This window comes from Phenylobacterium sp., assembly GCF_004799515.1.
Classification (GTDB): Bacteria; Pseudomonadota; Alphaproteobacteria; order Caulobacterales; family Caulobacteraceae; genus Phenylobacterium.
In genome coordinates this window covers 52,931-106,954 of the sequence record NZ_SSMX01000054.1, presented here as the reverse complement: position 1 = coordinate 106,954, position 54,024 = coordinate 52,931, and the positions used below count along the sequence as shown (strand labels likewise).

The following is a 54,024-nucleotide window of genomic DNA, read 5'->3' as shown; positions in this document are numbered from 1 at the left end:
TATGTGGGCCGCTCCTACCTGACCTTCGACGGCGGGGTGGACAACGCCATGGGCGGCTACGCCTCGGGGCGGCTGGCCGGGACCCTGCGCGCCCAGGCCTGGCGGGCCACGCTCTATCTGGACAATGTCGCCGACGAACGGGGCAACACCTTCGCCTTCGGCAACCCCTTCAGCCGCGCCCGCGCCACCCAGGCGACGCCGCTGCGGCCGCGCACCCTGGGCTTCGGCGTGGCCCACAGTTTCTAGGCCTCAGCGCCAAACTCCGGGGGCGATCTGGTCCGGGCAGCCGCGGATCCATACGTCGCGCTTGGGGCCGGAGACGAGATAGGCCGCATAGCGCTGGTTGTGGGCCGGCCCGCCGGCCCGCTTGACCTCGCCCACCGGCGTGACCTGCAGGAAGCAGCGCTGCACGTCCTCCACCTTCATCCGCCGGCCGAGGTCGACGACCAGCCCCTGGCGCGTGAAATCCGGCCGGCCGGGATCGTCGGCCCAATAGCGGTCCCGCTCGACGAGCTCCAGCAGCGGGCTGGTGATGCGGCCCTCGTCCTGTAGCTGGGCGTAGACCCCATAGCTCAGCGTCCCAACCCAGGCCGCGCCAGTCTGGGCGCGCAGGCGTTCGACGTCGTTGGCGAACCCGGTCCAGCCGCGCAGCGGCAGGGTCGGGTCGAGGCGGCCGAGCGGGCTCGGCGTCGGCAGCGCCATCAGGGAAAAGGCCACGGCGGCCACGGCGAAGCCCAGCGCCGGGGCCGCGCGGCGCACCAGGCGCTGGCGCGGCGTCGCGCCCAGCGGTTCGGCCGCCACCGCCGCGCAGATCGCCAGCGCGCCAAAGATCGGCGCCGGCCAGTGCCCCTGCACCCGGTCGTGCAGGCTGTGCGCCAGAAGGTAGGCGGCGAAGGGCGCGGAGGTGGCGATCGGCAGCATGAGCTGCACCGCCTGGGCCTGACCGCGCTCGCGCCAGCCCTGGCGGACGCCCAGTACGGCGTAGACCGCCAGCAGCGGGGTGAACAGCAGGACCTGGGCCGCGATCAGCTCGCTGATGTAGGCCGCGGTGATCCCGTGCGGGGCGATGCGGCTGAACTGCTTGATGACGGTGATCCATTGGTGCTGGGCGTTCCAGACCAGGTTGGCGGCGAACACCGCGACGGCCAGCAGCCCGGCGATCCACGGCCCGGGCTTGCGCAGCTCGGCCGCGCCGCGCGGGATCAAGAGCAGCCAGAGCAGCACGCCCGGGGCCAGGAACAGGCCGGAGTACTTCGACATCACCGCCAGGCCGGCGGCCACGCCCGCCGCCAGCCACCAACCGGGGCGGCGATGCTCCCAGAACCGGGCGAGCGCCCAGAGCGTGAGCGTCCAAAACAAGCTGGCCGGCGAATCCGGGATCGCCAGCATGCCGCCCAGGCAAACCGTCAGGGTGGCGTTGTACCAGAGCGCGGCGCGGAAAGCGGTGCGTGGGGCCGCGCCGAGCCGGATCGCCAGGTCGCCGATCAGCCAGGTGTTGAGGCCGCAGCTCAGGGCCGGCAGCAGCCGCACACCCAGCGGCGTGTCGCCGAACAGGCTCATGCCGGCGCGGATCCACCAGCCGATCATCGGCGGATGGTCGAGGTAACCCAGCTGCAGGTGCTGGGCCCAGAAGCGGTAGTAGGCCTCGTCCTCGGTGAGGTGGATGTTGGCCGCCGCGATCAGCCGCAGCCCCGTCAGACCGAGCGCCAGCCAAAGGACGGCCCGGCGGGACGCGCGCCCCGAGCCCGCGTCCAGGGCAGGGCCAGCCTCGGTCGCGGTCACCAGACGGCTCGGGAGGTCGTCACATAGTTCCAGACGGCGGCGACGATCGCGCCGGCGACACCGGCCACCCACCAGGACGGGCCGCGCTCATAGACCATGGTCGCCACCGCGACGTTGGCGGCGAGCGGCACGCTGCACAGCATGACGAACTTGAGGTAGCCGGTGACCAGCGCCAGGCCGCGCTTGCGGCGGTCGCGGTAAGTGACGGCGTTGTTGATCAGATAGTTGGAGGTCATGGCCCCGAGCGCCGCCACCAGCTGGGCCGCGGCGAAACCGATGTGCAGCAGGAGGCGCAAGATCACCAGGTTGACCACCACGCCGCTCGCACCGACCAGGGCGAACATGATGAAGCGCGGCGAGATCAGGTCGCGGCTGAGCTTGGCGGCCAGAAGGCCCAGGTACTGCACCACCACGCCGTTATCGAGCTTGGACTCGCCGGCGTTGCGGACGCGGAACTCATAGGGCAGCTCCAGATAGCGCGGCGGGGTCTTCTGCGAAGCCAGGATGTCGAACAGCACCTTGAAGCCGGAGGTGGCCAGTTCCGGGGCCACCGTCTCCACCAGTTCGCGGCGGATCATGAAGAAGCCGCTCATCGGATCGGTCACCGGCGCGCGCAGCACCCGCTGGCCCAGCCAGTTGGCGAGCCGGCTGCCGGCCTCGCGCCGGGCGCCCAGGGCCGAGGCGTCAGCCCCGGCCACGCCGAGGTAGCGGCTGCCCACCACCACGTCGGCGCGGTCCTCCTGCAGGGCCTTCAGCATCTGCGGCAGCAAGGTCTCGTCGTGCTGCAGGTCGCCGTCGATCACCGCCACGAAGGGCGCGGCGCTGGCCAGCGCGCCCTCGATCACCGCGCCCGCCAGGCCACGGCGGCCGATGCGGTGCAGGCAGATCACCCGCGGATCGACAGCGGCGATCGCCTTGACCACGGCCGCGGTTCCGTCGGGGCTGTCGTCATCGACGAAGATCGCCTGCCAGACCACGCCCTCGAGCGCCGCCTCCAGCTTGGCCAGCAGGGGCCCCACGTTGGGGGCTTCCTTGAAGGTGGGCACAATGACGCCCAGCTCCAGCGAAGGTGCGGGGCGAGCTGGGTCGTGACGCAAGGGGCCCCCGGTGTCGGCGCTCATGCGCCCTCATAGCCGCAGCCTTCCGGCCTGGGAACCGCCCTCGGCGCCATGGGCCGCGTCGCAATGGCGCGCCGCCCACAGAGCATGTCGCCGCCGCCGGCTGTGTCATGTATGAAATCTGTTGGCGGTGGGCGACAAAGCGCGTGGACTTGGCGGACGACAGCGGACGGAACGGCGGCGGGCGCGAGGATGAACGCGCTGTGCTGATCGCGGTCTACCTGGCGCGCCGCGCCGACCTCGTCCGATTCTTCACCGTGCGCCTGCGCTCGGCCGCGGCCGCCGAGGATTTGGTGCAGGACATCTATGTGCGGCTCTCCGGCCTGGAGCCCGCGGGCGAGATTCAGAACCCGTTGGCCTACCTCTACCGCCTCGGCTCCAACCTGATGCTCGACCGCCTGCGCGGCGAGCGGCGCACGGCCCACCGCGACGGCGCTTGGCGCGACAGCCAGACCGTGCGCCTGGGCGTCCACGAGGTCTCCGCCGAGCCGAGCGCCGAGAGCGCGGTGGCCGCCCGCCAGCGCCTGGGCCTGCTGACCGAGGCGCTGAAGGAGCTGACGCCGCAGACCCAGCGGGTCTTCCGCATGCACAAGTTCGACGGCCTCAGCCACCCGGAGGTCGCGCAAGCCCTTGGCATCTCGCGCAGCGCGGTCGAGAAACACATGATGGCGGCGCTGAAGCACCTCCTGGCAAGGCTGCCATGACCCGCGGAACACGTTACCTGAGGAACAGAGCCGGCGGCGGCGTCATCACATCGAAAACGGGGATGTGGCCCCCGTGGGCCAGGTGAATGGCTAGGTCGGACGACAGTGTCGAGGACGGCGGGGTGGCCGAAGAGGCGGCCCACTGGTTCGCACGCCTGCAGGGCGAGGCGGCGACCGGTGACGACTGGCTGGCCTTTGAGCGCTGGCTGCAATCGTCGCCGACCCATGCGCGGGCCTACGAACAGCTGGAATCCCTCTGGGTCGACCTGGACTACGCCTCGGTGGCCAAGGAGCTGGGCGGCCGGCCGCTGCTGGCTGCGCGCCGCCGCGCCGCGGGGCCGCAGCCCGGCTTAGGCCGTCCCGCCGTGGGGCGCGCCGCCACCCGCCGCCGGGTCTGGATCGGCGCGAGCGCCGCCGTCGCCGCCGGTCTCGCCGTGTCCGTTGGCCTGGGCTTGCAGCCCGCGACCGTGACGCCGCAAATCTACCAGACCGCCCCCGGCCAGACCCGCGACATCACCCTGGCCGACGGCACCCACATCCGGCTGAACGCCGCCTCGAAGATCACCGTGCGGCTGGAGCGCCAGGCGCGGCGGGTGGAGATGGCCGACGCCGAGGCGGTGTTCGACGTGGCGCACGACGCCAAGCGGCCCTTCCTGATCGCGGTCGGCGACCGGCAGGTGCGGGTGGTCGGCACCGAGTTCAACCTGCGCCACCGCGCCGACCTGGTGGACCTGACCGTCCGCCGCGGGACCGTCGAGGTGCGTCCGGCCGACGACCTGAACGCGGCGCCGACCCGCGTCACCGTCGGCCAGGAGTTGACCCACACCCAGGGCCAGCCGGCCCAACTCCTGAAGGTCTCCGACCCGGCGGCCGCCTTCGCCTGGACCGGCGGCCAGCTGATCTACCGCGACCAGCCGCTGTCGGAGGTCGCCGCCGACCTGACCCGCCGCTTCGGCGTCCCGGTGCGCCTCGCCGACGCGCGCGTTGGAGCTCTGCGTTTCTCGGGCGTGCTGGTCACCGACAGCGAGCCGGACGTGCTGCGCCGGCTGGAGGCCTTCGCCCCGGTGCGGGTGGAGCGGACCTCCGACGAGATCATCCTCCACCGCCGCTAGGGACGTCGCCGGTCACCTGCAGGGCCTGGATCAGGCTGCCGGTGTAGGCTGACGGGCCCACGTGGGTCAGCCGCGCCTCCATGTCGGCCCAGATCTCGCCGCCCAGGTCGCGCCAGCGGCGGCAGAAGGCGTAGTCCTCCGACAGGTACTGGCCGGTTTCCGGCTCGATCATGGTCTCGAACACCATGACCGCCCGGTCGGCGAGCTTGTCGCCCATGTCGCCCATCTTGGCCTCGAGCTCGGGATGGGCGTCGACGATGGACTGCATGGCCTCGCGGCGGATCATCAGGAAACCGGTGCCGCCATAGGCGACCTTGGCGATGCCGCCCTCCACCTGCACGGAATTGTCCGGGGTCGGGATGAAGCGCACCACATAGCCCAGGGAGGCGGCCATCATGTCCGGCGCGCCGGCCCTGGCGGCGGCGCGGGTGCGCTCCCAGTCGATGTATTTCATCGGGCAGACCGCGGCGATCACCGCCTTGTCGGCCTCCAGCAGGCGGAAGACGTTGCCGGGCGCGAAGCCGATGTCGGCGTCGCAGAACAGGATGTGGGTCGCCTCCGCACGGTCCAGGAAGCGCGCCGCCAGGCGCGAGCGGGCCCGGGTGATCAGGGCGTCGCCGCCCATCAGGTCGATCTCCAGCCCGACGCCGCGCTCGCGGCAGGCGGTCTGCAGGGCCAGCACCGACTGCATGAACTGCAGGGTCAGCACCCCGCCGTAGCAGGGCGTGGCCAGGTAGATGAAGGGCTTGGTTTCGGTCGGGGGGTCGGTTGGCATGGTCTCTCCGCCCTCAGGCCGGTTGAGGGTCCGCAAGGAAGCTTTCCACCAGATCGTCGTAGAGGTCGAACCGCTTATAGGCGCGCAGCTCTGGCGTCGCGGCCCGCCAGGCGGCGGCGAAGGCGGCCAGCCGTTCGGGCTCGGCGGCCAGGCTGCCCAGCGGCGCCAGCCAAACCCGGATGGTGAAGAGCGCCCCACCGGTGCGCGGCAGGCGGCGCAGGGTCTGGCGCTCCACCCGCAGATGCAGCCCCTGGCCGGCGTCGCGGGGCGTGACCTCGCCGAGGCGCGCCCGGATCGGGGCGGACGACGGGGTGTGCAGGGCGTCGGAGTTCAGCACCGTCCAGTTGCGCCGCTCCAGCGCCAGCTCGGGGCGCAGGCCCTCGAAGACCCGCTGCACCCGCACCAGGAAGCGGTCGGCGAAGCCGGTCACCGGGCCGTGCAGCTCCCCCAGCGATCGGCCGATCACCGCCTCGGCGGTGAAGAAGCTTCCCGCCGACAAGGACAGCGCGGTCAGTCGCCACTGGCCAGCGGCGTCCTTCTCCATCAGGCAGAGATCGTCCGGCGTGCGCCGTGCCGCGGCGTACAGCGGCGGCAGGTCGGGCCGTAGGGGCGCGGGCCCAAGCGCGGCGTCCACCAGCTCGCCGGCCTCCGCCTGGGCGGGGCGCGAGCCCTCCGCCTCGGCCCAGACCAGGCCGCGGACGGTCTCGAACAGCGGGTCCTTGCGCGCCGCGGGATCGGCCTCGCCGCCCTCCAGCCAGTCGGCGAGCGGGATGGGCCGAAGGCCGATCTGGAAGTCCGCCGCCGTCTCCCAGGGCCGGTGGCGCGGGGTCATCTGACCCAGCCCAGCCGGCGCAGGCCGAACCAGACAAGGTAGGCGGCGGCGACGCCCACGGTGTCGGCGGTGAGGTCGAGGATGTCGCCATCGCGGCCGAAGGGCATCACCGCCTGCAGCACCTCGACCGCCGCGCCGAAGAGGAAGGCGAAGACGCCGATCGCCCAGCGCCGCCGGGTCGAGAGCAGGAGGCCCGCGCCGGTGAGCACCGCCCAGGCGGTGGCGTGCTCGGCCTTGTCCCAGACGAGCCCGACGCCCGGGACGTCCTTGCCGGGCGCCAGCGTGATGTAGAGCAGGATCAGGCAGGCCAGCCCGAACAGGCCCAGGCGGAAGGGCCGGGGCTGGCGGGCCAGGAGGTCGAACAGCGGACGCATCGCGCCCTTACTTGCACGTCCGCGTCCGCCTCTCTAGCGTCCGCCGCCTCAGGGTGAAGCAGGATGTGCGGACGATGGCTGTCGAGGCGGTGATCTGGGATTTCGGCGGGGTGTTCACCTCTTCGCCCTTCGAGGCCTTCAACCGCTTCGAGGCTGCGCACGGACTGCCGAAGGACCTGATCCGACGGGTCAATTCCGCCGATCCGGACGACAACGCCTGGGCCCTGTTCGAGCGCAACGAGATCGACACCGCGGGCTTCGACGCCAAGTTCCTGGAAGAATCCACGGCGCTCGGTCATCCGGTGGCGGGCCGCGACGTTCTGCCCTTGCTGTCGGGGGAGCTCAGGCCGCGGATGGTGGCGGCGCTAAAGGCCTGCAAGGCCCGCTTCAAGGTGGGCTGCATCACCAACAACGTGGTCTCCATGCACTCGCCCGGCCAGGACGAGGGCCAGCGCGCCGCCGGGGCCATGGGCCAGGTGATGCCGCTGTTCGACGCCATCATCGAAAGCTCCAAGGCGGGCGTCCGCAAGCCGGACCCGAGAATCTACCTGATGATGTGCGAGCTGCTGGCCGTGGAGCCCGGGGCCTGCGTCTACCTCGACGACCTCGGCATCAACTGCAAGCCGGCCGCCGCGCTCGGCATGCGGGCGATCAAGGTGGTGGACGTCGACCAGACCCTCGCCGAGCTCTCCGACGCCACGGGGCTGACGTTCGACGCGGAGGCGGTCGCGTGAGCCGGCCGAAGAAGCTACCGCTGGCGTCGGTCCTGGAGCAGCTGCCGGTGTGGAGCGCCGCGCCGGGCGAGCGGGATGCGATCCAGCGTCAGGTGGTGTTCGGCGATTTCAGCCGCGCCTTCGGCTTCATGAGCCGTGTGGCCATGCAGGCCGAGAAGCTCGACCACCATCCGGAATGGAGTAACGTCTACAGCAAGGTGGACATCGTGTTGACGACGCACGATGCGGGCGGGGTGACCGAGCTGGATGTGGCGATGGCGAAGTTCGTCGACACGGCGGCCTTGCAGTGCGGGGCCGTCGATCCGCCGCGACCGAAACGGCCCAGGCCGAAACTTCCACCAGGCGCGGCCGAGCGGTTCGGGAAGAAGCCGCCGAAGAAGTAGCCCCGCCGACGGCCAGGCTGTCATCCTCCGGTCGCGCGGAGACGCGATCCGGGGAATCCCAGCGGCCTCGCCCCATCCTGCGCTTTAATTTCGGTCCCCCGGATTAGCCTGGCGGCTGACCGGAGGATGACGGTTTAGGAAAACAACATTCGGCAGGCTGTGGCTCAAATCTCATGACGGCCAGTTTGCCTTTGGGTCCGGGCAACTCAAGGACGCGCCTCCAAGGCGCGCCGCGGTGCGGCCGGCCAAAGGCCGGTCCTTGACTTGCCCGGACCCAAAGGCTCGCATCATCCATGAGAATTATGGCCGGGAGGGCGTCTGAAGACGCCGCCGGGCGGACATCAGAAAAGACGGGAGTATCCAGATGCCAGGACGGGTCGCGGGCAAGAAGGCCTTTATCACCGGCGGGGCGCAGGGGCTGGGCGCGGCCATGGCGCGCAAGCTGGCGGCCGAGGGCGCGAAGGTCAGCCTCGCCGACATCAACCTGGACGGCGCCAAGGCCGTGGCCGCCGAGATCAACGCCGAGCATGGCGAGGGCGCGGCCTTCGCCTTCCCGCTGGACGTCACCAAGGAGGAGCAATGGGTCTTCGCCCTGGAGGAGGCCGACGAGGCCATGGGCGGCATCTCGGTGCTGGTCAACAACGCCGGCATCAGCCGCGGCGGCGACATCGAGAGCCTGACCCTGGAGGACTGGAAGACGGTGATGAGCGTCAACGTCGACTCGGTGTTCCTCGGGACCAAGCATGCGCTGAAGTACATGCGCGCCCATCAGCCGGGTTCGATCGTCAACATCTCCTCGATCGCCGGCCTGATCGCGGCCCACAACTCGCCGTCCTACAACGCCTCGAAGGCGGCGGTCTGGCTGCTGTCCAAGGGCATCGCGCTGCACTGCGCCAAGCAGGGGCTGGATATCCGCTCCAACTCGATCCACCCGACCTTCATCGACACCCCGATCCTCGACCCGCTGCGCCAGCGGTTCGGCAAGGAGGAGGCCGAAGCCAAGCTTGGCCGCCAGGTGCCGCTCGGCCACATCGGCGAGCCGGACGACATCGCCAACGCCTGCCTCTACCTGGCCTCCGACGAGAGCAAGTTCATGACCGGCGCCGAGCTGAAGCTCGACGGCGGCATCTCCGCGATGTGATCAGTTCACCACCACCGCGCCCATCAGCAGCTTCGCGCCGGGGCGTTTCAGCACCAGGTCGGTCTGGCGCTGCAGCGCCTGGACGATGAAGTCGATGTTGGGCTCGGCGCCCGGGGCCAGGCCCGCGGCGTAGGTCTGCATCGACTGGACGTAGGCCGCGCGCAGGCGGGGCATGGACTGTTCGGCGTATTCCCGCAGCTTCGGATCGTCGATCTGCAGGCCGCAGTCGACGCTCAGCACGCCGCGCCGGCCGCCGCCCTTGTTGGTGGTGCCGGTGATCGGGTCGATGGGGATGTAGTTCTCGCCGCCGGACTTCTTCTTCTTGTTCTTGTCCTCGGCGAGGGCTCGCGCGGGAGCGATTGAGGCCAGGGCTAGGACGGCTAAGAGATCGCGGCGGCGCATGGCCCGACCTATCCGATTTATGGTTAGCGGCTTCTTTACGCGCGCCTGCGACAAGGGTCGAACGCCTGCTACTGCCTGGAGCGCGCCTTGGGCCGATTTGCGCCGACCAACCTCGACCTCGACGGCAAGGTCATCCTGATCACCGGCGGCACCGGCTCTTTCGGCCGGCGCTTCATCGAGACGGTGCTGACCCGCTGCCAGCCGCGCAAGCTGATCGTCTATTCGCGCGACGAGCTGAAGCAGAGCGAGATGCAGATCGACCTCGCCGAGCGCTTCGGGCCGGAGAAGCTCAGCGCCATGCGCTTCTTCCTGGGCGACGTGCGCGACCGCGAGCGGCTGACGCTGGCCCTGCGCGGCGTCGACGTGGTGATCCACGCCGCGGCCCTGAAGCAGGTGCCGGCCGCCGAGTACAACCCCTCCGAATGCATACACACCAACGTCCTGGGCGCGGAGAACGTGGTCTGGGCCTGCCTGACCAACCGGGTGAAGCAGGTGGTGGCGCTCTCCACCGACAAGGCCTGCAATCCGGTCAACCTCTACGGCGCGACCAAGCTCGCCTCCGACAAGACCTTTGTGGCGGCCAACAATCTCTCCGGCGACATCGGCACGCGGTTCTCGGTGGTGCGCTACGGCAATGTGGTGGGCAGCCGCGGGTCCGTCGCGCCGCTCTTCCAGCGGCTGATCGCCCGCGGGGCGACGGAGCTGCCGATCACCGACATTCGGATGACCCGCTTCTGGATCACCCTCAACGAGGGTGTCGACTTCGTGCTCTCCTCCCTGGGCGTGATGCATGGCGGCGAAATCTTCGTGCCGAAGATCCCTTCGATGAAGATGACCGACCTGGCTGCCGCCATGGCGCCGGGCCTGCCGATCAAGGTCGTGGGTATCCGCCCCGGCGAGAAGCTGCACGAGATGATGATTGGCGTCGACGACGCCCGCACCACCGTCGACCTGGGCGACCGTTACGCCATCGAACCGGCCTTCGTGGAATACCGCCGCGATCCCCTGGCCGGCGGCAAGCTGGACGAGGGCTTCAGCTACGCCAGCGACACCAACACCGACTGGCTCTCCGGCGAGGGCCTGCTGGCGGTGCTGAACGAGGGCGGTCCGCAGCGCCGCCGCCGTGCGGCCGACTAGGATGGCGGGCCCGGTGCTCCCCTATGGCCGCCAGACCATTGAGGACGACGACGTTGCGGCTGTCGTCGAAGCGTTACGGGCCGACTTCCTGACCACTGGCCCGATGGTCGCCGCCTTCGAGGCCGCCTTCGCCGAGACGGTGGGCGCGCGTCACACGGTGGCCTGCGCCAACGGCACCGCGGCCCTGCACCTCGCCATGCTGGCGCTGGACATAGGGCCCGGCGAGGCGGTGATAGCCCCGTCGATCACATTCCTCGCCACGGCGAACTGTGCCCGTTACGTGGGCGCTGAGGTGGTGTTCGCCGACGTCGATCCGCAAAGCGGCCTGATGACGCCGGACACCCTCGCCGAGGCCCTGACGCGGGTCGGCGAACGGCGCCTGCGCGCGGTCCTGCCGGTGCACCTGCGCGGCGACGCGGCCAACCTGCCCGAACTAGCCGCCCTGGCGGGCGAGGCCGGGGCGGTGCTGGTGGAGGACGCGCCGCACGCGCTCGGCACGACCATGAGCTTCGGCAATGTGGCTGAGCGGGTGGGCGACGTGCGCCACGCGGCCATGGCCACCTTCTCGTTCCACCCGGTGAAGACTATCGCCACCGGCGAGGGCGGCATGGTCACCACCAACGACCCGGCCCTCGCCGAGCGCCTGCGGACGATGCGCAGCCACGGCATGGTCCGCCCGGAAGGCGCCGATCCCTGGTGGTACGAGATGCCGGAGCCCGGCTTCAACTACCGCCTGCCGGACATCCTCTGCGCGCTCGGCCTCTCGCAGCTGAAGAAGCTGCCGAGGTTCGCCGCCCGCCGCCGCGCGCTGGCCAAGGCCTATGACGCGGCCCTCGCGCCCCTCGCGCCGGTGGTCCAGGTCGCCGCGCGGCCCGCCTGGAGCGACCCGGTGCTGCACCTGATGTGCGTGCTGATCGATTTCGAAGCCGTGGGCCTGACCCGCCGCGAGGTGGTCGAGCGCCTGCGCGAACACGGGGTCGGAACGCAGGTCCACTACATCCCCGTCCACCGCCAGCCGTATTACCGCGCGCGGTACGGCGCGCTGGACCTGCCGGGCGCGGAGGCCTGGTACGCACGATGCCTGAGCCTGCCGCTCTATCCGGGGATGGCCGACGCGGACGTCGGGCGAGTGGCCGAGGCGTTGCGGGCGGTGCTGGGGCTCTAGGCCGCCAATGCCGCGTGCTTCAGCAGGTCGCGGATCGCATCCACCTGGTCCGGCGCCGTGGTGAGTTCGGCGCGGGTGTCGGGGGCGCGGGCGAGCTTCAGGGCTTCGGCGCGGGCGCGGTCGGCGGCGGGGCCGAGCGGGCAGGTCTCACCGCTGGCGATCTTCAAGAGGGCGGTGAGGCGGCTGAGCGCCGGGGTTGAGGCCTGGGCGGTCGAGGCGACCAGCCGGGCGTCGGCTTCGACCATGTCGCCGATCTCGCCCAGCTTGAGTTGGATCGGCCGGTAAGCCTCCTCGATCAGGCCGCAGCGGGCGACGGCGCGCTGCAGCTTGGCCAGCCCCGCCAGGCGCGGCGCTGGATGGTGCGTCTCGCGGTTTTCGCGCTCGAAGCGCAGGCTGAAGATCAGCGAGGAGAGCCAACGGCCCGCCTCGCGCTTGTTGGCCGCGCCGATGATGTTCTCGGTCAGCCAGATCAGCGCCTCAGCCTCGTCCTGCACCTCGTTGTCCTCGCCGAGGTAGACCTCCACGAAGTCGCGGGCGACCAGCATCTTGGAGCGCGCCCCGAAGGCGGCCTGCACCTGATCCAGCGGCAGGAGCTTGCCCGAAGCGGCGGTGAGCGCCATGGCCAGGCCGCGGATCACGTCGATCTCGCTCACCGGGTCGGTGGGGCGCAGGCGGCGCTGGCCGCCCAGGTCGCGCAGGATGCGCTGGCCGATGGCGGCGCGCACCCCGGTGAAATCCTCGCAGTTCAGCCACTTGGCCAGCCGCTTGGCGCGGGCCGACAGCTCCGGCATGACCTTGGCGACGGAGGGTTCGAGCTTGACCAGCTGGTCGACCACGTCGGCGGCGGCCAGCCGGCTCATGGCCGCCAGCCGCCCGCCGAGGTCGAGGCTTCCGCCCACGACGTTGTCGAGGCCCTTCTCGTGGCGGACGATCTCCTCCAGCGGCTCGGCGATCACCGCCAGCGCCAGGGTCCGCGCCGCGCCCTGCTCCGGCGCCTTGTCGGCGAGGTCGAGCAGCAGGCCGACCTTCTCGCTCCAGCTCTCGCCGGGCGCGAGGCTGGCGGCCACCGCGCAGCCCAGGCGGTAGGCGCCCTCCGGGTCTCTGACGAGGTGCTGGGCGGTCTTGGCGAAGGTCTCCGGCGTCACCTGCGGCAGGCCCTTGCGCGCATCGCGCATCAGCCGCTCGATGGCCCGCTCGCTCAGGCTCTTGAAGACGGCGGTCATCTCCGCGACGGTCGAGCCCCGCGAATGAGCCTCCGGCGTGGCGATCTTCTGGACGGCGTGGGCGATCTCGACGCCGCTGGCCTCCAGCTGCTCGACGAGGTCCGGGCGGTGCAGCAGTTCGAAGGGAGTCGCTTCGTGGCGCTCCAGCCAAGTCTCGAGCAGACGGCCGATACGCTCGCGGGCGTGGCAGGTGTAGAGGTCCTGCGGCGAGACGCAGAGCGGCTCGGTGGGCTCCGGCGCGCGGATCTTGCGCCGCTGTTCGGGGACGCCCAGGGACAGGATGGTCAGGGACTGGAACTCGCCGGTGGCCGGATCCAGGATTTCGCGCATCACCCTGACGGCGGCGGCCTGGCCGCGGCGCATGATGTCGTTGGCCTCGTCGAGAGCGGTTTCGCGCACGTCGGTGGCGGTTTTCAGGGCCCAGCTCGAGTCCGGATAGCGGCGGACGAAGACCTCGAAATGGACGTTGGCGGTGGGCATTCAGGCGCTCTCCAGTGAACCGGAAGCTAGGGGCGAAGCTTTAAGGTCCGATTGACCGCGCTAATCGTGGGTCGAAATATCGAGAAACGATATCGCCCCATTGAGGCCACGGTGCGGTATGACTAGCTTCGCCGAAGACGGCGCAATGACCTGACGGCCCCGCCGAAGACTTGAGGAGACCTGCGACCCCGATGGCCAAGATCACCCTGGTGGATGACGACGAGAACATCGTCACCTCGGTCAGCCTGGCGCTGGAAAGCCATGGCCACACCGTGAAGGCCTATTTTGACGGCGCTTCAGGCCTCGCCGCGCTCGAGAACGAGCCGCCGGACCTGGCCATCCTCGACGTGAAGATGCCGCGCATGGACGGCATGGAGGTGCTGCGCAGGCTGCGCCGGACCTCCGACATGCCGGTGATCATCCTCACCTCCAAGGACGAGGAGATCGACGAGATCCTGGGCTTCAACCTGGGCGCCGACGATTACATGCACAAGCCGTTCAGCCAGCGCCTGCTCATCGAGCGGGTGAAGGCGGTGCTGCGCCGCGCCGGCGTCGAGGGCGAGGAGCCGCAGGCTCCGGCCCAGGCGGGCGCGGAGGGCACGCGCGCCATCAAGCGCGGCAAGCTGACCCTCGACCCGGCTCGCCACGACTGCCTGTGGGACGGCAAGCCGGTGAAGCTGACGGTGACCGAGTTCCTGCTGCTGCAGTCGCTGGCGCAACGGCCCGGCTTCGTGAAGAGCCGCGATAACCTGATGGACGCGGCCTACGACGATCAGGTCTATGTGGACGACCGCACCATCGACAGCCACATCAAGCGCATGCGTAAGAAGTTCCGCGATGTGGACCCTGAGTTCGACGCGATCGAAACCCTCTATGGCGTCGGCTACCGCTACCGCGAAACCTAAGCCCGAGGCGGGGGCGCCATCGGAAAGCCGGCGCGCCCGGCCGACCTGGATCAGATTCCCGGGGTCGCGGCTTGGCGGCCTGATCTTCGCGCTGAACCTCGTGGGCCTGGCGGTGCTGATCGCCGGGGTGCTGGTGCTGGACGCCCGCCGCCAGGGCCTGATCAACGCGCGCATCGACAGCCTGACCACCCAGGGCGAGCTGATGGCGGCGATCATCGACCAGGCGGCCACCGAGGGCGAGCCGCAGCCGGCCATGGACCCCAGCTACGCCAGCCTCACCCTGCAGATGCTGGCCAATCCCAAGGCCCAGCGCGCCCGGCTGTTCGACGCCCAGGGCCAGCCATTGGCCGACAGCGACGTGGTCGCCGACCGGGTGGAGGAGCGGACCCTGCCGCCGGCCCGCGCCCGCGCCGGCCAGGGTCTGACCCAGGGGCTGTCCCTGGGCCGGCCGCCGCCGCAGGACATGGGCCGCGGCCAGGCGCGCGCGGCGCTGCAGGCCGAGGTCATGCGCGCCCTGCACGGCCAGCACGTGGCGGGCCTGCGCCGCGACGAGGAAGGCCGCCGGGTGGTGTCGGTCTCCATCCCCATCCAGCACGTCCGCGCGGTGCTGGGGGTGCTCACCCTGGAGGCCAACGACGTCGACGCGATCATCGCGCGCGAGCGCCAGGCGCTGATCCCGTTCATCCTGATCGACGTGGCAGTGGCGCTGGCGTCCTCGGTGCTGCTGACCCAGTTGATCGCCCAGCCGGTGCTGCGCCTGGCGCGGGCCGCCGACCGGGTGCGGTTGGCGGGCGCGCGGGCGATCTCGCTGCCCGACCTGGCCGGCCGCCGCGACGAGCTCGGCGACCTCACGCGCAGCCTGGAGGCCATGACCCGCTCGCTGAGCGAGCGGATGGACGCCATCGAGAGCTTCGCCGCCGACGTGGCGCACGAGATCAAGAACCCGCTCACCTCCCTGCGTTCGGCGGTGGAGACCCTGGAGCTGGTAGGCGATTCCACCGCGCGGGAACGGCTGTTGCGCATCCTGAAGAACGACGTCCAGCGGCTGGACCGGCTGGTCACCGACATCTCCAACGCCTCGCGCCTCGACGCCGAGCTGTCGCGCGATGCGCCCAAGCCCTTCGACGTCGAGCGGCTGATCGGCGATATCGTCGGCCTCTACCAGGCGACCGCCAAGCCGGGGGACGTCACGGTGGTCTTCCACAAGCCGGGCGTGATCGACCCGGTGATGGTGCAGGGCCGCGAAGGCCCGCTGGGTCAGGTGTTCCGCAACCTGATCGACAACGCCCGCTCCTTCTCGCCGCCGGGCGGCCAGGTGGTTGTCGCCCTGCAGCGCGCCGTGGGGCGGGTGATCGCCACGGTGTCGGATTCCGGCCCGGGCATCCCGCCGGAGAACCTGGAGACGGTGTTCGAGCGCTTCTACACCTCGCGGCCCAAGGGTACGGCCTTCGGTGGCAACTCGGGCCTTGGCCTCTCCATCGCCCGCCAGATCGTCGAGGCGCATGGCGGGACGCTGAAGGCCCAGAACCGCATCGTCGATGGCAAGGTGATCGGGGCGATCTTCCTGCTCTTCCTGCCGGAAGCGAAGGGCTGACGCCTTGGCCGGGGCGGGAACTGGCGGCGAGATTCGGCATGCCGGCCTGATCGCCCGGCGGTTGGGCGGCGTCTGGCTGGGTGTGCTGATCGAGGGGCCGTCCGGGGCGGGCAAGAGCGACCTGGCGCTCCGGGCCCTCGATCGGGGTTTCCGGCTGGTGGCCGACGACCGGGTGGCGCTCTGGGCGGTCGGGAACCGCCTGTTCGGCCGTGCGCCGCCGGCCCTGGAGGGCCTAATCGAGGTGCGCGGCCTTGACGTGGTGCGCGTGGACGCCCTGCCGTTGGCGCGGGTGGCGCTGGCCGCCCGCTGCGGGACGCCGGAGCGGCTGCCGGACCCGGCGGAGACGCGAATCTGCGGGGTGTCCCTGCCGCGGATCGAGATCGATCCCCGCGAACCGTCGGCGCCTGCGAAACTCAGTCGCGCGCTGACCCTCTTTGACGCGGCGCACAAGAGGCGTATTTAGCACGGCTTCGCGGGACGGGTTCTTGACCGCGTGGGTGGGGATACCCTTGGAACAACATCGCAAGTTCGGGCCGCGCGTATGATCGGGCTCGTGATCGTCACCCACGGGCGGCTGGCGGAAGAGTTCGTCTTCGCCATGGAGCACGTCGTGGGCCCGCAAGCCGCGGTCGAGGCTATCTGCATCGGCCCGGAAGACGACATGGAGCGGCGCCGCAAGGACATCCTGGCGGCCTGCGAGCGGGTGGACACCGGCGCGGGCGTCATCCTGCTCACCGACATGTTCGGCGGCACGCCGTCCAACCTGGCGATCTCGGTGATGGAGCAGACCAAGGCCGAGGTGATCGCCGGGCTGAACCTGCCCATGCTGATCAAGCTGGCCTCGGTGCGCAGCCGGCAGAGCCTGGAGGAGGCGGTGGCCTGCGCCCAGGAGGCCGGCCGCAAGTACATCTCGGTCGCGTCCTATGTCCTGGCCGGCGAAAAGTGATGGGCTGGCGAGAAGTGAGCTGGCGGTGAGCGAAGGGGCGGCCCGCACCGTCGAGATCGTCAACAAGCGCGGCCTGCATGCGCGCGCCTCGGCCAAGTTCGTCAAGACCGCCGCGGCCTTCGACGCCGAGGTGAAGGTTTCCAAGGACGGCCAGACCGTCGACGCCCGCTCGATCATGGGCCTGATGATGCTGGCCGCCGGCCCCGGCTGCTGCATCGAGATCGAGGCCGAGGGCGCGGAGGCCGAACAGGCCGTCGAAGCCCTGCAACAGCTGGTCACCGCCAAGTTCGAAGAGGACGAGTAGGGGCCTAATTCCTCCCCTTTCGGGTGAGGTGGCGCGAAGCGCTGGAGGGGGTCATCCCGGATCGCTGAGAACCCCCTCAGTCAGCTGCGCTGACAGCTCCCCCAACGGGGGAGCGACTTGGGTGTCAGGTCTTCAGCCGCCAACCGGTGCGGAAGACCCAGGTCACCGCGGTCAGGCAGGCCAGCAGGAAGGCCAGCGTCATCAAGAGGCTCATGCCGACGCCCACGTCGGAAACCCCGTAGAAGGCCCAGCGGAAGCCGCTGATCAGGTAGACCACCGGGTTGCCGAGCGCGATCTGCTTCCAGGGGTCGGGCAGCATGCTGATCGAATAGAAGCTGCCGCCCAGGAAGGTGAGCGGCGTGATCACCATCATCGGAATGATCGACAGCTTCTCCCAGCCGTCCGCCCAGATGCCGGTGAGGAAGCCGAACAGGCTGAACGTCACGCTGGTGAGCGCCAGGAAGGCTAGCGCCACCAGCGGGTGGGCGATGTCGTAGGGCACGAACAGCCGCGCGGTGATGGCGATGATGATCCCCAGCATCACCGACTTCGACGCCGCCGCGCCGACGTAGCCCAGCACGATCTCCACCGCCGAGATCGGGGCGGACAGCACCTCGTAGATCGTCCCGGAGAACTTCGGCATGTAGATGCCGAAGGAGCCGTTGGAGATGCTCTCGGTCAGGATCGACAGCATGATCAGGCCCGGCACGATGAAGGCGCCGTAGCTCACCCCGTCCAGCGCCGGCATGCGCCGCCCGATGGCCGCGCCGAACACGATGAAATAGAGCGAGGTGGTGATCACCGGGGCGGCGATCGACTGGATGATGGTGCGGAAGGTCCGGGCCATCTCGAAGCGGTAGATGGCGGCGATGGCGTGCACGTTCACCGGCGCGTTCTTTGGGGCGCTCATGGGCGGCTCCTCACCAGGCTCACGAAGATCTCCTCGAGCGAGCTCTGCTCGGTCTTGAGGTCCTTGAAGTCGAGGCCGCGCTTGGAAAGCTCGCGCAGCAGCTCGGCGATGCCGGTGGTCTCGGCCTGGGCGTCGAAGGTGTAGACGAGGTCCGCGCCGCCGTCCGCCAGGGTCAGGTCGTAGGCGGTCAGGTCCGGCGGCACGGCGGCCAGCGGCTCCTGCAGGTGTAGGGTGAGCTGCTTCTTGCCCAGCTTGCGCATCAGCTCGGCCTTGCCCTCCACCAGGATCAGCTCGCCCTTGGAGATGACCCCGATGCGGTCGGCCATCTCCTCGGCCTCCTCGATGTAGTGGGTGGTCAGGATGATGGTGACGCCGTTCTCGCGAAGGCCGCGGACCATCTCCCACATGTCGCGGCGCAGCTCGACGTCGACGCCGGCAGTGGGCTCGTCCAGGAACAGGATCTGCGGCTCGTGGCTGAGCGCCTTGGCGATCATCACCCGGCGCTTCATGCCGCCGGACAGCGCCATGATCTTGGCGTCCTTCTTGTCCCAGAGGCTGAGGTCGCGCAGCACCTTCTCCAGGTAGGCGGGATTGGCCGGCTTGCCGAACAGGCCGCGGCTGAAGGTGACGGTGGCCCAGACGGTTTCGAAGGCGTCGGTGGAGATCTCCTGCGGCACCAGGCCGATCTTGGCGCGGGCGGCGCGGAAGTCCCTCACCACGTCGTGGCCGTCGGCGATCACCCTGCCGGAGGTGGGCCGCACCAGGCCGCAGGTGACCCCGATCAGGGTGGTCTTGCCCGCCCCGTTGGGGCCAAGGAGGGCGAAGATCTCGCCCTTGTCGATGGTGAGGCTGACGTCCTTCAGCGCCTGGAAGCCGCCCGCGTAGGTCTTCGACAGGTCTTCGACTGAGATGATCGGCTGCGGCATTCGTCCCCCGGATCACGCAGATAGGGCCCGAAGGACGGTTCGGCTAGGCCGGGGCCGACAGGCGGCCCGACAAATGCGGCGAGCGTCAGACCTTGATGTCGACGGCCACGCCGGTCTTCTTCTCGGTGGACTCCTGCACCTTCTCCTTCACCAGCTCCCTGATCTTCTCCTCGAGTTTGGCGCGGTCCTGCGGAGTCATGTTCTGTTCGTCCTGCGGGGTCACCCCCAGATCCTGCATGATCTGCGCGCGCATCTGCTGCGCCGGCGTCATGTTGGCCCAGTCGAGGAACTGCTGCTCGGCCTGGCTGAGCCCGGACGTGGATCCGCCGGCGCTCGAGCCGGCGCCCGGGCTCGAGGGCGAGGTCGGCGCGGGGGAGGATGTCGGCAGGCTGGCGCCATAGGCGCCGCTCGGCGGTATCTGCATGCGGTCTCCCTCCCGGACCGCGGGCCTGCAAGAAACGTGCGACAAAATGACCGTTAGATTTCAAAAGCTCCATCCCGGCTGACACGGGACCCCGGCAAACTTCGCCGAGTCGATTCCTGGCGTCGGTCGCCGACGGATGGGATAGCTGGCGGCGGAGGATCGTCGAATCGCCGCCATGCCACCGCCGCAAGACAGCAGCGCCGATCTGCGGCCGGACGTGCGGCCCGAGCACTGGGCGCTGCTGGCGGCGACCCGCTTCGTCCTGGCCTCGGTGGTGGTGGCCGGTCACTCCCGCTTCGCCCTGACCGACGCGGCGGCGAGCGCCGCGTCGTCCACGGCCATGGCGCTGGGCGGCGGGGTGGCGGTGATCGGCTTCCTGGTGATCTCCGGTTTCAGCATCGCCCACAGCGTCCAGCAGCCGCACGGCTTCTACGCCCGCCGCTTCGCGCGCATCTGGCCGACGCTCCTGTTGTCGGTGGCCCTGTTCGCGGGCTTGATCTGGACCTTCCACCGGCCCGGTCGGCCCGATCCCAGCCTGCTCGAGGTCGTGGGCGTCCTGGCCTTCCTGAACGGCCTGGTGTTCGCCAACTGGTACGGCCCGACCTGGAGCCTCTCCATCGAGGCGCTGTTCTATGGCGTTGCGCCCCTCTTGCGGCGGCTGCCGGTCACGGTCCTGGCCGGCCTGGTCGCGGGCTCGGCGATCGCGCACTGGCAGGCGAGCGCCTGGCTGGGCGTCGCCTCCTATCCCGACGCCCTGCACGGCCGCGCGCCGCTCGGCCTCTTCTGGGCCTGGGGCCTGGGCTTCCTGGTGTTCCGCGAGCGGCGCAAGGCGGTGGCCGGACCGCTCTGGGGCCTCGTCCTCTGGCTGGGCGGCGGGCTCCTGATCTGGCGGTTCAACCCCGAGGGCGGCGCCCTGTGGCCGGCGACCTGGACGCTGGCCGCCCTGGCCGTGGGCTTCGGCGGCGCCGTGCGGTTCAGCTCGGACGGCTTGCGGCGGGGGCTCAACTACCTGGGCGACCTCTCCTATCCGATGTTCCTGCTGCACATGCCGATCTTCTTCCTGATGGGCCGGCTGGGCCTGCGGCAGGGGCTGGTGGGCGCGATCGCCGTCCTGGCCGCCTCGGCGCTCTGCCTGCACCTCGTCGACCGGCCACTGCGCGCGCACGTGGCCCTGGCCCTGGAGCGGGCCGGGGCGCGGCTGCGGCGCAGGCTCTGGGTTAAAGCCTAGGCGGGGACCGCGGCCTTCGGCGTCATCGGGCGCATCTTGAGGTCGGCGAGCAAGGCGTCGTCGCTGTTGCGGCCGGGATTGTTGGTGGTCAGCAGCCGCGCGCCCACGAAGATCGAGTTGGCGCCGGCCAGGAAGCAGAGGCTCTGCAGCTCGCGGCTCATGTGCTCGCGCCCGGCGGCGATACGCACCACCGACTTCGGGCAGACCAAGCGGGCGACGGCGATCATCCGGACGAACTCCAGCCCGTCCACGGGCTCGGAACCGCTCAGCGGCGTACCCGGGATCGGCATCAGGTCGTTGATCGGCAGGCTTTCCGGATGGCTGGGCAGGGTCGCCAGTTGGTGGAGCAGGCCCGCGCGGTCGGCCCGGGTCTCGCCCATGCCGACGATGCCGCCGCAGCAGGTGGACATGCCGGCCTCGCGCACCGCGGCCAGGGTGTCCAACCGGTCCTGATAGGTGCGGGTGGTGACCACCTTGTCGTAGTAGTCCGGGCCGGTGTCGAGGTTGTGGTTGTAGAAGTCGAGGCCGGCGGCCTTCAGCGCCCTGGCCTGGTCCACGGTCATCATGCCGAGGGTGGCGCAGGTCTCCAGGCCCAGGGCCTTCACGCCGCCGATCATGGCGGTCAGTTTCGGCAGGTCGCGGTCCTTCACGTCGCGCCAGGCCGCGCCCATGCAGAACCGCTGCGCCCCGCCGGCCTTGGCCTCGGCGGCCTGGGCGATCACCGCGTCCGGATCCATCAGCTTCGAGGCGGTCGTCGCGGTCTTGAAGTGCTGCGACTGGCTGCAGTAGCCGCAGTCCTCAGGGCAACCGCCGGTCTTGACGGAGAGCAGCTGGGAGAGCTGGAGTTCCGCCGGATCGAACCAACGCCGGTGCGTCTCGGCCGCGCGGAACACCAGCTCGGTGAACGGCAGCTCGAACAGGGCTTCGACCTCGGCGAGCGTCCAATCGTAGCGGGGTTGCGCTGGATCAATGACGCCATCGGCCGGGTTGGAGTTGAACGCGTTCAAGACAGGCTCCTGCGGATAGGCGGGGAGCCGACATAGCTTGCCCCGGAGGCAGGCGGCAACAGGCGGCGGACCAGATGGACGACGATCGCGAAATCGAGCTGAAGTTCTCCTGCGGCCCGCAGGACCTGGCCGCCGTGCTGGCCGCCGCCCCGGCCGGCGACGACGAGACCCGCGAGCTGATCAGCGTCTATTTCGACACCGCCGACCTGGTCCTGCAGAAGGCCGGCGCCTCGCTCCGGGTGCGCGAGCACCTGGGCCGGCGGGTGCAGACCCTGAAGCGCGGCCGCGGCCTGGTGCGCGAGGAGCATGAGGCGCCGATCGAGGGCCTGGCGCCAGACCCGGGGCTGGAGCCCCTGCCCGACCTGCTGCCCAAGGACGCGAGTCTCAGGCCCGCCTTCAACGTCCGCGTCAGCCGCCGCCAGCGGACCTTGCGCTACCGCGGCGCCGAGATCGAGATGGCGCTGGACCAGGGCGAGGTCTCCGGCGGCGAACGCAGGAGCCCGATCTGCGAGGTGGAGCTGGAGCTGCGCTCAGGCTCGCCCATCGCCCTCTTCGCCCTGGCCCGCGAACTTTCGGCCGCCGCCCCGCTGTACCTCGCCTTCGAGAGCAAGGCCGCCCGCGGCCAGGCCCTGGTCGCCGGCGCCGCGCCTGGCGCGGCGAAGAGCGAGAAGGCGGACTTCGACGCGGACGCGACGGTGGGCGAGGCCTTCGCCGCCATCGCCACCGTCGCCATGGCCCAGATCGCCGCCAACGCCCAGCTGCTGCGCGCCGCCCCGGACGCCGAGGCCGTCCACCAGCTGCGGGTCGGCGCGCGGCGCCTGCGCAGCGCCCTTTCCACTTTCAGCCCGGTGCTGGAGGGCGAAGGCCTGGAGACGGTGAAGACCGATCTCAAATGGCTGAGCGGGACCTGCGACCTGGCCCGCAACCTTGACGTCTTCGCCGAGGAGACCGTGGGTCCGGCCGAGGCCGTCGACACGCCGCCGCCCGGGGTGCTGGCCCTGCGCATCGCGCTCGACGCCGCGCGCCGCGCGGCCTGGGCGAAGTCCGCCGAGGCCGCGGCCTCCGAGCGTTTCCGCGCCCTGATGATCGACGCCGCCGCCTGGGTGGCGACCGGGGACTGGCTGGCCGGCCACGGGGCGGGCGAACCGGTGAAGCCCTTCGCGCGCAAGGCGCTGAAGCGCCGGCTGAAGACCCTGCACAAACGCGGCCGTGACGCCCGCAAAGGCGACGACGCCGCGCGCCACCACCTGCGGATCGAGGCCAAGAAGCTGCGCTACGCCTGCGAGGCCTTCGCGGGCCTGTTCGGCGAGAAGCAGGCCGGCCGCTACCTGCGCCACCTGAAGGGGTTGCAGGAGACGCTGGGGTCGCTGAACGACCTGGTCACCGCCGAGCCCCTGCTGGCCAAGCTCGGCCTGCCGGCCGACGCGGCCTTCGCGGCGGGCGAGCTGGTGGGACGCAAGGCCGCCGGCAAGGCCGAGCTGGTCGCCCAGGCGGCCAAGGCGCTGGACCGGCTGGAGGCGGCCGAGCCGTTCTGGAGCTGAGTTCAGGTCTTATCCTGCACATAAAGAAGTCTTTATATGATTTCTTGCGCCGGCCCGGAGGCGCGGCTATAGAGCCGCCAAAGCCACGACGCTCGGGCGTCGCTCAAAACACCCTCCGAGGATAGACATGACCGACTACGTCGTGAAGGACATCGCGCTCGCCGACTGGGGCCGCAAGGAGCTCGACATCGCCGAGACCGAGATGCCCGGCCTGATGGCCGTGCGCGCCGAGTTCGGCAAGGACCAGCCGCTGAAGGGCGCCCGCATCGCCGGCTCCCTGCACATGACCATACAGACCGGCGTGTTGATCGAGACCCTGCAGGCCCTGGGCGCCGACGTGCGCTGGGCCTCCTGCAACATCTTCTCCACCCAGGACCATGCCGCCGCCGCCATCGCGGTGAAGGGCACCCCGGTCTTCGCGATCAAGGGCGAGACCCTGGTCGAGTACTGGGAGTACGCCCACAAGATCTTCGAGTGGAGCGACGGCGGCTACCCGAACCTGATCCTCGACGACGGCGGCGACGCCACCCTGCTCTGCGTCCTAGGCCCGAAGGCCGAGAAGGACCCCTCGGTCCTGGCCAATCCGCAGAACGAGGAGGAAGAAGCCCTCTTCGCGGTGATGAAGCGTTACCTGAAGGAGAAGCCCGGCTTCTATTCGGCGATCCGTGACGCCATCAAGGGCGTGTCGGAAGAGACCACCACGGGGGTCCACCGCCTCTACCAGATGGCCGAGCGGGGCGAGCTGCCGTTCCCGGCGATCAACGTCAACGACAGCGTGACCAAGTCGAAGTTCGACAACCTCTACGGCTGCCGCGAGAGCCTGGTGGACGCCATCCGCCGCGGCACCGACGTGATGCTGGCCGGCAAGGTGGCCGTGGTCCTGGGCTACGGCGACGTGGGCAAGGGTTCGGCCGCCTCGCTGCGCAACGGCGGCGCCCGGGTGATCGTCACCGAGATCGACCCGATCTGCGCCCTGCAGGCGGCCATGGAGGGCTATGAGGTCCAGACCATGGAAGACGTCGCCGACAAGGCCGACATCTTCGTCACCGCCACCGGCAACAAGGACGTCCTGACCGTCGACCACATGCGGGCGATGAAGAACAACGCCATCGTCTGCAACATCGGCCACTTCGACTCGGAAATTCAGATCGCCGGCCTGCGCAACTTCACCTGGGACGAGATCAAGCCGCAGGTCCACCACGTGGAATTCCCGGACGGCAAGAAGATCATCGTGCTCTCGGAAGGCCGCCTGGTGAACCTGGGCAACGCCACCGGCCACCCCAGCTTCGTGATGAGCGCCAGCTTCACCAACCAGACCCTGGCGCAGATCGAACTTTGGACCCAGGGCGCCAAGTACCAGACCAAGGTCTACACCCTGCCGAAGCACCTCGACGAGAAGGTGGCCATGCTGCACCTGGGCAAGCTGGGCGCGAAGCTGACCAAGCTTTCCAAGGACCAGGCCGACTATATCGGCGTGCCCACCGAAGGCCCGTTCAAGCCGGACCACTACCGCTACTAGGCCGCGCGCGCCGGGCGGGGGTTGACCCGGCCGGCGCCTTGCTCCATTGGCCGCCTCGGGCGCGCGGACCACGTTCGCGCGCCCGTCACAAAGGACCCTCAAACCGAAATGCCTGGCGAAAGTCCCAGTCGATCTAACGCGCCGCGGGCGTCGGTTCGGTAAGTCCCCTTGCGGGCTCGCCGGGCGGCTCTCGCGGCCAGCCCGAAGGTAGAGCCCATGGTGTTCCTGTTCGGAGACCGTGACAGTCTGCGCCGCTTGCCTCGGCTGCTGCCGCGCGCGGTCGCGCCCTCGTGGGCGGACGTGGTCGCCTTCCTGGCGCTGGCCGCGCTCGCGGTCTTCGTGATCCGTGGCGCGGGCGAGATGGGCGCGCCGCTGAGCGCGCTCAAGACCCGGCCGGTGACTCTGGATCCGGCCCGCCTGCCGGAATACGCCCTCCTCACCACCTTGCGGATGTTCGCCGCCCTGGGGGCCTCGTTGCTGTTCACCTTCGTGGTGGCGACGGCGGCCGCCAAGAGCCGCAAGGCCGAGCTGGTGATCGTGCCGGCGCTCGACATCCTGCAGTCGGTGCCGGTGCTGGGATTCCTCACCTTCACCGTGACCTTCTTCATGGGCCTGTTCCCCGGCCGCGAGCTGGGCGTCGAGCTGGCGGCGATCTTCGCCATCTTCACCAGCCAGGCCTGGAACATGGCCTTCAGCTTCTACCAGTCCCTGCGCACCGTGCCGAAGGACCTGGACGAGGTCGCCCGCCAGTTCGCCTTCTCGCCCTGGCGCAGGTTCATGCGGCTCGAGCTGCCCTTCGCCACGCCGAGCCTCGTCTGGAACATGATGATGTCCATGTCCGGCGGCTGGTTCTTCGTGGTGGCGTCGGAGGCGATCACGGTAGGCAAGACCACCATCGCGCTGCCCGGCATCGGCTCGTGGCTGTCCATGGCCATCGACCACAAGGACATGCGCGCCGTGGCCCTGGGCGTGGCGACCATGGGCGTGGTCATCCTGCTCTACGACCAGCTCCTGTTCCGCCCGATCATCGCCTGGGCCGACAAGTTCCGTTCCGAGCAGACCGCCTCGGCCGACAAGCCGCACTCCTGGGTCTACGATCTGTTCCGCCGCACGCGGGCGCTGCGTCTGACCGCCGCGCCGCTGCTGTGGCCGGCCCGGCTGCTCACCATGATCGACTGGCCGACCCTGCCCAAGCCGCCGCAGGTGCGCCTGAGCGCGAACGCGGAGCGGGCGGTGAACTGGGCCTGGATCGCCCTGGTGGCGGCGATCGCGGTCGCCGCGCTCGCCTTCATCTGGACCTTCGTCAGCAAGACCCTGCACTGGGGCGACGTGATCCAGGTGTTCGGCCTGGCCTCGCTGACCCTGATCCGCGTGGTGGTGCTGATCGCGCTCACCAGCCTGGTCTGGGTGCCGATCGGCGTCTGGATCGGCCTCAATCCGCGCTGGGCGGCGCGGCTACAGGCGTTGACCCAGTTCGCCGCGGCCTTCCCGGCCAATGTGCTGTTCCCCTTCGCCGTGGTGGTGATCGTGGGTCTGAAGCTCGACCCGAACGTCTGGCTGTCGCCGCTGATGGTGCTGGGCACCCAGTGGTACATCCTGTTCAACGTCATCGCCGGCGCCAGCGCCATTCCGGGCGACCTGAAGGAGGCCGCCAGCATCTTCGGCATCAAGGGCTGGCAGTGGTGGCGCAGCGTCGCCCTGCCGGCGATCTTCCCCTTCTACGTCACCGGCGCGATCACCGCCTCGGGCGGCTCGTGGAACGCCAGCATCGTCGCCGAGGCGGTGAGCTGGGGCGACAAGCGCCTGGAGGCGGCGGGCCTCGGCTCCTACATCGCCAAGGCCACGGCGGCCGGCGACTTCGCCCGCGTGGCGCTGGGCGTCGGCGTCATGTCGATCTTCGTCATCCTGCTGAACCGCGTGCTCTGGCGGCCGATGTACAAATTCGCCGAGCGCCGCCTGCGCCTGGACTAGAGGAGGCCTTATCCATGCCCACCCTTCCGCAAGGCCGCCCCCTCGTCGCGGTCAAGAACCTGCGCCACCTCTACGGCAAGCCGGGCGATGGCGAGCTGCTGGTGCTGGACGAGGTCAACCTGACGCTCGGCGAGAACGAGATCGTGGGCCTGCTCGGCCGTTCCGGCTCCGGCAAGTCGACCCTGCTGCGCTCCATCGCCGGCCTGATCGCCCCCACCGAGGGCGACGTCGATTTCGCCCAGAACCCCGATCGCGGCCGGACGGTGGCGGTCTCCATGGTGTTCCAGAGCTTCGCACTGTTCCCCTGGCTCACCGTGCAGCAGAACGTGGAGCTGGGGCTGGAGGCCAAGCGCGCCCCGGCCGAGGTGCGCCGCAAGCGGGCGCTGGCGGCCATCGACCTGATCGGCCTCGACGGCTTCGAGAACGCCTATCCGAAGGAGCTCTCCGGCGGCATGCGCCAGCGCGTGGGCCTGGCCCGCGCCCTGGTGGTCGACCCGGACATCCTGCTGATGGACGAGCCGTTCTCGGCGCTCGACGTGCTGACCGCCGAGACCCTGCGCACCGACCTTCTCGACCTCTGGTGCGAAGGCCGCATGCAGATCAAGTCGATCCTGATGGTCACCCACAACATCGAGGAGGCGGTGCTGATGTGCGACCGCATCCTGGTGTTCTCCTCCAACCCCGGCCGTATCGTGGGCGAGGTCATTGTGGACCTGCCGCAGCCGCGTAACCGCCAGGACCCGCGCTTCCGCAAGCTGGTGGACGACATCTATGCGCGGATGACCCAGCGCGACCCCAACGCGGTGCGCAAGAACGACGGCCTGTTCCCTGGCGTCGGCATCGGCATGATCCTGCCCACGGTGTCCACCAACACCCTGGCCGGGCTGATGGAGGCGGTGGCCGCCGAGCCGTTCAACGGCGCCGCCGACCTGCCGGAGCTGGCGTCAGCCCTGCACTTCGAGTCCGACGACCTGTTCCGCGTCGCCGAGACCCTGCAGCTGATGCGGTTCGCCGAGGTCGAGGGCGGCGACATCCGGCTCACCGCCGCGGCGAAGCGCTACGTCGACGCCGAGACCGACGCCCGCAAGGCGCTCTTCGCCCAGAACCTGCTGGCCTACGTCCCGCTCGCCGCCTACATCCGCCGCGAGCTCGACAAGGACGACGAGCACGAGGTCTCCGCCCGCAGCGTGCGCGAGGTGCTGGAAGAGCTGATGTCGCCGGAATATGCCGACGAGACCCTGAAGTCGGTGGTCAGCTGGGCGCGCTACGCCGAAGCCTTTGCCTATGATGAAGGCGCCGACCTCTTCACCCTGGAAGACCCCGGCTAAGGTTTCAGCGGCGACATTAGGCGCTTGTGGCCAAGCCGTTTAAACAGCCGCCGTGCCCCTGGCTTTGATCCTGTCCTCCTTCGTGGCCGCCAGCCGGATCGGCGGCGCCGCCCAGCAATATGTGCTGGCCGCCCACCGGATCGACCCGGTGCTGGTCCCCACCGTCATGCTGGGCCGCAATCCGGCGCGCGGCGCGGGCGGCCAGGCGACCCCGCCGGACCTGTTCGCCCGCATGCTGGCCGACGTCGAGGCCGACGCCCTGTTCGGCATGGTCGACCTGGTGATCACCGGCCATTTCTCCCTGGCCGAGCAGGTGGAGATCGCCGCCGCGGCGCTCGCCCGCATCAAGGCGGCTTCTGAACGCGCGCCGGTGGTGCTGGTGGACCCGATCCTGGGCGACGAGCCCAAGGGGCTCTACGTCAGGCCGGAGGTGGCCGATGCGGTGGCCCATCGCCTGGTCCCCCTGGCCGACTGGATCACGCCCAATCTCTGGGAGCTGGAGTTCCTGGCGGGCGGCGACGTCATCGACATCGAGTCTGCGGTCGCCGCGGCCCGGCGCCTGGGCAAGCCCGCCCTCATCACCTCCGCCCCGGCCGGCGAGGGCGAGATCGGCCTGCTGCTGGTCGAGGCGGCCTCCGCCACCCTGTTCGCTCACCCGCGCCTGGCCCAGGCGCCCAACGGCACCGGGGACCTGGTGGCCGCCAGCTTCGGCGCGGGCCTGGTCGAAGGCCTCACGCCCCGCGCCGCCGCCGAGCGCGCCGCCCGCGCGGCGAGCGAGGCGGCCCAGGCCGCGCAGGACTGGCGCGCCCCGGAACTGCCGATCGTGGCGCTGGGCGAGCGGCTGGTGCGCCCGACGGCGGCCTTGCGTATAGAGGCGCTCTGACCGCCGCCAGCAGGAGCCTTCCTTGGTCGAGATTTCCGGCCTCGCCCCCGCCCGTTTCGCGACCGTGAAGGACGCCTTCGCCGCCAATTTCGCCGCGGGCGACGAACTGGGCTGCCGCTTCACCCTGGTCGAGGCCGGCGAGGTGGTGCTGGACATCTGGGGCGGCCACGCCGACCGGGCTGGGACGCGGGCCTTCGACGAGACGACGCTCACGCCGATCTTCTCCACTGGCAAGGCCATCGCCGCCCTGCTGATCGCCCGCCTGGTCGACGCGGGAAAGCTCGACTACGCCCAGACCGTGGCCTCGGTCTGGCCGGAGTTCGCCCAGGCGGGAAAGGAAGCGATCACCGTCGAGCAGGTGATGTCGCACCAGGAGGGCCTCTCCGGCTTCCCGGACAAGATGGATCCAGCGCTTTGGTTCGACTGGGACGCCATCTGCGCCAAGCTGGCCGCCATGGCGCCGCTCTGGCCGCCGGGGACCGCCAGCGGCTACCACCCGATCACCTTCGGCTATCTGGCGGGCGAGATCTTCCGGCGGATCGAGGGACGGACCATGGGCCGCGCTCTGCGCGAAGACCTCGCCGAGCCCTTCGGCCTGGACCTGTGGATCGGCGTCCCGGATTCCGAGTTCGGGCGGGTGGCGGAGCTGCAGCGGCCGAACGCCTTGCCCGACTTCGGCCACCATAATGAGGCGACCCGCGCGGCCTTCCTGACGCCCTGGGCCCAGCCCGGGGGCCAGGGCGCGGCGGCGCTGCGGCGGCTGGAGCTGCCGTCGGCCACCGGCCAGGCGACGGCGCTGGCCCTGGCGCGGCTGATGGGGGCATTGGCCAACGATGGCTGGCTGGACGGCGAGACCATCCTGTCGCCGGCCCTGATCGCCGAGGCCGCGCGCCAGCGTATCCGTGGCCAGGACCTGGTGCTGCCCTACGAGATGAGCTGGGGCGCGGGCTTCATGCGCAACGAGACCGTCCATCCCTGGGGCCCGGGCGATGAGACCTTCGGCCACTCCGGCTGGGGCGGCTCCTGCGCCTTCGCCGACCCGGACCGCAAGCTCGCCGGCGCCTACGTCATGAACAAGCAGTCCACCGACCTCCTGGGCGACCATCGGCCCCGGCGGCTGATCGAGGCGGCCTACGCGGCGCTCTGACCGTCCGGGCTAGTTCCCGGCGTCGGCCAGGGCGCGGTAGCGGTGCACCGGCGGCGGCATCGGCGAGTCCGGACCTTTGACGCTCTTCCAGATGATCTCGTTCAGCCGGTGCATGGGCGCCTCGTCGGCGTCGGCGAAGTTCATCTGGGCGCTCTCGCGGGCGCCATAGGCCGTGGGCGGGTTCTTCTCGTTGACGTCGTACTGCGCCGGCAGGCCCTTGAACCCCGTCAGGTCCGCCGTCGTGCCGAAGGCGGCGAAGAACGGCGTGGCGGCGGCGTCGTACTGGCTGAGCGGCGGCATGCCGAGCAGGAGCTCGATCGAGCGCACCATGGACGAGGTCGTGTAGAGCGTGGAGTCGACGATCCCGCGCTTCACATAGGGGCTGATCACCAGGCAGGCTGTGCGCCGGGCGTCGACGTGATCGGGGCCGTCCTGGGCGTCGTCCTCCATGATGAACACCGCCATTTCGGGCCAATAGCGGCTGTGGGTCAGGCGCTCCAGCATCTGGCCCAGCGCCACGTCCTGGTTGGCGACCATGGCCCGCGGCGAGAACGACTTCGGGTCGGTGCCGTGGGTGTGGTTCTCCTGCATGGACATCACGATGTAGTTCGGCAGGCGCTTCTCCGGGTCCTTGGAGTCGAAGTTCTTCTCGTACTCGTCGAACTCGCTCAGGAAGACCTTGGCGTTCTCGGTGTCGCGCACCCGGTTCTGCAGGTAGTTGGGCGAGACGTGGCCGACCAGGCCGTTGGCGCCCGGCACGCTGGACATCGGCTCGCCGGTGGAGGCCCGCGTCGCGTACTCGCCATAGCTGCGGTAGGTCAGGCCCTTGCGCTTGGCGGCGTCCCACAGGTAGCCGGACGACGGCATGTAGGCCATGGAGCGGTTATTACCCTGGCTGTGGCCGCCATAGTTGGCCGGCCAGGACTTCTCGTTCTGGTCGGTGGCGTAGGCGGCGTTGGCCCAGGAGTGGCCGTCCTGGCTCACGTCGCCGTCGGCGTAGCAGTTGTCGAAGGTGGCGAACTGCTCGGCCATGGCGTGCTGGTTGGGGGTGATCTGGCGGCCGAAGATCGCCAGCCGGGGGTCGCCGTTGGTGTGCGGCAGGTCGCCGTAGACCTGATCGTAGGTCCGGTTTTCCTTGATGATGTAGATGATGTGCTTGATCGGCGAGCCGACGCCGACCTTGCTGGGCATGATCGAGGGCGTGGCTGGCGGCCGGGCCTCGGCCAGCAGGCTGTCGTTGTAGGGCGTGTCGGCGAACACCTGCTTGGTCCAGCCCGGCAGCTTCGCCTTGAGGCCCGCGAGCGGCAGGCGCTCGACGCTGCTGCGCTGCAGGGTCTTGACCGTCTCGTCGCCGTAGAACTTCGAGGCCAGCGGGCTGGTGGGCCCTTTGAGGTCCGGATGTCCCTCCTCGCCCTTGGTGGCGGCGATGTAGAGGGTCTTGCCGCCTTCGCCGAGCGTCACCGCCGAGGCGTACCAACCGGCCGGGATGAAGCCCAGGACCTTGCTGGTCTCGCGCTTGTGGATGTCGACCACGGCCACGTCGTCGTTGTCGGCGTTGGCCACGAACAGCAGGCCGCGCTGGCGGTCGAGGGCCAGGGCGTTGGGGGTCGAGCCCTCCGGCGCCTTGGGATAGAGCGCCGTGGAGATCACCTGCATGACCTGCAGGGTGCGGGTGTCGATCACATAGACCGTGTTCTCGTTGGAGCAGGCGACGAACAGCCGTCCGTCGGCGGCCAGCACCATGTCGTTGGGGTTGAAGCCCACCGGGATGGTCTTGATCACCTTCTGGGTGGCGACGTCGGCGACACTGACGCTCTTGTCGCCCCAGTTGGAGACGAACAGCCGCCGGCCGTCGGCGCTCAGCGCCATCTCATAGGGGCTGACGCCCACGTGGATGCGCTTCTTGACCGCGCCGGACTTGGCGTCGAAGGCGACCACGTCGGTGGCGGCCATGGAGGTGCCGCGGTTGGCGGCCCAGACCAGGCCGCGCTTGGGGTCAGCGTGGACGCCGGACCACCAGGTCTGGTCGGTGGGCAGGTTGTCGGTGAAGGTCGCGACCGGCTTCGGGTCCAGGCGACCGTTCTTGTAGGCCAGCGCGTAGATCGGCGCGAGGCTCGACTCCTCCTTCTTCTCGCCGTTGGCGTTGCCGCCGGAGACGTAGAGGGTGTGGCCGTCGGGCGACCAGGAGAGGCCGAGCCAGGTGGTCTTCAGCGGCACCTCCTGCACCACCTTGTGGGTGGTGGTGTCGATCAGGCTGAGGCCGTGCGGCAGGTAGCCGGAGTGGCCGGCGACGATCACCTTGCCATCCGGCGAGGGGACCATCTTCAGCACCAGGTCGTTGAGGTCGGCCACTTGCTTACCGGCCGGGGTGATCCGCCAGCCGTTGGGCAGGTCGAAGCCGCCGCCGGGCAGGGCGCCGGGCAAGGCCGTCGTCGCCTCGCCGATCGGCCGGGGCTTCGGGGCCGGGTCGGCCCCCAGGCCGATGACGCCGAGCGCGACAGCGAGGCCCGCGAGCCAGAGGGGGCGAGGATGCATGCGGCGGCTCCGGCGTAAGGGTGCGGCGCCGAGCTTGAGCGTATGGCGAGGATTTCGCAAACGCCCGTCCGGCGGACCCTGGTCTGCCGTGACTTTGCGATGACTTGATGAAGGTGCGCCGTCAGCGCCGCAAATCCCGGCCCTCAGGTCAGGAACAGGAGACCCGCGGGTCTTGCGGACGGGGATCGGACGGCGCCGGGGCCTTGGCCGCGGACCCGTCCTGCGGCGCCGTGCGGCACGCCGGGTCGGCCACCAGGACGCCGTGTTCGACCACGTCGAGCTGGCCCTCGATGGCCGGGGCCTTGGCGTCGGCCCTGTAGACCAGGTGGGCGCTGGCGGTGACCTCGTCGGCGGGGCCCAGGATCAGCAGCGGCCGTGGCTTGGCGGCGTCCATCGTCTCGACCAGGGTCGGCGCGGGCGTCCAGGCGGGCGCGGCGGCCCAGGCGGCGGGTGCGGCGCAGGCGCTCAGGACGACGATGGCGCAGAGCAGTCTTTGCATGGCGCAAGGCCTCCAGCTTCGCGGCGACCTTAGACCGGGCGGTCGCCGGACCCCAATTAAGCTTTGGTCATTCCGCGGGTTCAACCAGGGCGGTGGCTTTCAGTTCCGGCCGCGAGCGTTTCCAGCCGGCCCAGGCGAACACCACCGCGCCGGCCCAGATGAAGCCGAAGGAGGCGGCGCGCAGCGGGGTGAAGGCCTCGCCCTCCGACACGCCCACCACGAAGCCGGTGGTGGGACCCAGGAACTGCAGGAAGGCCAGCGACGACAGCGGAATGCGCCGCGCCGCCCAGGCGAACAGCACCAGGGGCACGGCGGTGAACGGCCCGCAGGACAGCAGCCAGAGGCTCGCGGGCCAGTTCGCGCCCAGGTGGCCCACACCGCTCTTCTGAAGCCACAGCACATAGGCCAGGCCGGGCCCCGCCAGCAGCAGGCACTCCACCAGGAGCCCGGCCTGGGCGGAAACGGCGACGCGTTTGCGCACGATGCCATAGCCGCCGAAACTCAAGGCCAGCGCCAGGGACACGATCGGCAGGCCGCCCACCGCGACCGCCTGGACCACCACCCCCAGGGCCGCGAGGCCCATGGCCGCATAGCCCAGCCGGTCGATCTTCTCCTGGAATAGCAGCGCGCCGGCCGCCATGCCGATCAGCGGGTTGATGTAGTAGCCCAGCGCCGTCTCCAGCACCCGGCCGGAGTTCACCGCCCAGATGTAGATCGACCAGTTGCCGGCGATGAGCAGCGACGACAGCGCCAGCCACGCCAGCACCCGCGGATTGCGGAACGCCGCCAGCACCTCGTCACCCTGCCGCGCGGCCAGGACGAACAGCCACGCCACCGGGACCGCCCAGACCGTGCGGTTGGCGAGGATCTCCCAGGGCGCCATGCCCAGGTGTCCCATGGCCTGGAACACCAGGGGCACGATCCCCCAGATCAGGTAGCAGACGATCCCCGCCCCGAGGGCCAGACGGGACTCTCCGCCTGGCGCCGCGGGTGTCATGGCGTCAGGCGAGGGCTTTTTGGCGGATCAGGCCGCGGGCGTGGAGCAGTTCGGCGATCTGCACGGCGTTGAGGGCCGCGCCCTTGCGCAGGTTGTCGGCCACGACCCACAGGTTCAGCCCGTTCTCGACGGTCGGGTCGTTGCGGATGCGGCTGACGAAGACCGGGAACTCGCCCTGGGCCTCTTTCGGCGTCATGTAGCCGGTGGGCTCGCGCTTATCGATCACCAGGATGCCCGGCGACTCGCGCAGGATGTCGCGGGCCTCGTCCTCGTCGAGCGGGGTCTCGAACTCGATGTTCACGGCCTCGGAGTGGCCGACCATCACCGGCACGCGGACGCAGGTCACCGTCAGCTTGATCGCCGGATCGAGGATCTTGTGGGTCTCGTTCCACATCTTCTGCTCTTCGTCGGTGTAGCCGTCGTCCTTGAAGGCGCCGATGAAGGGGATGACGTTGAAGGCGATCTGCTTGGGGAAGGTCTTCGGCGGCGTCGCGCCCAGGACGAAGACGTTCTTCGTCTGGTCGAACAGCTCGTCCATGCCTTCCTTGCCCGCGCCCGACACCGACTGGTAGGTCGAGACCACCACCCGCCTGATGCGCGCGGCGTCGTGCAGCGGCTTCAGCGCCACCACCAGCTGGGCCGTGGAGCAGTTGGGGTTGGCGATGATGTTCCTGCGGCTCGCCCACTCGACGTCGTCCGGGTTCACCTCCGGCACGATCAGCGGCACATCGGGGTCCATCCGCCAGGCGGAGGAGTTGTCGATGACGATGGGGCCGGCGGCGGCGATCTTCGGCGACCATTCCTTGGAGAAGGTCCCGGACACGCTCATCAGCACCAGGTCGACGCGTGAGAAGTCGAACTGCTCGACGTCCTCGCAGCGGACGATCTGGTCGCCGAAATTGACTTCCATGCCGATGGATTTGCGCGAGGCGATCGCGTGAATCTTGTCCACGGGGAAGTTCACTTCCTCGAGGATGTTCAGCATTTCGCGGCCCACGTTGCCCGTGGCGCCGACGACGGCGACCCGGTAACCCATCGGGTGTCTCCTTAGTCTTGAAGGGACGGTTCCGTTACGCCCCCAAGCCGGCCGAAGCAAGGCGATGGATGCTGACAGACGCCCCAGCGGAGCTGAAGTGGGGCGCGCGTGGCCGGGGCGCAACCGCCCCTCCTTCGTTATCATCCCGGTTGGGGATGAGCCGCGCGGGCTGCGGCTTAGTTCTCATGGCGGCCAGTTTGCCTTGGGGTCTCGGCTTCTCAAGGACCGGGCTGCGCCCGGCCGCCACGCGGCGCGCCGAGGGCGCGTCCTTGACAAGCCGAGACCCCAAGGCTCGCATCGACCATGAGATTTAAGGCGCGGTGGCATCTGGAGATGCGCTCGCGAGGGGAGCCTGATCGATGTCCGAAGCCGCCGCCCCAGCCGCCTCCACCGGCATGCCGTTCTCCGATCTGATGGGGGTCGAGATCGTGGTCCGCGAGAAGGACCGCGTGGTCGGGCGCATGACGGTGCGCGAGGACCTCTGCACGGCCGGCGGCATCCTGCATGGCGGCGCCTACATGGCCTTCGCCGATGCGCTGGGGGCCATCGGCGGGGTGCTGAACCTGCCGCCGGGCGCGCGCACCACGACGCTGGAGAGCAAGACCAACTTCCTGCGCGGCGCTCAGGTGGGCTCGGTGGTGACCGGCGAGGCCACGCCTCTGCACATCGGCCGCCGCTCCAGCGTCTGGCAGACGCGCATCACCAGCGCCGAGGGCAAGCTGATGGCCCTGGTCACCCAGACCCAGATGACCGTCGAGGCCGGCTAAGCCCGGCTGGGCTCAGCGCCGCAGCGGTGTAGATTGAACTTCGTTCTTCAAACGGGAGCCGGGATCATGAAGTCGCTTGGATTGGCAATCGCATGCGTGGCGGCGTTCGGGGCGTTCGCAACGGGGGCCGCGGCCGCCGGAAACGCCGCGACCGAAGCGCCGATCCACACCTTCATCGACGATTTCAACAAGGGTGATGTAGCCGGCGCGGCGACCGCCTTTCTGCCCTCGGTCTCGATCATCGACGACGTCCCGCCCCACCTCTGGGTCGGCCCGAAGTCCTTCGCGACCTGGGCCGCCGACCTCGCCAAGAACGACCAGGCGAAAGGAATCTCGGAGGAAGCTGTCGCCTTCGGCGCTGTGAAGCGCGAGGTGCTTTCCGGCGGCGCGGCCTATGTGGTGGCCGCTGTCACCTACACCTTCAAACAGAAGGGCGCGGCCATGCGTCAGCCGGCGCAGATGACCTTCGCTCTGAAGAAGACGGCCGATGGCTGGAAGATTGCCGGCTGGAGCTGGACGGCGCCTAGTCCGATCGCCGCGATCTAGGCTCTAGCCCTCCCCCATCTTCAGGATCGCCGCCCATTCGGCGGCGCGCACCGGCGAGACCGACAGGCGGCCCTGGCGGATCATCTCCAGGCTGGCCAGGCCGGGGTTGGCCTTCATCTCGGCGAGCGTGACCGGCCTCGGCAGCGGCTTCACCGCGGCCAGCTCCACGGCCACGAACCGGCCGGCCGGATCGCTGGGGTCGAGGAAGGCCTCCTTGACGACCCCGGCGATACCCACGACGGCGAGGCCCTCCTGCGAGTGGTAGTAAAGCACCTCGTCGCCGACCTTCATGGCCTTCAGGTGCAGGGCCGCGGCGTTGTTGCGCACACCGTCCCAGACGGTGCGGCCATCGCGTTGCAGATCCTCGAAGCTGTACTTCGCGGGCTCCGATTTCACGAGCCAGTGGGCCATCCCTCGTCCTCCCAAGCCTGCCGCGCCTTGAGGGACCACGCCGGCGCGGGCTTGGCAACGGGGTCCGGAAACGGCGAGGCGCGCGGTTGACTCCGGACCGCCAGCCCGCCCTTTTCGCCGGTTCCTAAGGTGAGGACGCCATGCTGATCGAGACGCCCGAGCGCGAGGTCCTGATGCGGGCCGCCGAACACGCATTTGCTTGGCTCGACGGGCTCGACGGGCTCGACAGCCGATCCGTGGCGACCACCGCCTCGCTGGAGGAGATGCGCGCCCGCCTCGGCCGGCCGCTGGCGGATACCGGCGTCGCGGCTGCGCAGGTGATCGACGAGCTCGTGGCCGACACCGCCGGCGGCATCCTGGGCTCGCAAGGGCCGCGGTTCTTCGGCTGGGTGATCGGCGGCGGCGTCCCCTCCGCCATCGCCGCCGACTGGCTGACCAGCGTCTGGGACCAGAACGCCGGCATCCACGCCTGCGGCCCGGCCGCCTCGGTGGTGGAGGAGGTGGCGGCTGGCTGGCTGAAGGACCTCTTCGGCCTGCCGGCGGAGGCCAGCGTCGGCTTCGTCACCGGCGCCCAGATGGCCCACGCCACCTGCCTGGCCGCGGCCCGCCACGCCGTCTTGCGCGACCGGGGCTGGGACGTGGAGCGCCGCGGCCTCGCCGGCTCGCCGCCCATCCGCATCCTGGCCAACGCCGAGCGGCACGGTTCGGTCGACCGAGCCGTGCGTTTCATGGGCCTGGGCTCCGACAACATCGTCCCCTTGGCGACCGACGCCGAGGGCCGGGTCGAACCGCGGGCGCTGCGCGCGGCGCTGGACGCGGGCGAGGCCCCGACCATCGTGGTGCTGCAGGCGGGCGAGCTGAACCGCGCGGGGTTCGACCCCTTCGATCAGCTCGCGCCCATGGCCCGCGCCGCCGGCGCCTGGACCCACGTCGACGGCGCCTTCGGCTTGTGGGCGAAGGCCAGCCCGGCGCACCGCGACCTGGCGCGTGGGGTCGAGCTTTGCGACAGCTGGACCACCGACGCGCACAAGTACCTGAACGTGCCCTACGACTCCGGCCTGGCCATGGTGCGCGACGCCGCGGCGCACCGGGCGGCCATGACGCTCGCAACCAGCTACCTGCCGGCCGGCGGGGCGGCGCGGGACCAGATCGACTGGAACCCGGAGTTCTCCCGCCGCGCCCGGGGCTTCGCCATCTACGCCGCCCTGCGCGAGCTGGGCCGGGACGGCGTGGCCGAGCTGGTGGCGCGGACCAGCCGCCATGCGCTCGCGCTGACGGAAGGTATCGGCGCCCTGCCCGGCGCGGAGACGGTCGCAACGTCGGCTTTGAATCAGGGGCTGGTGCGTTTCCTGTCGCCGGCGGCCGGCGCTAGCGAGGCCGATCATGACCGCCGCACCGACGCGGTGATCGCGGCCATCGACGCCTCCGGCGAAGCCTTCTTCGGCGGCGTCACCTTCCAGGGCCGCCGCTGCATGCGGATCAGCGTCTGCAACTGGCGCACCACCGACGCCGACGTCGCCCGCACCGTCGCCGCGGTTCGGGCGGTGCTGGCGTAGGAGTTAGTTGACTCCGTCAACTAATGAGGTTCAGCTTGTGGGTGTCCTCGGAGGCCGTCGTGTCCGCTGCGCCCGATCTCGAAACGCCCGATCCCATCGCCGCCGTGCGCCGGTTCAACCGCTTCTACACCCAGACCATCGGGGTGCTCGACAAGGGCTACCTCGGCACCGACTATACGGTGGCCGAGGGCCGGGTGCTCTATGAGATCGCCCGGGCGGACGGGACGACCGCCAAGGCGGTGGGCGAGATCGTCGGCCTCGACGCGGGCTACCTGAGCCGCATCGTGGCGCGGCTGGAGCGCGACGGGGTGGTGGCGCGCGAACGCTCGGCGAGCGATGGCCGCAGCGCGGTCCTGCGCCTGACGCCCCAGGGCGCCGAGGTGTTCGGCCCCTTCGACCGGCGGGCCGCCGCGGTGGTCGAGGGCCTCTTGGCGCCCCTGTCGGCCGCCGAGCGTCCGCGGCTGGTCGACGCCATGCGGACCGTGGAGAGCCTGCTGGGCGCCCGCGAGGCGGCGGAGACGCCCATCACGCTTCGCCCGCACCGGCAGGGCGACATGGGCTGGGTCATCGCACGCAACGCCGAGGTCTACGGGACCGAATACGGCTGGGGGCCGTCCATCGAGTGGAAGACCGCGCGGATCTGCGCCGACTTCCTCGAGCGGTTCGATCCCACGTGCGAGCGGTGCTGGATCGCCGAGCGGGACGGCGAGAGGCTGGGTTGCGTCTTCCTGGTCAGGGACGAACAGCCGCAGGTGGCGCGCCTGCGCCTGCTGCTGCTGACGCCCCAGGCGCGCGGCGCGGGCCTTGGCCGGCGGCTGGCGGAGGCCTGCGTCGCGTTCGCGCGCGAAGCCGGCTACCGCGAGGTGGTGCTCTGGACCCACCCGGTGCTGACGGCTGCGCGGAAGATCTACGCGGCCGCGGGCTTCGTCCTGGAGGAGACCTGGACCCACGACGACTTCGGCCATCCCGAGGTCAGCGAGACCTGGCGGCTCAGGCTCTAGGGATGGCCGCAACGCCGCTCGAGATCGCACCGGCGGGCTCGCCCGCCGACCTGGCCGACGCGGCGCGCCTGTTCCGGGACTACGCCGCCGGGCTCAGCGTCGATCTGGCCTACCAGGGCTTCGCAGACGAACTCGCGGGCCTGCCCGGCGCCTACGGGCCGCCGCGCGGCGCGCTGTTGCTGGCCAGGGCCGCTGCGGGCCGCGCTGTTGGCTGCATAGCCCTGCGGCCATGGCGAGCCCTGGCTGCGGCGAGATGAAACGGCTCTACGTCGCGCCCGCCGGCCGTGGCGCAGGTCTCGGCCGCGCCCTGGTCGCGGCGGTGATCGCTGCCGCCCGCGCCATCGGTTACCGCGAGGTGCGGCTGGACACCCTGCCGGAGATGGGCGCGGCGATCGCGCTCTACCGCTCAGTGGGTTTCGCGCCCATAGCGCCCTACTACGACACGCCGGTGGCGGGGACGCTGTTCCTCAGCCGGCGGCTCTAGAGCTCCGCCAGCACCGCGTCCGCCATCTGCACTGTCGTCAGCGACCCGCCGAGGTCGGGCGTGCGGGCGCCCTTCTCGAGGGCCTGGCCCACGGCGGCGAACAGCTTGTCGGCGAGGTCGGCGCGGTCCAGCGACCAGCGCAGCGCCATCTCGAAGCTGAGGATCGCCGCCAGCGGATTGGCGATCCCCTTGCCGGCGATATCCGGCGCCGAGCCGTGGATCGGCTCGTAGAGGCCGGGCGTGCCCGGCGCGCCCAGCGCCGCCGAGGGGAGCATGCCGAGCGAGCCGGTGAGCTGGGCCGCCTCGTCCGACAGGATGTCGCCGAACAGGTTGTCGGTGACCATGACGTCGAACTGCTTGGGGTTCTTGACCAGCTGCATGGCGGCGTTGTCGGCCAGGATGTGCTCCAGCTCGATGTCGGCGTACTCGCGCTTGTGCAGATCCGTGACGACCTGCCGCCAGAGCAGGCCCGTCTCCATGACGTTGGACTTCTCGGCTGAGTGGACCTTGTTCCTGCGGCCGCGCGCCAGCTCGAAGGCCACCCGGGCGATGCGTTCGATCTCATGGGTCGTGTAGACCTGGGTGTCGACGCCGCGCCGGCCGCCGCCGGGCAGGTCCTCGATGCCGCGCGGCTTGCCGAAATAGACCCCGCCGGTCAGCTCGCGCACGATCATCAGGTCCAGGCCCTCGATCACCTCGCGCTTCAGCGTCGAGGCGCCGGCCAGCGGCTGGAAGCAGAGCGCGGGCCTGAGGTTGGCGAAGACGCCCATGCCGGCGCGCAGGCCGAGCAGGCCGGCCTCCGGGCGCTTGTCCCGCGGCGCATTGGCCCACTGCGGGCCGCCCACCGCGCCCATCAGCACCGCCTTCGCCGCCTTCGCTTCAGCCAAGGTTTCGTCGGCGAGGGGCGTGCCCAGTTGGTCGTAGCTCGACCCGCCGAACGGCCGCTCGTCGACCTTCAGGTCGTTGGCCAGGCGCGCGGCCACGCGGCGCACCTGCGCGGTCACCTCGGGCCCGATCCCGTCGCCGGGCAGGAGCAGCAGGTCGGTCATGGCAAGGGTCTCCGGAATAGTCGGCGCTCGGCTCAGCGCTTGATGAACACGCCCTGGCCGGTGGGCAGCGGCAGGACGTGCAGGCCACGCTCGCCGAACCACTGGCGCTCGGCCAGGAACTGCGCCCGGGCGGGCGCCCAGCAGTAGTCGTCGAGGATCAGCACGCCGCCGGGGCTCAGGCGGTCCAGGGTGAACTCCAGCGCCGCGATCTCCGCGGTGGTGTTGTTCAGGTCGATGTGCAGGAAGGAGACCTTCTCGGGGCAATGGTCCTGCAGGATCTCCGGGACGCGGCCCTGGATCACCTCGATGTTCGGGTAGCCCGCGAACCGGTCGCGGGTGTCCTCGTAGGAATAGGTGCCCTTGTAGGTCGAGGTGTTGACCTGCTCCCAGCCGGCGTCGACCTGGTCGTCGGGGATGCCGTCGAAGGTGTCGAACAGGACCCAGCGCTTCGGCCAGTCCTGGAAGTCATGGTATTCGGCGCAGAAGAGGGTGGTGTGGCCCTTGAAGACGCCCATCTCCACAAGGTCGCCCTCGACGTCGCGGGTCTGGTGCAGGGCCCAGACCACGGTCTGCAGGTTCCAGTGCCAGTTGGGGATCGGCAGCAGGTGCTGGTGCTTCTCCTCCAGGGCCATGAAGCGCTCGTCGTCGAGGAAGGGGATGTTCTTCATCCAGGTGATCATCCCGGCGCTGACGAACACCTGGCTGTCCTCCGCCTCGAACCGCTTGAGGTCCTGCAGCAGCTTCTGCGAGCGGGTCCGTCGGTCGCCCGCCAGGCCCATGCGCAGCCGCAGACGGAAGCGCATGGCGGTCCGGCTCTCGTGCCGCAACGCCGCCCCATAGAGCTCCTTGGCCATGGCGAAGAATCCGCCGGCCAGCAGGCCGTCGCCCATCTCGATGACCTGTTCGCTGGTCATCTTCTGCAAGGTCACGTCGATCATGCGGGCGCCTTCAGCGCGGTCTAGAGCGCGCGTTCCGAGGCGGTCTCGTAGAGGACAAGCTGGCGGTTGGATACCCCGTGCTCAGCGCAGGCCGCGCGCCAGGCGGCCATGTGCGGCTGGGCGAAATGGGCGTCGATCGCGGCCTGGTCGCGCCACACCTCGAACACCCGCACCAGGCCTTCGTCGGCCACGTCGAGGCCATAGCTGTAGGTGAGGCAGCCGTCCTCGGCGCGGCTGGCGGCCAGCATGGCGAGCTGGTGCGGGCGAAGCGACGCCAGGTTCTCGGGCGGCACGCGGACCGTGCCGGCGATGATGATGCTCATGACAGGCCAGTCCCTTGGGTCTTCAGGCGTCTTCCAGCCATGGGCGGTCCAGCGCCCGCTTCATCTCATAGGTGTCGATGTCGCCGGCAGCCTGCAGGGTCTCGCCGATGGCGTCGAGGCCGTTCAGCATCTTGGCCTTGCGCACCGGATCGATCTCGAACTGGAAGGTCTGGCCGGAGGGCGAGACCACGGTCTGCGCCTCCAGGTCGACAGTGACCAGGTGGTTGCCGCCCCTGGCCTCCTCCATCAGCGCCTGCACCTGCGCCGCCGGCAGGACGACCGGCAGGAGGCCGTTCTGGAAGCAGTTGTTGTAGAAGATGTCGGCGAAGCTGGTGGAGACCACGCAGCGGATGCCGAAGTCCATCAGCGCCCAGGGCGCGTGCTCGCGGCTGGAGCCGCAACCGAAGTTGTCGCCGGCCACCAGCACGCCGGCGCCCTTGTACTCCGGCCGGTTCAGGACGAATTCGCTGCGCTCGCGGCCTTCGCCGTCGAAGCGCAGGTCGTAGAACAGCCCCTTGGCCAAGCCCTCGCGCTCCACGGTCTTCAGGAACTGCTTGGGGATGATCTGGTCGGTGTCGATGTTGGCGAGCGGCAAGGGCGCGATCTTCGCGTCCAGGCGGGTGAAGGCGTCCATCAGGCGGGCTCCGCAATCGGCTCGGCGCTGAGCATCAGGGTGGGCGCGCCGCCCGGCGCGTCGCGCACGGTGAAGACATGGGTGCCGGGCTTGCGGCCGGTGCGCACCTCGGAGACGTCGAAGCCGGCGGCGGCGATCCGGGCCTGGGCGGCGTGCGGATCGGCGACCCGCCAGGCGAGACCGCCGAAGCGGTCGGGGCTTTCGGTGACGGGCGCCTTGAGGCTCGCGCCGACCTCGAACACCGTCCCGCCGCAGCGGAAGAACAGCTGGCGCGCGCCCCACTGCTCGTTGGCGCGGTCCAGCCGCAGGTCCAGGCCGAACTTCGCGCCATAGAGGCCGAGCGCCCGGTCGGGGTTGGGCGTGCCGATGACGATGTGGTCCAGGGCGGCGACGTCGGCGGCCGGGTCGCCGAGGGGCGTCGAGGCGACGGCGCCGTGGGCGCTGGCCAGGACGAAATCCAGCCCCGCGGCCCGCACGCGGGCGAGCGCGCCCACCGGCTCGACCGCCAGGCCGCGGCGGGTCAGCAGGCGCGAGGCTTCGGCGACGTCGTCCACGGCGAAGGCGGCCAACCAGATTCCCTCGCCAGCCTCATCCAGGCGGGCGCGGACGCGGTCGCCGGCTGCGCCCTCACCGCTTGGCGCGATGACCTCCAGCGCCATGTTGGGGAAACGGAACCAGGCCCGTTCGGCGCCGTCGCGGCCGGCGAAGTCCGGCTCGCGGCCCAGCAGTCGGCGATAGCCGTCGACGCCGGCGGCGAAGTCGCGGACGGCGATGGCGACGTGGTCGAGACCCCTGATCACAGATAGTCCCGCACGTCGGCGATGTGGCCGGCCAGCGCGGCGGCGGCGGCCATCACCGGGCTCATCAGGTGGGTGCGTCCGGCGCGGCCCTGGCGGCCCTCGAAGTTGCGGTTGGAGGTGGACGCGCAGCGCTGGCCGGGCGGCACCTTGTCGGGATTCATCGCCAGGCACATCGAACATCCCGGCTCGCGCCAATCGAAGCCGGCGGCCAGGAAGATCTCGTCCAGGCCTTCCTCTTCCGCTTGCGCCCGCACCAGGCCGGAACCTGGGACGACCATGGCCCGCACGTGCGGGGCGACCCTGCGGCCCTCCACGATCTTGGCGGCGGCGCGCAGGTCCTCGATGCGGCTGTTGGTGCAGGAGCCGATGAACACCACGTCGACCTTGGCCTCGGTGATCGGCTGACCGGCGGTCAGGCCCATGTACTCCAGCGCCCGCTCGGCCGAGGCCCGCTTGTCGGGGCTGGCGAAGCTGTCCGGCGCGGGCACAGCCTCGCTGACCGCGATCACGTCCTCCGGGCTGGTGCCCCAGGTGACCAGGGGCGCGATCAGGGCCGCGTCCAGGGTGATCTCGCGGTCGAACTCGGCGTCCGCGTCGCTGTAGAAGCTCTTCCAGTAGCTCAGCGCCATCTCCCAGGCGGCGCCCTTGGGCGCGGAGGGCCGGCCTCGCAGGTAGCCGAAGGTGGTCTCGTCCGGCGCCACCAGCCCGGCGCGCGCGCCCGCCTCGATGGTCAGGTTGCAGAGCGTCATGCGCCCTTCCATGGAGAGTGCGCGGACCGCCGAGCCCGCGAACTCGATCACATGGCCCGTGCCGCCGGCGGTGCCGATCGCCCCGATCACCGCCAGCGCATAGTCCTTGGCGCCGACGCCCGGGATCGGCTCGCCCTCGATGTTGACCCGGAAGTTCTTGGCTTTGTTCTGGCGCAGGGTTTGGGTGGCCAGCACGTGCTCGACCTCCGACGTGCCGATGCCGTGGGCCAGCGCCCCGAAGGCGCCGTGGGTTGAGGTGTGGCTGTCGCCGCAGACGATGGTCATGCCGGGCTGGGTGCGCCCCTGCTCGGGTCCGACCACGTGGACGATGCCGTTGCGGATATCGCCCATCGGGAAGAACTCGATGCCGTGATCCTTGACGTTGCGCTCCAGCGTCTGGAGCTGCAGGCGCGCCTCCTCGTCGGCCACCGCGGCCACGCCCAGGGCCTGGCCCTCGGTGGGCACATTGTGGTCGGCGACCGCCAGGGTGCGGTCCGGCCGGCGCACTGGGCGCCGGTTGGCCCTAAGGCCGGCGAAGGCCTGTGGGGTGGTCACCTCGTGGATCAGGTGCAGGTCGATATAGAGGATCGCCTCGCCGTCCTGTTGGGTGACGACGTGGGCGTCCCAGATCTTGTCGTAAAGCGTCTTGCCTGAAGGGGAGGTTTGGCCGGGCATGAGCCGCATGTAGGTCCGCCGACCCGCGCACGTCTAGTGCTGCGGCGCCGCATTTCGCAGGTGTGCGGCGCAATTTCCTACCCGATCAGGCCGCTTTCGCCGCTGTCGCCGGTCGCGGCAGCACATCCAGGCCTTCCAGCGCGGCGCTCAGGGCGGTCTCGAGCGGGGTGTGCGGCTCGGCGCCCAGGCGCGCGGCCAGGCGGGCGTTATCCAGCAGCACCGGGCCCTCCCAGAGGTAGCGCATCTCCAGCATCTCGCGCATCGTCTCGTTGAAGGGCGCGAGGCCGCGGATGGCGAACCAGGGCAGGCGGCTGACCGCCAGCTTGCGCCCGGCGGCCTGGCTGAGGGCGGCGACCAGCTCGTGGCCGGTGACCGCATAGCCGCGCATGTGGAAGGTCTCGAAGGCGGCCAGGTCATCGCGCGACGCCAGCCGCACCATGGCCTCCGCCACGTCGGGCAGATAGGCCCAGCCGTGCGCCACCTCCAGCGGCCCGGGATAGGTGACCTTGGCCAGCGGCTGGCCGGGCTTCACCAGGCCCGCGCCCAGCCAGCTGTTGGCGGTGGTCCTGGGGCCGAAGAAGTCGCCGGCGCGGACGATCAGCACCTTCAGGCCGGTTTCGGAGGCCGTCTTCAGCGCCTGTTCCATCTGCACGCGGATCGCGCCCTTGCGGGTCGCCGGGTGCTGCGGGCTGTCCTCGCGGAGCTCGGGAAAGGCGTCGGGCCCGTAGTTGTAGATCGTGCCCGGGAAGACCAGGCGGGCGTCCGCCGCCAGGGCCGCGGCCATCGCCGAGCGCAGCATCGGCATCTGCAGCCCCGCCCAGTTGCGGTAGCCCGGCGGGTTGGCGCCATAGACCAGCAGGTCAGCGCCCTCGGCGGCGGCGACCACCTCAGCCTCCACCATGGCGTCGCCCTTCACCCAGTCCAGGCCGGGCCGCCCCGCCTTGCGCCGGGCGGCTTCGGGGTCGCGGTGCAGGGCGCGCACGCGCCAGCCCTCGGCCAACAGCCGCTCGGCCGCCGCCCCGCCGATCCCGCCGGTGGCGCCGATCACCAACGCCAGCCTGCCGTCGTTCCCAACCATGGGTGTCTCCCGCTCTTGTCCGCGGCAGAGATGCGCCCCATGTACCTCCAACAGAATTGTCGAATCTTCTGGGTCAGGTATTCAGGAACGCATGCCGGGGCCGAACGACTGGGACCTGTTCCAGAGCCTGCACGCCGTGCTGGAGGCGGGCTCGCTGTCCGCCGCAGCCAAGCTGCGGGGGCTGACTCAGCCGACGCTGGGCCGCCACATCGAGACCCTGGAGCAGCGGCTGGGCTCGCCGCTCTTCCTGCGCAGCCCGCGCGGCCTGCAGCCCACCGACCTGGCGCTGGAGCTCAAGCCGCACCTGCACGACATGTCGGCCGCGGCCTCGGCCGCCGTGCGCGACGCCTCCGGCGCGGCCAACTCCCTGGTGGGCTCGATCCGCATCACCGCCAGCGAGATCGTCGGCGCCGAGGTGCTGCCGCCCATGCTCACCAGCTTCCGCGAGCAGCATCCGGGCGTGGTGATCGAGCTGATGCTGTCCAACTTCAACGACGACCTGTCGCGCCGCGAGGCCGACATCGCCGTGCGCATGACCCCGCCCAGCCAGAGCTCGCTGATCGCCAAGAAGGTGGGCGAGGTGGTGCTGGGCTTCTACGCCACCGCCGAATACCTCGAACGGCACGGCGCGCCGGAGATGCTGGAGGACTTCAAGGGCCACACCATCGTGGGCTTCGATTCAGCCGCGCGCGGCATGCGCGATGTGCCGGGCATCAACATGCCGGTGAGCCGCGAGACCTTCACCTTCCGCTCCGACAGCGACCTGGCGCAGCTGGCCGCCGTGCGCGCCGGCTTCGGCATCGGCGTCGTCCAGACCGGGCTCGGCCGGCGCTACGGCCTGGTGCGGGTGCTGCCGAACTTCGACTTCTTCACCCTGGGCTGCTGGATCGTCATGCACGAGAACCTGCGCGGCAGCCGGCGCATGCGCCTGATGTTCGATCACCTCGTCGAGGGCGTCGGCGCCTATATCCGCCAGAGCCGCGGCTGATCGCGGCCCGGCTTGCGGCGGCTCATTCGCAGTAGATGCGGACCTTGGTGCGTTCCTGGTCGACGTCCACCGTCAGATCGCTGAGCTGGTCGATCAGATCCTCGAGGTTCTCCGGTTTCAACTGGCTGATGTCGAAGGGCACGCCATTCTTGGAAAGTTCGGCGTTGACCTGATCGCGCGCGGCCGGCGGGATTAGGCTGGAGAGCCGGACGCCGGCGCGCAGCAGGGCCATCGGCACGCGGATATTGACCTTGGTCGGGCCCTCGTCGGCCTCGTCGGTGTCCACCGAGACCCGCAGGTATTTCGGCGCGTTGTTGGTTCCCACCGACCGGCCCGGTTGGCTGGGCGGCGGCGCGCCGTTGCGGTCGAGGGCCGACAGCAGGCGTTCGGCCTCGTCGGCGGTGATCTTGCCATCGGCCAGCATCTGCAGGACCGAGCGACGGTCGTCGTTCATGGGAGGTCTCCTTAGAAGAACTTGAGGCGCACGATGGCGTCTTGGGTTTTGACGTCGATATCCATGCCGCCCGTGGCCAGCAGCACGCGGCCGACGGCGAACACCGCGGCGGCCCAGTTCATCCCCCTGATGGGGATGAGGTAGAGCAACGGGATCGCCAGGATCGGAAAGGGCGACAGCAGCAGGAAGAGCGGCGTCACCGGCAGCCAAAGCCGCACCATGACGGGCGGCCTGTGCGCCGGCGGGCTCGTCCAGACCAGCGAGACCGGCGGCGGGGTCGGCGGCGCGGCCGTGGCCTGCCGGGTCCGCGCCGCGCGGGCCTCCAGCGCGGCCAGGCCGAAGTGGCGGATCGCTTTCGGCGAAGGGGTCATGCCTTGCCCTCCAGTTCGGAAATCGCCTGCTCGGCGCTGATCTCGCCGCGGGCCAGGCGCGACAGCACCTCCTCGCGGCCGGGCGTCGGATCGGTCTCGATGAACTCCAGGCCGGCGGCGATACGGTTCAGCCGGGCCTTCACCGTGGGATAGGAGACGCCGAACACCTGCTCCATCTCCTTGATCGAGCCGTGGCTGCGCACGAAGGCGGCGACGAAGACCTGGTCCTCGGCGGACAGCTGGGCCAGGCGCGGCAGCTCGAAGGCGCCTTCGATCGCCACGCCGCTTTCGGTCAGCCGCACCCGCTCCACGAGGATGGGCCGTCCGCGGGTCAGCTCGCTCAACGCCTGCCAGTCTTGGGATTTCGTATCGGTCATGACAGCAATATTCATTTTATCAATTTTCGAGTCAAGATTTTTAATCCAGGCGCGGCGCTCGCCAGCGAATTGCCAGCGGGGCGGTTGAATCTGCGGTTCGGCTCTGCAACACGGAGGGCTGAAAGAGTGGGAGAGCGGGATGGCGTGGAAGCTTGGCGTGGCCGCCGCGGCGGTCGGTGTGGCGTTCCTGACCCTGGGCGCGGATCCCGCGCCCTCGATGGCGCCGCTGCCGCAGATCAAGCCTTACCTGGGTGCGGCCCAGCTGCCCGATACGCTGAAGATCCTGCCGCCCGCGCCGCAGAAGGGCGACATCCGCTACGAGGCGGACCGCAAGATGTTCCTGGCCACCCGCAAGCTGGAGGGCACGCCGCGCTTCGCTCTGTCGCTCAATGACGACAACACCGGCCGCTACGTGGCCGACCTCAGCTGCGCGCTCGGCGTCCAGCTGACCGCGCAGAACGCGCCCAAGTTCATGTCGATGATCCCGCGCATCGGCCGCGACTCCACCACCGTCATGAATGGCCCCAAGGACTTCTGGAAGCGCCAGCGGCCGTTCCTGATCGACCAGGGTCCGACCTGCATCGACCAGCACGGCGGCATCGAGAAGACCTGGGACTATCCCTCCGGCCACAACACCTTCAGCTGGGCGGTGGGCCTGATCCTGGCCGAGATCGTCCCTGACCGCGCCACCGAGATCCTGGTCCGCGCCCGGGCGTTCGGCGAGAGTCGGCTGGTCTGCGGGGTGCACAACATGAGCGCGGTGGAGGCCGGGCGGACCAACGGCTCGATCCTGGTCGCGGCCCTGCACAGCTCGCCGGAATTCCGCGCCGACCTGGATGTCGCGCGCCAGGAGATCGCCGCCGCCCGCAAGGCCGGCCCCGCGCCGGACCCCGCCGCCTGCGCCAAGGAAGCCGAGCTCATGAAATCGCCCTACGACCAGCGCTAGGCGCAAGGGGCCGTCGCCCGTAGACTCTAGGCCTGCGTCGCAGTGGGGAGCGGACCTTTGGGGGAAGCGGTGGAGGTCTGGCGGGGCAGCGTCGCGAGCTGGGAATGCGACGCCATGGGCCACCTCAACGTCGGCTTCTACGTGGCGCGGTCCATGGAGGGCCTGGCCGGGCTGGCGGCGGAGCTCGGCATGGCCGGCGCCTTCGCCCCCGACGCGCGCGCCACCCTTATCGTGCGCGAGCAGCACATCCGCTTCCTGCGCGAAGCCCGGCCCAATGCGCCTCTGGCGATGACCGCCGGCGTGGTGGAGATGGGCGAGGCGGACGCGCGCCTGCTCTTCCTGCTGCGCCACCGCTCCGGTGAGATCGCCGCCAGCTTCCAGACGGTGGTGGCTCACGCCACCGCCGACGAGGCCCGGCCGTTTCCCTGGCCGCAGCGCATCCGCGCGCGCGCCGCCGCCCTCGCCGTCGAGATCCCGCCGGAGGCCGCGGCGCGCAGCATCGGGCTGGGGCCCGTGGAGAGCCAGGCGAGCCTTGAGCGCGCCGAGGCGCTCAACCTGCCGCGCACTGCGCTCGGCGCGGTGGGGCCCGGCGACTGCGACGTCTTCGGGCGCATGCGCACCGAGCTGATGATGGCCCGCATCTCCAGCGGCATCCCGCACGTCTTCGAGGGCCGCCGGCCTGGGGTGGATGAGTTGGGCGCGCGGGTCGGCGGCGCGGCGCTGGAATACCGGCTGATCCACCTGGCCTGGCCCAGGACCGGCGACCGGGTGGAGCTGCGCTCCGGCGCCTCCGGCGGCGACGCGCGGTTCCGGCGGCTGACCCACTGGCTGCTCGACCCCGACAGCGGCCGCCCCTGGGGCGTGGCCGAGGCCATCGCCGTCTCCTTCGACCTGGAGACGCGCAAGATGATCACCCTTTCGGACGAGGCCCTGGCCGAGGCGAACGCGCGGATGATCCCCGGCCTCACGCTCTAGCCTGACGCTCTAGAGGGCGGCGCTGGCCTCCAGGGTCGCGCGGACCAGGTCCGGCCGCTCCATGGGCAGGAAGTGGGTCGTCCCCGGCACGGTCTCCACCTGGATGCGGCCGTCGCCGCCCAGGTCGCCCTCATGGCCTTCCAGGCGGAAGGTCGAGGCCTCCTCCGCGCGCAGGACGCGGATCGGGCAACGGCTCGCGTGGAAGGCCGCCCAGGGATCGTAGTTGTGGGTGCGGAAGTTCGACGCCTCCCACTGCGGCGTGCAGGTCAGCGTCATCTCGCCGTCCGGCGTCTCGCGGAAGCCTGCGGCGACGTAGTCGAGAAGCTGCTCGTCGCGCCACGTTCTGAAGGCCCCGCGCCCGCGATAGGCCTCGAAGGCCGCCGCCCGGCTGGGGAAGGTCGCGCGCCGCCGCAGGGCGCCGGCGACCAGGGGCGATTCCGCCGCCCCGCCGGCGGCTTGCGCCTCGACAGGGAAGACCACCGGATCGAACAGGGCGAGCGCCCGCACCCGATCCGGCTCCGCGGCGGCGGCCAGCAGGCTGGTGGTCCCGCCCATGGAATGGCCGGCCAGCACCGCCGGCGCCTCGCACGCCGCCGCCAGCAGCGCCAGGAGGTCGTCGCGGAACTCCAGCCAGCCCTGGCGGCCCTCGATCGCCGCCGGAAGCGTGCTCGCCCCGTGGCCGCGCAGGTCGATCGCCAGGATGCGCAGCCGCTCGCCCAGCGGCGCCAGGATCGTGCGGTAGCTGCGGGCGTTGAAGCCGTTGGCGTGGGAGAAGACGATGTCGACCGGCCGGTCCCGCGGCCCGGACTCCAGCGCCGCCATGGCCCCGCCGCGGCTGGGCAGGGGAAACGTCCGCGCGCGCGGCTCTGCGATGCTGGCGTCCATTCCGTCCCCTGGCTTAAGCTTCCATATAGCCGGGGCCGCCGAGAGGAGAAGAGATGAAGCTCGCGACCATCGGCTACGAGAAGGAAACCCAGCCCGTCGTCATCGACCGGCTGAAGGGGGCCGGCGTCGAGGTGGTGATCGACGTTCGAGCCGTGGCCTCATCGCGCCGCGCGGGGTTTTCCAAGACCCTGCTGGCGGCCAGCCTGAACGAGGCCGGAATCGGCTATGTCCATCTGCGCGAGCTGGGCACGCCCAAGCCCGGCCGCATCGCCGCCCGCGCCGGGCGGGTGGGCGAGATGCACGAGATCTTCGAGGCGCACATGGCCGAGCCCAAGGCGCAGCTGGAACTCGCCAAGGCCACCGAGCTGGCGCGGGACAAGAAGGTGGCGCTGCTCTGCTACGAGGCCAGCGCCGGCGACTGCCACCGCTCGATCGTCGCGCGCCGCATCTGCGAGGTGCTGAGCTGCGGGATCGAGGACCTCTAGACTTCCAGCTCGGCGTCCGTCAGGTCGCAGCCGGCCAGGTTCGCGCCGTTCATGTCGGCTTCCAGGAAGCGGGCGCGGTGGGCGTGGGCGCCGCGCAGGTCCGCGCCGCGCAGGGTCGCCCGCGTGAAGTCGGTGCGCACGAAGCGGCCGTCGCCGATGGTCAGGGGTCCGAGCTTGGCGCCGCGCAGGTCGGCGCGGGTGAAGGAGGCGCCGGAGAGCTTGGCCCCGCGCAGGTCGGCGTCGCGCAGATCGCAGCCGCGGAAGTCGCTGCCTGAGAGGTCCGCGCCCTGGAACTGCACCGCCTGCAGGTCGAGGCCGAAGAAGACGCCGTTGCGGGCCACCAGGGCGGTCAGGCGCCGCGCCTTCAGGCTGCGCATGGGGCGGAAGTCGACGCCGCTCATCTCGATCACCGAGCCGCGGGCGCCGGCGGAATCGCAATAGGCCTCGTGTTCGGCCAGCACCTTGTCCAGCGGGCGTTCGTCCACATAGACCACCGGCGGCGGAGCGCGCAGCACGTCGGTCATGTCGACGTCGTCGAGGATGGCGTTCTCAAGGTTGGCGCCGGAGAGCACTGCGCGCTTCATCGAGGCGCCGGAAAGGTCCGCGCCGACCAGGTCGGCGCCGGTGAGGTCGGCCCCGTCCAGCACGGCGCGGGTGAGCTTCGCCCCGGTGAGCGAGGCGCCGGAGAGGTTGGCGTCGGTGAAGTCGGCGGACATGGCCACCGCGCCGGCCATCTGGGCGCCGGCCAGATTGGCCCCCGACAGGATGGCGTAGTTCAGTTCGCCCGGGCGGTGCTCGTGGCGCAGGATGCGGAAGCCGTCGAGCTTGTCCTGCAGGGCGATGCGGCCCTCGCGCAGGTCGCAGCCGGGCAGCTCGGCGCCGGCCAGGTTGGCTCCGCGCAGGCAGGCCCCGCGCAGGTCGGCGCGGCTCAGGTTGGCGCGGCGCAGGTCGGCCTCGCGCAGGTCGGCCCCGAACAGGATGCCGCGGGTCAGGTTGGCGCGGGCCAGCGTAGCGCCATGGAAATTGGCCCCGGCGAAGTCGGCTTCGCGCAGGTCCAAGCCCTCCAGGGTGCAGTTGGAGAGATCGGCGTAGGTCAGGCTGAGGCGCCGGCCGCCGGAGCGGCCGCCCAGATAGCGCTGGTGCGCCTCGACCGCCTCGCGCAGCGCTTGGGCGTCGAGGGCCAGATGGTGAGGTTGGGCTTGGGACGGCATCGGTGACCTTTGAGCGTCGCCAGGGTGCGCCACCGTCACTTAAGGAACGGTTGCGCCGCCCCCTTCAGAGATCAGGTTATTTCGACCGAACCCGGCGGCCGACCGCGGCCTAGTTGCCGCCGTTGTCGCCGCGGGCCGCCTTGGCGATCAGGGCCGCGATGCGGTCGGTGGAATCCGCCGCCTGGTTCAGCATCTGCAGCGGGCCGGAGCCGGGCCGCACCGCCGAGGCCATCTGGCTGGCCGCCGACTGGGCCATGGCGATGGCCGTGTTCTCGGCGTTGGACAGGCCGGTGGCCGCCAGCAGCTTGGCGCGGGTGTCCTGATAGATGAAGCCGTAGGTCTGGTAGGTGGACCCGCCCAGGTCGCGGCTGGGGTCGTACCAGACCTTCACCTCGCTCCAGTTGCCCTCAGGCGAGACGTCGACCAGTGTCACGTCCTTCTCCACCTTGCCGCGCGAGCCTTCGATGGGCGACCAGTTGGCGTGGGTGATCTGGACGATGCGGTCGGTGAGCACCTCGCTCACCACCGCCACATGGCCCAGGCGCATACGCTCGGTGGGCTTGAAGCACAGGACGGCGCCGGCGCGGGGCGTGAAGCCCTCTTCGTACTTGCCGATGGCCTGCTGCCACCAGGTGTAGGCGTCGCCGAAAATCTGGATGCCGGACACCAGGCGCGCGAAGGGCGCGCACTGCCAATAGGTCTCCGCGAGCGCTCCGCCCGTGATGGGCGCGAGACTCATAACCGCCGCGACGGCGAGGGAACCCAAAAGGGTTCTCGTCCGCTTAAGCATGTTTTTGGAACTCCCCGACGCTACTGGGCAAGAGATAACCCTATCGCCGATAGAGTGAAAAGAGGGTTTAGAAATGGGCGGCGATCCGCCACGGACGGTCTATCGCGACCGATCCGATAGGGATTGGCCGAATAGTTGCGAATTTCGAGAGTTGACAAGAAAAATAGCCCAACATCTTCCTTACATTCAAGATGTGGATCCCATCCGGACCGTCTTCGCTGCCCCGATGTATCTATTCGTTCGGTCTTTTTTAGCCATATTATAGCTGACGCAGACGTGCAGTGACTTTGGATCACGCCCCTGTAACGGAATGAAACAAGAGCTCGCGTGGCAAGATGAGGTGTTCGCGTGTCGGGCGAATCCCGGCGGCGGCGCATCACAAGTTTGAGACAAGGGCGCCGGGCCGCGGAAACGCCCGCAAGCTGGGCGCCGGATGTCGCCTTGGGGGCTGTCGCGGCGGCGTCCGTCA

General features: G+C 70.2%; 58 protein-coding genes and 1 pseudogene (1 of these 59 running past the window's edge). 30 read left to right on the top strand and 29 right to left on the bottom strand.

Annotated features, from left to right (window positions below):
- Window positions 1-246, top strand: the 3' portion of a protein-coding gene (locus E8A49_RS21885) for a TonB-dependent receptor (protein ID WP_293386420.1). The gene continues 2,001 nt to the left of window position 1, outside the view; 246 of the gene's 2,247 nt are visible here — the last part of the coding sequence; its start codon lies off the left edge, out of view; its stop codon occupies window positions 244-246.
- A 3-nt stretch (window positions 247-249) separates the two neighbouring features.
- On the opposite strand, the gene E8A49_RS21880 is transcribed toward E8A49_RS21885, so the two are convergent.
- The gene (locus tag E8A49_RS21880) at window positions 250-1,782 is read right to left on the bottom strand and encodes a glycosyltransferase family 39 protein (RefSeq protein ID WP_293386419.1); all 1,533 of its coding nucleotides are present in this window, start codon (window positions 1,780-1,782) and stop codon (window positions 250-252) included.
- A complete protein-coding gene (locus E8A49_RS21875; RefSeq protein ID WP_293386418.1) occupies window positions 1,779-2,903 on the bottom strand; it encodes a glycosyltransferase family 2 protein in 1,125 nt (374 codons plus the stop codon). Before E8A49_RS21875 ends, E8A49_RS21880 begins: the two co-directional genes overlap by 4 nt.
- Before the next feature lie 149 nt (window positions 2,904-3,052).
- On the opposite strand from E8A49_RS21875, the gene E8A49_RS21870 reads away from it, so the two are divergent.
- A complete protein-coding gene (locus E8A49_RS21870; RefSeq protein ID WP_293386417.1) occupies window positions 3,053-3,604 on the top strand; it encodes a sigma-70 family RNA polymerase sigma factor in 552 nt (183 codons plus the stop codon).
- 86 nt (window positions 3,605-3,690) lie between these two features.
- A complete protein-coding gene (locus tag E8A49_RS21865) occupies window positions 3,691-4,716 on the top strand; it encodes a FecR domain-containing protein (protein ID WP_293386416.1) in 1,026 nt (341 codons plus the stop codon).
- On the opposite strand, the gene E8A49_RS21860 is transcribed toward E8A49_RS21865, so the two are convergent.
- The 3 genes from E8A49_RS21860 to E8A49_RS21850 are packed head-to-tail and all read right to left on the bottom strand — an operon-like array spanning window position 4,697 to window position 6,697.
- The gene (locus E8A49_RS21860; RefSeq protein WP_293386415.1) at window positions 4,697-5,491 is read right to left on the bottom strand and encodes a hypothetical protein; all 795 of its coding nucleotides are present in this window, start codon (window positions 5,489-5,491) and stop codon (window positions 4,697-4,699) included. The genes E8A49_RS21865 and E8A49_RS21860 overlap by 20 nt on opposite strands.
- Window positions 5,492-5,504: 13 nt before the next feature.
- Window positions 5,505-6,323 (bottom strand): heme-dependent oxidative N-demethylase subunit alpha family protein, encoded by an 819-nt coding sequence (locus E8A49_RS21855; protein WP_293386414.1) that lies wholly within the window; start codon window positions 6,321-6,323, stop codon window positions 5,505-5,507.
- Window positions 6,320-6,697 (bottom strand): VanZ family protein, encoded by a 378-nt coding sequence (locus E8A49_RS21850; protein WP_293386413.1) that lies wholly within the window; start codon window positions 6,695-6,697, stop codon window positions 6,320-6,322. Before E8A49_RS21850 ends, E8A49_RS21855 begins: the two co-directional genes overlap by 4 nt.
- A 74-nt stretch (window positions 6,698-6,771) precedes the next feature.
- On the opposite strand from E8A49_RS21850, the gene E8A49_RS21845 reads away from it, so the two are divergent.
- From E8A49_RS21845 to E8A49_RS21835, 3 genes and pseudogenes are all read left to right on the top strand, one after another.
- Complete coding sequence (locus E8A49_RS21845) at window positions 6,772-7,431, top strand: HAD-IA family hydrolase (protein WP_293386536.1); 660 nt, start codon at window positions 6,772-6,774, stop codon at window positions 7,429-7,431.
- A pseudogene (locus tag E8A49_RS21840) lies at window positions 7,428-7,712 on the top strand (4a-hydroxytetrahydrobiopterin dehydratase); the annotation flags it as partial. The gene E8A49_RS21845 and the pseudogene E8A49_RS21840, both read left to right, overlap by 4 nt.
- A 466-nt stretch (window positions 7,713-8,178) precedes the next feature.
- Window positions 8,179-8,955, top strand: coding sequence for an SDR family oxidoreductase (locus tag E8A49_RS21835; protein ID WP_293386412.1), 777 nt, complete (start codon window positions 8,179-8,181; stop codon window positions 8,953-8,955).
- On the opposite strand, the gene E8A49_RS21830 is transcribed toward E8A49_RS21835, so the two are convergent.
- Window positions 8,956-9,357, bottom strand: a complete 402-nt coding sequence (locus E8A49_RS21830; protein ID WP_293386411.1) for a hypothetical protein — start codon at window positions 9,355-9,357, stop codon at window positions 8,956-8,958.
- Between the two features lie 87 nt (window positions 9,358-9,444).
- Here E8A49_RS21830 and pseB point away from each other — a divergent pair, with 87 nt between their 5' ends.
- Both pseB and pseC read left to right on the top strand, forming a co-directional pair.
- Window positions 9,445-10,494: a UDP-N-acetylglucosamine 4,6-dehydratase (inverting) gene (pseB, locus tag E8A49_RS21825; protein WP_293386410.1), complete on the top strand. Its 1,050-nt coding sequence runs from the start codon at window positions 9,445-9,447 to the stop codon at window positions 10,492-10,494.
- A gap of 1 nt (window position 10,495) precedes the next feature.
- Complete coding sequence (gene pseC, locus E8A49_RS21820) at window positions 10,496-11,659, top strand: UDP-4-amino-4,6-dideoxy-N-acetyl-beta-L-altrosamine transaminase (protein WP_293386409.1); 1,164 nt, start codon at window positions 10,496-10,498, stop codon at window positions 11,657-11,659.
- On the opposite strand, the gene E8A49_RS21815 is transcribed toward pseC, so the two are convergent.
- On the bottom strand, window positions 11,656-13,362 hold the full coding sequence (locus E8A49_RS21815; protein ID WP_293386408.1) for a hypothetical protein: 1,707 nt from the start codon (window positions 13,360-13,362) through the stop codon (window positions 11,656-11,658). The two genes, pseC and E8A49_RS21815, sit on opposite strands and share 4 nt — an antisense overlap.
- Window positions 13,363-13,553: 191 nt before the next feature.
- On the opposite strand from E8A49_RS21815, the gene E8A49_RS21810 reads away from it, so the two are divergent.
- The 5 genes from E8A49_RS21810 to E8A49_RS21790 all read left to right on the top strand — a co-directional run bounded on the left by E8A49_RS21810 (window position 13,554) and on the right by E8A49_RS21790 (window position 17,111).
- The gene (locus E8A49_RS21810) at window positions 13,554-14,267 is read left to right on the top strand and encodes a response regulator transcription factor (protein WP_293386407.1); all 714 of its coding nucleotides are present in this window, start codon (window positions 13,554-13,556) and stop codon (window positions 14,265-14,267) included.
- Window positions 14,236-15,861 (top strand): stimulus-sensing domain-containing protein, encoded by a 1,626-nt coding sequence (locus E8A49_RS21805; protein ID WP_293386406.1) that lies wholly within the window; start codon window positions 14,236-14,238, stop codon window positions 15,859-15,861. The genes E8A49_RS21810 and E8A49_RS21805 overlap by 32 nt, the downstream gene beginning before the upstream one ends.
- Before the next feature lie 4 nt (window positions 15,862-15,865).
- Window positions 15,866-16,324 carry an HPr kinase/phosphorylase gene (locus tag E8A49_RS21800; RefSeq protein ID WP_293386405.1) on the top strand — a complete coding sequence of 153 codons (459 nt, stop codon included), beginning with the start codon at window positions 15,866-15,868 and terminating at the stop codon, window positions 16,322-16,324.
- Between the two features lie 78 nt (window positions 16,325-16,402).
- Window positions 16,403-16,807 carry a PTS sugar transporter subunit IIA gene (locus E8A49_RS21795; protein ID WP_293386404.1) on the top strand — a complete coding sequence of 135 codons (405 nt, stop codon included), beginning with the start codon at window positions 16,403-16,405 and terminating at the stop codon, window positions 16,805-16,807.
- A gap of 25 nt (window positions 16,808-16,832) precedes the next feature.
- The gene (locus E8A49_RS21790; protein ID WP_293386403.1) at window positions 16,833-17,111 is read left to right on the top strand and encodes an HPr family phosphocarrier protein; all 279 of its coding nucleotides are present in this window, start codon (window positions 16,833-16,835) and stop codon (window positions 17,109-17,111) included.
- 124 nt (window positions 17,112-17,235) lie between these two features.
- On the opposite strand, the gene E8A49_RS21785 is transcribed toward E8A49_RS21790, so the two are convergent.
- From E8A49_RS21785 to E8A49_RS21775, 3 genes are all read right to left on the bottom strand, one after another.
- A complete protein-coding gene (locus tag E8A49_RS21785) occupies window positions 17,236-17,997 on the bottom strand; it encodes an ABC transporter permease (RefSeq protein WP_293386535.1) in 762 nt (253 codons plus the stop codon).
- A 20-nt stretch (window positions 17,998-18,017) separates the two neighbouring features.
- Complete coding sequence (locus E8A49_RS21780) at window positions 18,018-18,947, bottom strand: ABC transporter ATP-binding protein (protein WP_293386402.1); 930 nt, start codon at window positions 18,945-18,947, stop codon at window positions 18,018-18,020.
- A gap of 85 nt (window positions 18,948-19,032) precedes the next feature.
- On the bottom strand, window positions 19,033-19,371 hold the full coding sequence (locus E8A49_RS21775) for a hypothetical protein (protein ID WP_293386401.1): 339 nt from the start codon (window positions 19,369-19,371) through the stop codon (window positions 19,033-19,035).
- 175 nt (window positions 19,372-19,546) lie between these two features.
- Here E8A49_RS21775 and E8A49_RS21770 point away from each other — a divergent pair, with 175 nt between their 5' ends.
- Entirely contained in the window at window positions 19,547-20,599 is a 1,053-nt protein-coding gene (locus E8A49_RS21770) for an acyltransferase (protein WP_293386400.1), read from the top strand.
- Here the strand turns inward: E8A49_RS21770 and bioB are convergent.
- Window positions 20,596-21,570: a biotin synthase BioB gene (gene bioB, locus E8A49_RS21765; protein ID WP_293386534.1), complete on the bottom strand. Its 975-nt coding sequence runs from the start codon at window positions 21,568-21,570 to the stop codon at window positions 20,596-20,598. The genes E8A49_RS21770 and bioB overlap by 4 nt on opposite strands.
- Window positions 21,571-21,680: 110 nt before the next feature.
- On the opposite strand from bioB, the gene E8A49_RS21760 reads away from it, so the two are divergent.
- The 6 genes from E8A49_RS21760 to E8A49_RS21735 all read left to right on the top strand — a co-directional run bounded on the left by E8A49_RS21760 (window position 21,681) and on the right by E8A49_RS21735 (window position 29,995).
- Complete coding sequence (locus tag E8A49_RS21760; RefSeq protein WP_293386399.1) at window positions 21,681-23,147, top strand: CYTH and CHAD domain-containing protein; 1,467 nt, start codon at window positions 21,681-21,683, stop codon at window positions 23,145-23,147.
- Window positions 23,148-23,274: 127 nt separating this feature from the next.
- Window positions 23,275-24,666, top strand: a complete 1,392-nt coding sequence (gene ahcY, locus E8A49_RS21755) for an adenosylhomocysteinase (RefSeq protein WP_293386398.1) — start codon at window positions 23,275-23,277, stop codon at window positions 24,664-24,666.
- Window positions 24,667-24,882: 216 nt separating this feature from the next.
- Window positions 24,883-26,637 (top strand): ABC transporter permease subunit, encoded by a 1,755-nt coding sequence (locus E8A49_RS21750; RefSeq protein WP_293386397.1) that lies wholly within the window; start codon window positions 24,883-24,885, stop codon window positions 26,635-26,637.
- Between the two features lie 14 nt (window positions 26,638-26,651).
- Complete coding sequence (locus tag E8A49_RS21745) at window positions 26,652-27,965, top strand: nitrate/sulfonate/bicarbonate ABC transporter ATP-binding protein (protein ID WP_293386396.1); 1,314 nt, start codon at window positions 26,652-26,654, stop codon at window positions 27,963-27,965.
- A gap of 52 nt (window positions 27,966-28,017) precedes the next feature.
- Window positions 28,018-28,848, top strand: a complete 831-nt coding sequence (locus E8A49_RS21740) for a PfkB family carbohydrate kinase (protein ID WP_293386395.1) — start codon at window positions 28,018-28,020, stop codon at window positions 28,846-28,848.
- Between the two features lie 22 nt (window positions 28,849-28,870).
- Entirely contained in the window at window positions 28,871-29,995 is a 1,125-nt protein-coding gene (locus E8A49_RS21735) for a serine hydrolase domain-containing protein (RefSeq protein WP_293386394.1), read from the top strand.
- 9 nt (window positions 29,996-30,004) lie between these two features.
- Here the strand turns inward: E8A49_RS21735 and E8A49_RS21730 are convergent, their stop codons facing one another.
- From E8A49_RS21730 to E8A49_RS21715, 4 genes are all read right to left on the bottom strand, one after another.
- Window positions 30,005-32,530: an alkaline phosphatase family protein gene (locus tag E8A49_RS21730; protein ID WP_293386393.1), complete on the bottom strand. Its 2,526-nt coding sequence runs from the start codon at window positions 32,528-32,530 to the stop codon at window positions 30,005-30,007.
- Window positions 32,531-32,678: 148 nt separating this feature from the next.
- Window positions 32,679-33,029 (bottom strand): hypothetical protein, encoded by a 351-nt coding sequence (locus E8A49_RS21725; RefSeq protein WP_293386392.1) that lies wholly within the window; start codon window positions 33,027-33,029, stop codon window positions 32,679-32,681.
- Window positions 33,030-33,096: 67 nt separating this feature from the next.
- Window positions 33,097-34,026, bottom strand: a complete 930-nt coding sequence (gene rarD, locus E8A49_RS21720; protein ID WP_293386391.1) for an EamA family transporter RarD — start codon at window positions 34,024-34,026, stop codon at window positions 33,097-33,099.
- Between the two features lie 4 nt (window positions 34,027-34,030).
- The gene (locus E8A49_RS21715) at window positions 34,031-35,062 is read right to left on the bottom strand and encodes an aspartate-semialdehyde dehydrogenase (RefSeq protein WP_293386390.1); all 1,032 of its coding nucleotides are present in this window, start codon (window positions 35,060-35,062) and stop codon (window positions 34,031-34,033) included.
- 359 nt (window positions 35,063-35,421) lie between these two features.
- Between E8A49_RS21715 and E8A49_RS21710 the strand changes: the two genes are divergently transcribed.
- Window positions 35,422-35,829: a PaaI family thioesterase gene (locus E8A49_RS21710; protein ID WP_293386389.1), complete on the top strand. Its 408-nt coding sequence runs from the start codon at window positions 35,422-35,424 to the stop codon at window positions 35,827-35,829.
- Window positions 35,830-35,895: 66 nt separating this feature from the next.
- The gene (locus tag E8A49_RS21705; RefSeq protein WP_293386388.1) at window positions 35,896-36,375 is read left to right on the top strand and encodes a nuclear transport factor 2 family protein; all 480 of its coding nucleotides are present in this window, start codon (window positions 35,896-35,898) and stop codon (window positions 36,373-36,375) included.
- A 3-nt stretch (window positions 36,376-36,378) separates the two neighbouring features.
- Here E8A49_RS21705 and E8A49_RS21700 read toward each other — a convergent pair whose 3' ends face one another.
- The gene (locus E8A49_RS21700; RefSeq protein WP_293386387.1) at window positions 36,379-36,786 is read right to left on the bottom strand and encodes an EVE domain-containing protein; all 408 of its coding nucleotides are present in this window, start codon (window positions 36,784-36,786) and stop codon (window positions 36,379-36,381) included.
- A 140-nt stretch (window positions 36,787-36,926) separates the two neighbouring features.
- Here E8A49_RS21700 and E8A49_RS21695 point away from each other — a divergent pair, with 140 nt between their 5' ends.
- Genes E8A49_RS21695 through E8A49_RS21680 form a run of 4 tightly spaced genes read left to right on the top strand, consistent with a single transcriptional unit; the run spans window position 36,927 to window position 39,827 of the window.
- Entirely contained in the window at window positions 36,927-38,342 is a 1,416-nt protein-coding gene (locus E8A49_RS21695; RefSeq protein ID WP_293386386.1) for a pyridoxal-dependent decarboxylase, read from the top strand.
- Window positions 38,343-38,401: 59 nt separating this feature from the next.
- On the top strand, window positions 38,402-39,343 hold the full coding sequence (locus E8A49_RS21690; RefSeq protein ID WP_293386385.1) for a bifunctional helix-turn-helix transcriptional regulator/GNAT family N-acetyltransferase: 942 nt from the start codon (window positions 38,402-38,404) through the stop codon (window positions 39,341-39,343).
- Window positions 39,344-39,345: 2 nt separating this feature from the next.
- Window positions 39,346-39,600 carry a hypothetical protein gene (locus tag E8A49_RS21685; RefSeq protein WP_293386384.1) on the top strand — a complete coding sequence of 85 codons (255 nt, stop codon included), beginning with the start codon at window positions 39,346-39,348 and terminating at the stop codon, window positions 39,598-39,600.
- Window positions 39,597-39,827 carry a GNAT family N-acetyltransferase gene (locus E8A49_RS21680; protein ID WP_293386383.1) on the top strand — a complete coding sequence of 77 codons (231 nt, stop codon included), beginning with the start codon at window positions 39,597-39,599 and terminating at the stop codon, window positions 39,825-39,827. The genes E8A49_RS21685 and E8A49_RS21680 overlap by 4 nt, the downstream gene beginning before the upstream one ends.
- On the opposite strand, the gene leuB is transcribed toward E8A49_RS21680, so the two are convergent.
- From leuB to E8A49_RS21645, 7 genes are all read right to left on the bottom strand, one after another.
- Window positions 39,824-40,876 (bottom strand): 3-isopropylmalate dehydrogenase, encoded by a 1,053-nt coding sequence (leuB, locus tag E8A49_RS21675; RefSeq protein ID WP_293386382.1) that lies wholly within the window; start codon window positions 40,874-40,876, stop codon window positions 39,824-39,826. The two genes, E8A49_RS21680 and leuB, sit on opposite strands and share 4 nt — an antisense overlap.
- A gap of 32 nt (window positions 40,877-40,908) precedes the next feature.
- Complete coding sequence (locus E8A49_RS21670) at window positions 40,909-41,814, bottom strand: TylF/MycF/NovP-related O-methyltransferase (protein WP_293386381.1); 906 nt, start codon at window positions 41,812-41,814, stop codon at window positions 40,909-40,911.
- A 20-nt stretch (window positions 41,815-41,834) separates the two neighbouring features.
- Window positions 41,835-42,137 carry a putative quinol monooxygenase gene (locus tag E8A49_RS21665; protein ID WP_293386380.1) on the bottom strand — a complete coding sequence of 101 codons (303 nt, stop codon included), beginning with the start codon at window positions 42,135-42,137 and terminating at the stop codon, window positions 41,835-41,837.
- Between the two features lie 22 nt (window positions 42,138-42,159).
- Window positions 42,160-42,771: a 3-isopropylmalate dehydratase small subunit gene (gene leuD, locus E8A49_RS21660; protein ID WP_293386379.1), complete on the bottom strand. Its 612-nt coding sequence runs from the start codon at window positions 42,769-42,771 to the stop codon at window positions 42,160-42,162.
- Window positions 42,771-43,571, bottom strand: coding sequence for a VOC family protein (locus E8A49_RS21655; RefSeq protein ID WP_293386378.1), 801 nt, complete (start codon window positions 43,569-43,571; stop codon window positions 42,771-42,773). The genes leuD and E8A49_RS21655 overlap by 1 nt, the downstream gene beginning before the upstream one ends.
- Window positions 43,568-44,995, bottom strand: coding sequence for a 3-isopropylmalate dehydratase large subunit (leuC, locus tag E8A49_RS21650; RefSeq protein WP_293386533.1), 1,428 nt, complete (start codon window positions 44,993-44,995; stop codon window positions 43,568-43,570). Before leuC ends, E8A49_RS21655 begins: the two co-directional genes overlap by 4 nt.
- Window positions 44,996-45,080: 85 nt before the next feature.
- Window positions 45,081-46,073 carry an NAD-dependent epimerase/dehydratase family protein gene (locus E8A49_RS21645; protein ID WP_293386377.1) on the bottom strand — a complete coding sequence of 331 codons (993 nt, stop codon included), beginning with the start codon at window positions 46,071-46,073 and terminating at the stop codon, window positions 45,081-45,083.
- A 91-nt stretch (window positions 46,074-46,164) separates the two neighbouring features.
- Between E8A49_RS21645 and E8A49_RS21640 the strand changes: the two genes are divergently transcribed.
- Window positions 46,165-47,061, top strand: coding sequence for a LysR family transcriptional regulator (locus tag E8A49_RS21640; RefSeq protein WP_293386376.1), 897 nt, complete (start codon window positions 46,165-46,167; stop codon window positions 47,059-47,061).
- A gap of 22 nt (window positions 47,062-47,083) precedes the next feature.
- On the opposite strand, the gene E8A49_RS21635 is transcribed toward E8A49_RS21640, so the two are convergent.
- Genes E8A49_RS21635 through E8A49_RS21625 form a run of 3 tightly spaced genes read right to left on the bottom strand, consistent with a single transcriptional unit; the run spans window position 47,084 to window position 48,263 of the window.
- Window positions 47,084-47,515 carry a hypothetical protein gene (locus tag E8A49_RS21635; protein ID WP_293386375.1) on the bottom strand — a complete coding sequence of 144 codons (432 nt, stop codon included), beginning with the start codon at window positions 47,513-47,515 and terminating at the stop codon, window positions 47,084-47,086.
- Window positions 47,516-47,526: 11 nt separating this feature from the next.
- Window positions 47,527-47,886 carry a hypothetical protein gene (locus tag E8A49_RS21630; protein ID WP_293386374.1) on the bottom strand — a complete coding sequence of 120 codons (360 nt, stop codon included), beginning with the start codon at window positions 47,884-47,886 and terminating at the stop codon, window positions 47,527-47,529.
- Complete coding sequence (locus E8A49_RS21625) at window positions 47,883-48,263, bottom strand: DUF2089 domain-containing protein (protein ID WP_293386373.1); 381 nt, start codon at window positions 48,261-48,263, stop codon at window positions 47,883-47,885. The genes E8A49_RS21630 and E8A49_RS21625 overlap by 4 nt, the downstream gene beginning before the upstream one ends.
- 139 nt (window positions 48,264-48,402) lie before the next feature.
- On the opposite strand from E8A49_RS21625, the gene E8A49_RS21620 reads away from it, so the two are divergent.
- Both E8A49_RS21620 and E8A49_RS21615 read left to right on the top strand, forming a co-directional pair.
- The gene (locus tag E8A49_RS21620; protein ID WP_293386372.1) at window positions 48,403-49,209 is read left to right on the top strand and encodes a phosphatase PAP2 family protein; all 807 of its coding nucleotides are present in this window, start codon (window positions 48,403-48,405) and stop codon (window positions 49,207-49,209) included.
- A gap of 57 nt (window positions 49,210-49,266) precedes the next feature.
- A complete protein-coding gene (locus tag E8A49_RS21615) occupies window positions 49,267-50,184 on the top strand; it encodes a thioesterase family protein (RefSeq protein ID WP_293386371.1) in 918 nt (305 codons plus the stop codon).
- 9 nt (window positions 50,185-50,193) lie between these two features.
- Here E8A49_RS21615 and E8A49_RS21610 read toward each other — a convergent pair whose 3' ends face one another.
- Window positions 50,194-51,069 carry an alpha/beta hydrolase gene (locus tag E8A49_RS21610; protein WP_293386370.1) on the bottom strand — a complete coding sequence of 292 codons (876 nt, stop codon included), beginning with the start codon at window positions 51,067-51,069 and terminating at the stop codon, window positions 50,194-50,196.
- 53 nt (window positions 51,070-51,122) lie between these two features.
- Between E8A49_RS21610 and E8A49_RS21605 the strand changes: the two genes are divergently transcribed.
- Window positions 51,123-51,554 (top strand): DUF488 family protein, encoded by a 432-nt coding sequence (locus E8A49_RS21605; RefSeq protein ID WP_293386369.1) that lies wholly within the window; start codon window positions 51,123-51,125, stop codon window positions 51,552-51,554.
- On the opposite strand, the gene E8A49_RS21600 is transcribed toward E8A49_RS21605, so the two are convergent.
- On the bottom strand, window positions 51,551-52,765 hold the full coding sequence (locus E8A49_RS21600) for a pentapeptide repeat-containing protein (protein WP_293386368.1): 1,215 nt from the start codon (window positions 52,763-52,765) through the stop codon (window positions 51,551-51,553). The genes E8A49_RS21605 and E8A49_RS21600 overlap by 4 nt on opposite strands.
- A 109-nt stretch (window positions 52,766-52,874) precedes the next feature.
- On the bottom strand, window positions 52,875-53,555 hold the full coding sequence (locus E8A49_RS21595; protein WP_293386367.1) for a CHAP domain-containing protein: 681 nt from the start codon (window positions 53,553-53,555) through the stop codon (window positions 52,875-52,877).
- Window positions 53,556-54,024 lie beyond the last annotated feature (469 nt).

Coding starts and splice junctions, on each gene's coding strand:
- E8A49_RS21810 (WP_293386407.1), top strand. CDS start 13,554: ATGGCCAAGATCACCCTGGTGGATGACGACGAGAACATCGTCACCTCG.
- E8A49_RS21770 (WP_293386400.1), top strand. CDS start 19,547: ATGCCACCGCCGCAAGACAGCAGCGCCGATCTGCGGCCGGACGTGCGG.
- E8A49_RS21685 (WP_293386384.1), top strand. CDS start 39,346: ATGGCCGCAACGCCGCTCGAGATCGCACCGGCGGGCTCGCCCGCCGAC.
- E8A49_RS21745 (WP_293386396.1), top strand. CDS start 26,652: ATGCCCACCCTTCCGCAAGGCCGCCCCCTCGTCGCGGTCAAGAACCTG.
- E8A49_RS21775 (WP_293386401.1), bottom strand. CDS start 19,371: ATGCAGATACCGCCGAGCGGCGCCTATGGCGCCAGCCTGCCGACATCC.
- E8A49_RS21830 (WP_293386411.1), bottom strand. CDS start 9,357: ATGCGCCGCCGCGATCTCTTAGCCGTCCTAGCCCTGGCCTCAATCGCT.
- E8A49_RS21805 (WP_293386406.1), top strand. CDS start 14,236: ATGGCGTCGGCTACCGCTACCGCGAAACCTAAGCCCGAGGCGGGGGCG.
- E8A49_RS21665 (WP_293386380.1), bottom strand. CDS start 42,137: ATGAGCATCATCATCGCCGGCACGGTCCGCGTGCCGCCCGAGAACCTG.
- E8A49_RS21760 (WP_293386399.1), top strand. CDS start 21,681: ATGGACGACGATCGCGAAATCGAGCTGAAGTTCTCCTGCGGCCCGCAG.
- E8A49_RS21845 (WP_293386536.1), top strand. CDS start 6,772: ATGGCTGTCGAGGCGGTGATCTGGGATTTCGGCGGGGTGTTCACCTCT.
- E8A49_RS21600 (WP_293386368.1), bottom strand. CDS start 52,765: ATGCCGTCCCAAGCCCAACCTCACCATCTGGCCCTCGACGCCCAAGCG.
- E8A49_RS21730 (WP_293386393.1), bottom strand. CDS start 32,530: ATGCATCCTCGCCCCCTCTGGCTCGCGGGCCTCGCTGTCGCGCTCGGC.
- E8A49_RS21710 (WP_293386389.1), top strand. CDS start 35,422: ATGTCCGAAGCCGCCGCCCCAGCCGCCTCCACCGGCATGCCGTTCTCC.
- E8A49_RS21605 (WP_293386369.1), top strand. CDS start 51,123: ATGAAGCTCGCGACCATCGGCTACGAGAAGGAAACCCAGCCCGTCGTC.
- E8A49_RS21670 (WP_293386381.1), bottom strand. CDS start 41,814: ATGATCGACGTGACCTTGCAGAAGATGACCAGCGAACAGGTCATCGAG.
- E8A49_RS21750 (WP_293386397.1), top strand. CDS start 24,883: ATGGTGTTCCTGTTCGGAGACCGTGACAGTCTGCGCCGCTTGCCTCGG.
- E8A49_RS21595 (WP_293386367.1), bottom strand. CDS start 53,555: ATGCTTAAGCGGACGAGAACCCTTTTGGGTTCCCTCGCCGTCGCGGCG.
- pseC (WP_293386409.1), top strand. CDS start 10,496: ATGGCGGGCCCGGTGCTCCCCTATGGCCGCCAGACCATTGAGGACGAC.
- leuC (WP_293386533.1), bottom strand. CDS start 44,995: ATGCCCGGCCAAACCTCCCCTTCAGGCAAGACGCTTTACGACAAGATC.
- E8A49_RS21635 (WP_293386375.1), bottom strand. CDS start 47,515: ATGAACGACGACCGTCGCTCGGTCCTGCAGATGCTGGCCGATGGCAAG.
- E8A49_RS21700 (WP_293386387.1), bottom strand. CDS start 36,786: ATGGCCCACTGGCTCGTGAAATCGGAGCCCGCGAAGTACAGCTTCGAG.
- E8A49_RS21630 (WP_293386374.1), bottom strand. CDS start 47,886: ATGACCCCTTCGCCGAAAGCGATCCGCCACTTCGGCCTGGCCGCGCTG.
- E8A49_RS21860 (WP_293386415.1), bottom strand. CDS start 5,491: ATGCCAACCGACCCCCCGACCGAAACCAAGCCCTTCATCTACCTGGCC.
- E8A49_RS21610 (WP_293386370.1), bottom strand. CDS start 51,069: ATGGACGCCAGCATCGCAGAGCCGCGCGCGCGGACGTTTCCCCTGCCC.
- E8A49_RS21780 (WP_293386402.1), bottom strand. CDS start 18,947: ATGCCGCAGCCGATCATCTCAGTCGAAGACCTGTCGAAGACCTACGCG.
- E8A49_RS21620 (WP_293386372.1), top strand. CDS start 48,403: ATGGCGTGGAAGCTTGGCGTGGCCGCCGCGGCGGTCGGTGTGGCGTTC.
- E8A49_RS21680 (WP_293386383.1), top strand. CDS start 39,597: ATGAAACGGCTCTACGTCGCGCCCGCCGGCCGTGGCGCAGGTCTCGGC.
- E8A49_RS21875 (WP_293386418.1), bottom strand. CDS start 2,903: ATGAGCGCCGACACCGGGGGCCCCTTGCGTCACGACCCAGCTCGCCCC.
- E8A49_RS21850 (WP_293386413.1), bottom strand. CDS start 6,697: ATGCGTCCGCTGTTCGACCTCCTGGCCCGCCAGCCCCGGCCCTTCCGC.
- E8A49_RS21855 (WP_293386414.1), bottom strand. CDS start 6,323: ATGACCCCGCGCCACCGGCCCTGGGAGACGGCGGCGGACTTCCAGATC.
- rarD (WP_293386391.1), bottom strand. CDS start 34,026: ATGACACCCGCGGCGCCAGGCGGAGAGTCCCGTCTGGCCCTCGGGGCG.
- E8A49_RS21815 (WP_293386408.1), bottom strand. CDS start 13,362: ATGCCCACCGCCAACGTCCATTTCGAGGTCTTCGTCCGCCGCTATCCG.
- E8A49_RS21645 (WP_293386377.1), bottom strand. CDS start 46,073: ATGGTTGGGAACGACGGCAGGCTGGCGTTGGTGATCGGCGCCACCGGC.
- E8A49_RS21715 (WP_293386390.1), bottom strand. CDS start 35,062: ATGGGTTACCGGGTCGCCGTCGTCGGCGCCACGGGCAACGTGGGCCGC.
- E8A49_RS21725 (WP_293386392.1), bottom strand. CDS start 33,029: ATGCAAAGACTGCTCTGCGCCATCGTCGTCCTGAGCGCCTGCGCCGCA.
- E8A49_RS21865 (WP_293386416.1), top strand. CDS start 3,691: ATGGCTAGGTCGGACGACAGTGTCGAGGACGGCGGGGTGGCCGAAGAG.
- E8A49_RS21625 (WP_293386373.1), bottom strand. CDS start 48,263: ATGACCGATACGAAATCCCAAGACTGGCAGGCGTTGAGCGAGCTGACC.
- leuD (WP_293386379.1), bottom strand. CDS start 42,771: ATGGACGCCTTCACCCGCCTGGACGCGAAGATCGCGCCCTTGCCGCTC.
- E8A49_RS21640 (WP_293386376.1), top strand. CDS start 46,165: ATGCCGGGGCCGAACGACTGGGACCTGTTCCAGAGCCTGCACGCCGTG.
- E8A49_RS21795 (WP_293386404.1), top strand. CDS start 16,403: ATGATCGGGCTCGTGATCGTCACCCACGGGCGGCTGGCGGAAGAGTTC.
- leuB (WP_293386382.1), bottom strand. CDS start 40,876: ATGACCGACCTGCTGCTCCTGCCCGGCGACGGGATCGGGCCCGAGGTG.
- ahcY (WP_293386398.1), top strand. CDS start 23,275: ATGACCGACTACGTCGTGAAGGACATCGCGCTCGCCGACTGGGGCCGC.
- E8A49_RS21835 (WP_293386412.1), top strand. CDS start 8,179: ATGCCAGGACGGGTCGCGGGCAAGAAGGCCTTTATCACCGGCGGGGCG.
- E8A49_RS21695 (WP_293386386.1), top strand. CDS start 36,927: ATGCTGATCGAGACGCCCGAGCGCGAGGTCCTGATGCGGGCCGCCGAA.
- E8A49_RS21705 (WP_293386388.1), top strand. CDS start 35,896: ATGAAGTCGCTTGGATTGGCAATCGCATGCGTGGCGGCGTTCGGGGCG.